The organism is Homoserinimonas flava, assembly GCF_054969005.1.
Genome location: NZ_JBUEQS010000002.1, coordinates 1 through 57671, shown reverse-complemented (window position 1 = coordinate 57671; position 57671 = coordinate 1). Strand labels below are relative to the sequence as shown.

Here is a 57671-nt window from a genome sequence, read left to right as displayed (position 1 = left end):
CAGCGACGGTATCGCCACGCAGACGTTCCACATGCCGGGTTTCGATACGGCCCTGGCGGGCCTACTCAACCAGCGAAAACTCGCCGGTTGAGTAGCGAGCGCCAGCGAGCGTATCGAAACCCCCACGAACTACGTTCCGGGGTTCTCCCACGGCGCTGCGATCGGAAAGTAGCGGTCGAGGAACCAGTGCACGGCGTGCGCCCGCTCCTCCCCATCCAGCTCGGGGAACGAACCGTCGTTGAGGCAGAAGAAGTCAAAATTGCGACGCTTGAGCAGCTGCTTCATCTGCCGCACCCCCTCGCGGGCGGTCGTGTCGACGTAGCGCACCTTCGCCGAGGGTTGCGTCACGGCCCGCCCCGTGAGCAGTGCGTAGTAGTGGTAGAGCGAGTTGGTGACCGAAACATCCGTCGCCTGGCGGAACTGCGCGGCGGAGGTGCGAGCGAAGTCTTCGGGAAACTCTGCCTCAAGCTCGTGGATGACCGAGCGCCGCAGCGGGGCGGCAGCGTGCTCAAGGTGCCGCGTGATGGTGACACCGAAGCGATCACGCAGTAGGGCGCGATTCACCCGCGCAGCGTTTTCGAACCCGCTTCGGGTCGGCCCGTTGTCACCGACGCCGATGCGCGTGTTCGAAAGGATGAACTTGCTCACCCCGCCAGGCGAGAAGAACATCTCGGGGTCGACCGCGCGGCCAAAGAACATGTCGTCGTTTGAATAGAGGAAGTGCTCGCTGAGCCCCTCGATGTGATGCAGCTGGCTCTCGACCGCGTGGGAGTTGTGCGTCGGCAGCACCGATGTGTCGTTGAAGAACTGTTCGCTGCGCAGCAGCGTGACCCGCGGATGCTCGGCAAGCCACGCGGGGCGGGGCGAGTCGGTGACGATGTAGATGTTGCGAATCCAGGGTGCGAACAGGTGCACGGAGCGGAGCGCATACCGCAACTCGTCGAGTTGCCGAAAGCGCGCCTCATGGTCGTCGCCCTCACCGACGACGTAGCTCGCCATGCGGAGCGCGCGCTGCCGCTGGAACTCGGCGGAGGAGCCATCAACCCAAGAGAACACGATGTCGATGTCGAATGTGACATCGTCGGTGGTGGTGTCGAACATGCCCTGCAGGGTCGGCCATTCGCGGCCGTGAAGCTCTACCGTGCCGCGCACGATCTCCGTTTGCGGCGTGCTGTGACGCAACAGCACGTTGGGGCGGGGAGCGATGACGTCGCCAATGACAAGGGTTGCGTCGGCCGCGTCGCCGCCGAGGGTGCGGCTCTCCGCATACTCCCACAGCTCGAGTGGCACGCCCGATTCGGCGGCATAGCGGAGCGTGCCGATCGCGGCCTCGCGCGGACGGTACAGGGTGAAGGCGCGCGCCGAACGATCGCGCGAGAGCCGACCGTGGGCGACGAGCACCACCTTGTCGGGGATGGCAACCGTGACTTCGCCGATGATGGGGGTCGCCGCGTCATCCGCCTCATTGACGGCGGTGAACAGCACGGGGTCTGCACCACCTTTCGCCTCGGCGGCGTCGGAGTCGAGATGATTCGGCCCCACCCCGCTGGCGAGACCCCGCGAGCGGGCCGCAATGTCGGCTTTTGCCGCCTTTGACAGTTTTTCGGTGCGGGAGTAGAAGGGCTCACGTCGGCACGACTCGGCGAGCGCCGACGCAAGCCGTGACCGTTCGGCCCAATCGACCACCACGATGGGGCGGTGGTCGGCGCCCCGCACAAGGAAGAAGTCGATGCCGGCGGCGTCGAGCGCAGCACGAATGAACTCGAAGTCGGCCCAGAACGCCTGCCACGGGGTCAGTTCGGTGCCGACAATGGTGTGGATGCCGGAGCGCACGATCGACGTCGTCGGCCCAGGGGAAGCTGGGTTGCCTTCGAGGGCAAGAGGAGAGAACACGTTCATGTAGGCCCAATCGTTCGAGCCTGGGTCGTCAGTGTTGAGACGAACCCGTCAGCCATCCACAGCATAACCCCGCGCGTGCGCTTCAGCGCGGGCCAGAGATCTGCTCGGCGAGCTGGCTGAGTCGGTCATCGCTCACCTCGAGATGTGCCTCTGCTGCGCGCTGCCGGAGCAGGCCAAACGCCGAGCCGTGGGTGTGCCCGAGCTCGATGTCGGCACGCACCTGCTCGACGATGCCATCGAGCCCTTGCTCGGCGGTCGCATCGTCGCTGCCGTGCTCGATTGGGGTGTCTTGTGTGTCAGCCATCTCGCCATGGTGCGTCCGTCACCCTACGGTTGCCTGAATGTGACAGACGTTTCGATGCGAAACTGTGCGATTCGTCCGCGGGTCTGCGCCTGTGACGCGAGAGACTTGAGCAACGCGCGTCGAAGGGACCACTGAGGGCACATGCCAGACCTCCACAACATCCGTCTGCCTGCCGGGTGGTACCCAGACCCGAACGGGGCCGACCACCGTCGGTGGTGGGACGGCAAAACCTGGACCCAACACACCGCGCCGCACCAGCGACCCGCACCCGTCTACGACGTCGATGACCTTGCAGAGTCCCGCGCCGCCGCGGCGTCGGGCGAGGTGGTTCCGGCACCCCGCCGCATCCGCACAGCGGCGCGCCTCGGCCGTGGTCTCGCGGCCCTCGCGCACAAACTTCCCTTCGGGCTGCCGGCCCCCGCGGATGACACCGACGTTGACGGCACAGCCGGCGGCCCACCACCATCGCCGCCGGCATCCGGCAGGCACTCGCGCTGATCGCGCCGTGACGCCACCCCCGAAGCGGGGATGCCGGTAGCGGGCATCCTCCCGGTACGGTGAAACGAAAAAATTTCACTGACCGGAGGGGGTCCGGAGTGAGCACCATCGGACAGCACGACCCGAACCAGCCAAGGACGCTGACTGAAGAAGAATGGCGCGCCTCGCTGCCGTCATTCGGACAGCAGCTCGGCACGGGTCTCGGCCACTCAAGCTTCAGCGCGCCAAGCACCGCCCAGGCGCCCTCTGTGGCGCCCTTCAGCACCCAGAACACCTGGAAGCCAGGCCCGTCGAAGAGCAACACCGGCGCCATCTGGTGGTTCGTATTGCTGCCGCTCATCGCTGCGGTCGCCATGATGGCCGCCCTCTATACACAGATCGCGCCGTACCTCAGCGACCGCATCCTCACGCCGGCGAACCAGCAAGCGCTGCTCTTTGCCCTCCTCGGCTCCGTCGCAATCATCGCGGGCATCTCAGTGCTGCAGGTTGTTGCATCCATCTGGCTCGCCTACCTCGACCGTCGCCGCCTGCGCGGGCTCGGCCACACCACGACGGCGTCGCCGTGGTGGAACCTGCTCATGCCGCTCGTGTACCTCATCGTGCGCTCGGTGCACGTGAACCGGGCGATCGGCGGCGGCAGCGCCCCCCTCACCGTCTACGTCGCGCTGTACATCCTCCCCGGGCTGGTGCTCGGAATCCTCGCCGTCGTGGTGCAGTACCTCTGAGCGACGTGGCGAAGAAGTGAGACGCTAGGACGATGGCGAACTCACCGAGCGGCGACTCACTCATCACCCGAGTGGTGCGCATCCTCGAAACCTTCGACACGGAGCGCACAAGCCGCAGCGTCTCCGACATCGCCAGGCGCACCGGCATCCCCGCGTCAACCACGCACCGCCTGGTCGCCGAGCTGAGCGAACACGGCCTGCTCGAGCGCGACGACCGCGGCAATGTGCACGTGGGGATGCGCCTGTGGGAGCTTGCCATGCGCGGCTCTCAGGCGCTGCGCCTGCGCCAGATCGCCATCCCGTTCATGGAGGAGGTGCAGTCGAAGGTGCGGCAGCACACGCAGCTCGCGGTGCTCGAAGACGATGAGGCGCTCTTCATCGAGCGGCTCTCTGGCCGCGACTCTGGCGCGAACATCACCCGCATCGCCGGGCGGCTGCCCCTGCACGCGTCATCCTCTGGCCTGGTGTTGCTGGCGACCGCCGACGAGGCGCTGCAGGAGCGCGTGCTCGCCGGCCCGCTCCCCCGTCGCTCGCCCGAGACGATCACCGATCCGACGGCGCTGCGCGCGAAGATTGTCGAGATCCGTCGCGTGGGGCATGCGATCGCGCCCGGCTACATCGCCCCAGAGTCGCTCGGCGTCGCAGTGCCCATCAAGGGGCCTGGCGGCGGGGTGATCGCGGCGCTCTCGGTCGTGCTGCCGCGCGATTTCGGTGACACGGATGCCGCGGTGGTGTTGTTGAAGTCGGCGGCGGTCGGCATCACGCGGGCCATGCGCACGGCGCAAATACTTTCCCATTGAACAGGAATACGTTTCTCGCATCGCCGTCGCACACCCAGAATGGCTGAGCAGGCCGAAACGCGGCCACCACGTTCACCCCGCGGCCCCGCCGCACAGACGAAGGAGTCGCCATGACGGAGACCATCCGCACCCAGGTTGGCATCATCGGAGCTGGCCCCGCCGGCCTGCTCCTCTCCCACCTGCTCGACCGAGCCGGCATCTCCTCGATCGTCATCGACAAGCGGAGCCGTGAAGAGATCGAGAAGACGATCCGCGCCGGCATCCTCGAACAGGGCACGGTCGACGTGCTCGTCAACACGGGGGTCAGCGACCGGGTGCTCCGTGACGGACACAAGCACGACGGCATCGAGCTGCACTTCAAGGGCGAGGGTCACCGCATCGACTTTCCGTCGCTCGTCGGCCGTTCCGTGTACCTCTACCCGCAGCACGAGGTGCTGATCGACCTGATCGCCTCGCGGCTCGATGCGGGAGCCGACATCCGCTTCGGTGTCACGGCGTCTGACCTGCACGGCCAGCTCAGCGACAGCCCCAGCATCAGCTTCACCGACGCCGAGGGCAAGGACTTCATCGTCGAGTGTGACTTCATCGGCGGCACCGACGGTTCGCAGGGCATCGCCAAGTGGTCGATCCCCGAGACGGAGCGCCGCGACTTCTTCCGCCCATACCCGTTCGCCTGGTTCGGCATCCTCTGCGAGGCGCCGCCAAGCTCCGACGAGCTCATCTACTCGGCGGGCGACCGCGGCTTCGCGCTCATCAGTCAGCGCAGCGACACGGTGCAGCGCATGTACTTCCAGGTGCCCAACGAGACGAACACCGACGACTGGGGCGACGCCCAGATCTGGGACGAGCTGCAGGCCCGCGTGCCCTACACCGAGCTCAAAGAGGGCCCCATCTTTCAAAAAGACGTGCTCCAGTTCCGCAGCTACGTCTGCGAGACGATGCAGTACGGGCGCATGTTCCTTGCGGGTGACGCGGCGCACACGGTGCCGCCAACCGGCGCGAAGGGCATGAACCTCGCCGTTGCCGACGTGCTCGTGCTCTCTGACGCGTTCGCCGCCTACTACGACAACGGTAGCACCGAGAAGCTCGACGCGTACTCCGGCACGGCGCTCAAGCGCATCTGGCGCGGGCAGCAGTTCTCGTACTGGATGACCTCGATGCTGCACGCAACCCCTGAAGAGCACCCCTTCGACCAGCAGCGCCGGTACGGCGAGCTCGAGATGGTTACGGCATCGACCGCCGGGCAGACCTACCTTGCCGAGGCATACACGGGCTGGCCATTCGACGTCGGCTACTAGCCGATTTTGACAGCACGCTGCGGAGGGCTCTAAGGTTAGGCTTGCCTAATCATCCGAATGGAGCCCTCCTCAGCATGTCACCCCGCAGCTTGTCCACTCGCCGCCCGTCAACCCGCAGAATCCTCGCCACCGGATCAGCGCTCGCAGTCTTCGCTCTCGTCGTCACCGGCTGTGCCGGATCATCGCAAGAGACCACGGAATCAGAGTCAGCCATCGAGTCCGACGGTTCGCTCGTGCTGTATTCCGGGCGGAGCGAAGACCTCATTGCGCCGCTCATCGAGCAGTTCACCGCCGACACCGGCATCGAGGTAGAGGTGCGCTACGGCTCGACCGGCGAGATGAGCGCGCTCCTCCTCGAAGAGGGAGAGCAGTCGCCCGCCCAGGTCTTCCTCTCGCAGGATGCTGGTGCCCTTGGTGCGATCACCGACGCGGGTCTCGCCTCGACCCTCCCCGCCGACATCGCCGATGCTGTGCCAGCAGGCTTCACGAGCACCGACGACAGCTGGGTCGGCGTGACCGGCCGCGCGCGGGTCATCGCCTACGACAGCGAGCAGCTGAGCGAGGCAGACGTGCCCGACTCCACCGATGACCTCACCGCTGCCGAGTGGAGCGGCCAGGTGGCGTTCGCGCCGGGCAACGCCAGCTTCCAGTCGTTCGTCACTGGGCTTCGCGTGCTTGAGGGCGAGGATGCGGCAGACACGTGGGTCGCCGGCATGGCCGCGAACTCTCCCGTGCTGACGGAGAGCAACGGCGATTCGCTTGAGCTCGTGAACAACGGGACCGCGCAGCTTGGCCTCATCAACCACTACTACTGGTTCGAGGCGGCGGCCGAGGTCGGTGCCGAGAACATGCGGGCCCAGCTGAAGTTCCTCCCCGGCGACGCTGGCGGCATCGTCAACGTGACCGGCGCGGCGATCCTCGCCGGAGCCGAAGGCGACCCAGATGCCCTCGCCTTCGTCGAGTACCTCGTCTCTGATGCGGGCCAGCGCTACTTCGTAGAAGAGACCTACGAATACCCCCTCGTTCCCGGCATCGACGCGCCCGAGGGTCTCCCTTCGCTCGACAGCCTGGTGAACCCCGAGCTCGACCTGAGCGACCTCGACTCGCTCGCCGAAACGCAAGAACTGCTGGCGGTGCACGGCCTCATCTGATGACAGCCCCGGTTCGCACGACCGCCCCGCTCCCGCTGATCGCGGTAGCGGGGTTGTCGGCGTTGCTGGCGGCAATTCCGCTCGTCTACCTCGGCGTACGAATCTCGGATGCCGGCCTCGAGGGTGTGCTCGCCGTGTTCGTGCGTCCGCGGCTCGGGCTACTCCTGGGCAACACACTCCTGCTTGCGGCCGCCGTTACGATCGCGTCAACGGTTCTGGGTGTCGCCGGTGCCCTCATCCTGAGCCGGGTTCGCGTGCCGTTCCCGCGCGGCCTCGCCGTGATTGCTGTGCTGCCGCTTGCGATGCCGTCGTACCTCGCCGCGTTCGGGTGGCTCGCCGCTGTGCCCAGCGCGAGCGGCTTCTGGCCCTCGTGGCTCGTGCTCACGGTCGTCACGACGCCCTACGTGCTGCTCCCGGTGGCGGCGGCGCTCCGCGGAACCTCCGCGAGCCTCGCAGAGGTGGCACGCACGCTCGGCTACGGGCCCGTCCACACCTTCACCGCCGTCGTCTGGCCGGGCATCCGCGGTGCTTCCGCTGCCGGAGCGCTGCTCGCGTGCCTCTATGTGCTGGCCGACTTCGGCGGGGTGGCGCTGTTCCGATTCCCAGTGCTCACGACGGCGATTCACCAGGCCTACGGTGCCGCATTCGACCGCAACTATGCCGCGGTGCTCGCGGCCGTGCTCGTCACGATCGCGCTCGCAATCTTCTTGATCGACCGGCGCTTCCGCCCCTCCCGCGAGACCCCGGTTGCCCGCGCGGGAACGCGCGCCAAGGTCGAGTGGGGCCCGTTCACCCCAATCGCCGTTGTGATCGTCGCCGCGCCAGCGGTGCTCGGGGTCGGCGTTCCGCTGGCAAGTCTCGTCTCTCGCCTCTGGAACGCGCAGACCGTGCAGGCCGTCGATTTCGCTGGGCTCGCCGAGGCCGCCGGCAACACCATCGTGCTCTCAGTGGCGGGTGCCGTGATCGCGGTGCTGCTCGCGCTGCCGATCGCGACCCTTGCCGCACGCTTTCCTGGGCGCGCATCGCGCATCCTCGAGGCGGCGGGATCACTCCCGCTCGCGGTGCCCGGCATTGTGGTCGGCCTCGGTCTCGTCTTCTTCTCCCTGCTGGCGGTGCCGACGCTCTACCAGAGTGCGGCGATGTTGGCCTTCGCCTACGGGGTGCTGTTTCTGCCCAAAGCGATCGGCACCATCCGTTCTTCGATCGAGCGCGTTCCTCGCGAACTCGAAGATGTCGCCAGCACGTTGGGCTACCGGCCACTCCGTCGCTGGTGGCACATCACCGCTCGCCTCGCGCGGCCCGGCATCGTCGTGGCGACACTCTTCGTTGCCGTGACGGCGATGAAGGAGCTTCCCGCAACGCTCATGCTGCGACCGACCGGCATCAACACGCTGGCGATCGAACTGTGGAGCAAAACCGACATTGCCGCCTACGGAGCGGCGGTGCCATACGCAATCGCGCTTGTGCTGCTCGCGGCAGTGCCAGCCGTGATGCTGTCGCCGCGGAGCGAACGCATCTCAACAGGAGGAGAACGATGAGTCGGCTCACTGTCGAGGGACTTGCCGTCGAGCTCGGCAGACACCGGGTGCTGCAGGATGTCGCGATCGACGTCGAGGAGGGAACCCTCGCGGTGATCGTCGGGCCGAGCGGCTGCGGCAAGTCCACGCTGTTGCGCGCGATCGCCGGACTGGTGCGTCCCGTCGCCGGTCGAATCCAGCTCGACGAGGCGACCCTGAGCGATGGCGCGGTGTTTGTCGCACCCGAGCGTCGCCGTGTCGGCTGGGTGCCGCAGGCGGCATCGCTCTTTCCTCACCTCACGGTCGCGCAGAACGTCGCCTTCGGACTCGGGGAGGTCAAGTGGAGCGCGGTGCGCCGCGGCTCGGCACGTGCATCCCGCTCGACGGTTCCGGATGAGCTGCTCGCGCTCACCGGCCTGAGCGACCTCGCCGACCGGTTTCCTGATCAGCTCTCTGGCGGGCAGGCGCAGCGCGTCGCACTCGCCCGCGCGCTGGCCGCCGAGCCCAATCTGCTCCTGCTCGACGAACCCTTCGCGGCACTCGACCCGCAGTTGCGTGCGGAGTTGCGCGACGATCTCACCGCGATGCTTCGCCGGCTCGGCGTGACCGGCGTACTCGTGACTCACGATCAGGGCGAAGCGCTGCTCGTGGCCGACTCGGTGATGATCATGCGTGACGGCACCGTCGTGCAGCAGGGCAGGCCAGCGGAGCTCTACCAGGAGCCGGCCAGCCCGTGGGTCGCGGCGTTCCTCGGCGAAGCGAACTTCGTCGATGGGGTCGCCCATCATGGTCGTGCATCGACGCTGCTCGGCGAGATCGAGCTGACAACGGATGCTGCGGGCCCCGTCTCGGTGATGCTCCGGCCCGAGCAGCTGCAGCTTGGCGCGCAGGGTGTCGGCGGGCGTGTCACACGGGTCCGCTATGGCGGGCATGACGCAATCGTCGAGGTGACAACAATGGATGATCGGCGCACGCTGCTCGCCCGTGTCGCCGCTGGCCGCATCCCATCGCTCGGCGCACTCACGGCCCTCCGCGTCGAGGGCGCTGGCGTGCCGTATTCGGCCCCTGCTGCGGACGAGCCTGCCGTGCCTTCACCGGTCGTGGCAGCTGACACTGCGGCGCCGCGGTTCGAAACCGCCAACCCTGTTCGCTCCCAGGCGGCGATGACTGTCGCTCCCAGCTAAGCGGAGCAGGGTGCCCCCAACTTCTCGACATACTTGAGGCATGTCGTCGCTGCCGTACCCGAACCTGCTCGCGCCCCTCGACCTCGGATTCACGACCCTGAAAAACCGGGTCATCATGGGCTCGATGCACACGGGGCTCGAAGACAAGGCAAAGGACGCCCATCGTCTTGCCGAGTTTTTTGCTGAGCGTGCACGCGGGGGCGTCGGCCTCATCGTGACGGGTGGCTACACGCCGAGCATCCGGGGCTGGCTCACGCCGTTCGCCGGCAAGCTCACGAGTCGGCGCGAGCTCCCCCGCCATCGCGTCATCACCGACGCGGTGCACGCCGAGGGCGGCAAAATCGCCCTCCAGGTGCTGCACGCCGGGCGCTACAGCTACCACCCGTTCAGCGTCTCGGCCTCGGCCATCAAATCGCCCATCACCCCGTTCACCCCTCGAGCCCTCAGCACGCGCGGCGTCGAACGGGTGGTGGCGTCGTTCGCGCGCACCGCGAGTCTTGCCAAAGAGGGCGGCTACGACGGGGTCGAGATCATGGGTGGCGAAGGCTATCTCGTCAACCAGTTTCTCGCGGAGCGCACCAATCAGCGAACGGATGCTTGGGGCGGCACCCCCGAGCGGCGCCGTCGGTTCGCGGTCGAGATTGTGCGCCAGACGCGTGCGGCTGTCGGCGAGGACTTCATCATCATCTACCGCCTGTCGATGGCCGACTTTGTGGAGCACGGCCAAACCTGGGACGACATCGTCACGCTCGCACGCGAGGTGGAGGCCGCAGGGGCGACGATTATCAACACCGACATCGGATGGCACGAGTCGCGGGTGCCGACGATCGTCACCTCGGTGCCTCGTGCCGCGTTCGCTGACATCACGGAGCGACTCGCGCGCGAGGTCACCGTTCCGGTGGCGGCGGCGAACCGCATCAACATGCCGGAGGTGGCGGAGGGCATCCTGTCGCGTGGCTCCACCGCCCTCGTGGCCCTCGCCCGCCCCATGCTCGCCGACCCCGACTGGGTTCGCAAAGCCAGTGCGGGCGCGGCCGACGAGATCAACACCTGCATCGCCTGCAACCAGGCGTGCCTCGACCACACCTTCCAGCGTAAAGAGGTCACCTGCCTTGTGAACCCGCGTGCGGGGCGCGAAACCGAACTCGTGCTGCTGCCGACAAAGCAAGTGAAGCGCGTCGCCGTTGTGGGTGCCGGCCCGGCCGGGCTCGCCGCCGCGATCACGGCCGCCCGCCGCGGGCACCGGGTCACCCTCTTCGAAACGAATGACGCAATCGGCGGCCAGTTCGCGATCGCCAAGCGCATCCCCGGCAAGGAGGAGTTCGCCGAAACGATCCGCTACTTCACGCGCCAGCTCGAGCTGCTCGAGGTCGAGGTGCGGCTCGAGACCCGCGCCGCGGCATCCGACCTTGCGGACTTCGACGATGTCGTCATCGCGACCGGCGTGACCCCGCGTGTGCCTTCGATCGAGGGCATCGACCACCATTCGGTCATGACCTATGCCGAGGCGGTGCTCGGCCGCCGGGCGATCGGAGAACGCGTCGCGGTCATCGGGGCTGGCGGCATCGGGGTCGACGTGAGCGAGTTTCTCACCGAGCACACCATGCGCGACGCGAACCCCAGCGCGGAGGATCTCGCCGAGTGGAAGCGCGAGTGGGGCGTCACGGATGACGGCACCGTCGCCGGCTTCGTCGTTACGCCGCAACCGACGCCGCCAGTCCGCGAAGTGACCCTGCTGCAGCGCAAGCCAGGCAAGATCGGGATGGGGCTTGGCAAGACAACCGGCTGGGTGCATCGGGCCAGCCTCAAGCACAAGCGTGTCGAGCAGCTCAGCGGAGTGAACTACGAACGCATCGACGATGCCGGCCTGCACATCACCTTTGGCGAAGATCACAAGAGTGCCGCCACGATCGAGGTCGACAGCATCATCATCTGCGCCGGGCAAGAGAGCGTGCGCGACCTCGTTGACGCCCTCGCCGCTGAGGGTCGCACCCCGCACGTGATCGGTGGGGCGGATGTCGCGGGCGAGCTTGATGCGAAGCGAGCCATCGATCAGGGCACCCGCGTGGCGGCGGCGCTGTAGCTTGCATCCGGCTTGGCCCGGCAGGGTTACGATCGAGAGATGCCGTCATTCGACATCGTTGTGCCTGTGCGCTGGTCAGACCAAGACCTCAACGGGCACGTGAACAACGTTCGCGCCGGCACCCTGCTCGAAGAAGCGCGCGTGCAGTGGCGGGCCCAGGCCCACCAAACGAACGCGCACCAGTCGAACGGCGACGCGAGTTTCGATCCTGGGCCGCTCGTGGCCTCGGCGACAACGCACTTTCGCCGGCCGATCGAATACGGGCCGGAGTTGCGCATCAGCATCACCATCGCGGCGATCGGCACCACCTCATACACGATGGCCTACGTTGCCACCCAGTCGGGTGCGGTCGTGCTTGAGGCGACGACCGTCATGGTGGCGATGGATGCTGGCGGGCACTCGCGGCCGCTCTTGCCGCACGAACGCGAGTACCTCGCCCGCTACGCGGTGTGAACCGCGAAATCTGCGCCTGAGCCCTCGGGGCCAAGGGTGCTCGGTCTTATTCGGCCTGCTGGCCGATGGCGAAACTGACGCTGCCGTCGTTGCCGACCTGCGCGTCGAGCACCTTGTCAGCGAGGGCGAGCGTCGCCCCCTCGTCGAGGAACACACGGGCACCATCCTGCTCAAGCACCTGGTCGCTCGACTCTGGTGCCTCAACGACGGCGACGCCGAGTTCGGCACTGGGGTCTGTGCCCTGCGAGTTGATGCGGAGGCCGGCACTCTCGGTGTCGGGGCTCTGCTCGATGATGGCTTTGACGACGTTGCTGGCGGTTTCGGTGAGGGTGAGCATGATGCTCCTTCCATTGGGGGCGAGCCATCCACGATTCAGCACCCGAGCGGCGACCTCAACCCGCTGGCCGCCATTGTGCGGCGTTTCTCACGAACCGCCCACGCAACACCCAGCTCCATACAACACCCAGCTACACCGAACATCCAGCTAGTTGTCGCCCGAGTCATCGCCACCCGGTCGCACCGGGGCATCATCGCGCCAATCGATGCGCTTCGTGCCATCGGGCTTCTCGGTCACCTCGATGCGCGGTGCCGCGTCGGCCTCGGCCGACTTAGGGGCGGTCGTGAGCTGGTCGTGCCGCTTCTCGTCGAAAGTCTTGTCGTCCATGCCCCTATGGTGCCCCCGAATCGCCGAGACCGCGACCCTGCGAGGAAGGTTCCGTCAGCACAGCGCCCGTGCCACACTTGCCTCAGGGCGTACCTGAAGCCCTGCAGCATCCAACACGCGGCGATGTTGCGGGAAGGCATGGTGAGCAGAGACGACAGTTCGACGATCGCCGTCGACGACGACACGGCGTCTGAACTGGTGCGCCAGCGCGACACCAGTGAGATGCTGCTCTCGGTCGCCAGCGCCCTCTGCGAACCGACCGATGTCCCCGCCGTGTCGCAGATCGTGGCAAACGCCGTGCCCACCGTCTGCCAGTCAGATCGTGGCGCTGTCGTGCTGTGGGACGAGGCGGCGAGCCGCTTCGTCGTCTCCGGCTTCGCCGGCTGGACAGACGATCTCGCAGACGAAGTCGCCAAATGGGTGGGCACGCCGTTTGAGAGTGACGAACTCAACGCCTTGCTTCAGATCGGTGACCCCGTATTGCTCACTGCCGAGAGCTCGGCGTGGTCGCGCGCCCTCATCGAAAAGTTCAGGCTGCGGGCGCTCGCTGCCGCCCCCATCGCCGTCTCGGGCCGCTTCATGGGCCTCGTCGTCGCCCACTGGGCCGAATCAGACCCACCGGCAGAGCTCGACGACACCCTCATCGGCAGGCTCGCCGGCCTCGCCGCGCTCGCCGGGGTTGCACTCGACAACAACCGCCTCCACAAGGAGGTCACCTGGCACACACACCACGACCCACTGACCCGGCTGCCGAACCGCCTTGCGCTCGATGAGGGGGTCGCGCTGATGGTGCGGATGGCGGATACGACGCGGTCAAGCGTCGCCGTCGTGGTCTGCGACATCGACCGCTTCAAACGCCTCAATGACCAGCTCGGGCACGCCGCGGGCGACCTTGTGCTGCGCGAGGTCGGTGAACGCCTGCGTCAGGTGTCGCGGTCCGGCGACATTGTGGCGCGCTACGGAGGTGATGAATACGCCATCGCCTTCGCACAGACGCTCCCGCATGAGGTCGCCTCGAGCATGGCGCGCATCGAACGACTGTTCAAGCATCCGATTAGGGTTGGCGACCACGAGATTGTGCTTTCGCTCACCCTCGGCTTCGCGGCGCTCGCCGACGTCGCTATGGAGGGCACACCACGCGATCGGGCTCAGCGCTTGACGGCACTCGCCGAAGCAGACCTCGTGGGCAAGACTGCGGCCCGACGTGCCCTGCGAGGCACCAGCGACGACATAGACGAATTCGCCCTCGACACCGATCTGCACGGCGCGGTCGCCCGGGGCGAAATCATCACGCACTACCAAGCGCAGACCGACATCGCGACGGGCCAGATTGTCGCGGTCGAGGCCCTCGCCCGCTGGCAGCACCCGACGCGCGGGCTCGTGCAGCCGGACCGCTTTATCGCGCTCGCTGAGGAGAACGGCACGATCGGAGAGATCGGCGAACACGTCCTCCGCACCGCTTGCCGCGACGCCATGGTGTGGCATGCGGCAGGCGTTGACATCGAGGTTTCGGTGAACGCGTCGGTCGTGCAACTCGACAGTGCCGGCTTCGCCACATCAGTCGCGAACGTGCTGCACACCCTCAAGCTACCGCCGCACGTGCTCACGATCGAGGTCACCGAGTCAAAGGTCGTCGCCGACATGAGCATCGCCCAGTCTGAGCTTCGGGCAATCGGCGCGCTCGGTGTGGGCGTCGCGATCGACGATTTCGGCACCGGGTTCTCTTCGCTCACCCAGATCAGCAACCTCCCGGTCACGGAACTCAAGGTCGACCGCTCTTTCGTCTCCCAGATCGACCACGGTGGCGAAAGAATCGTCGCCGCCGTCGTCGGTCTCGGCCGCGGGCTGGGGCTGCGCGTCGTCGCCGAGGGCGTCGAAACCCCGCACCAACTCGACACGCTGGCGAAGCTCGGCTGCGATCGCGCGCAGGGCTACCTCATCGCCCATCCGGTCCCCGCCGAACAACTCTGGGAAATGCTCGACCCGGCATGACGGGGCGTGGCTAGGCTTCGCGGCGGTCACCCTCAGCGAGCGACAGGGCGACGCCATCGAGAATGTCGTGCTCACTCGTCGTGACGAACTTGAGGGTGCGATCGGCGGCGGCCGTGGCATCCGCGACCCTCTCGAGCACGGCGGCCCAGATGGCGGCGCCCGCCGCAATGACATCGACGCGGCCAGGATGCATGTACGGCAGGGCTGCCCGGTCGTCGCGCGGCATGCGGATGAGGCTGTCGCACGCCTCCAGCACGGTCGCGAGCGGCAGGCGCGCACCGTTGATGGCGTCGGGTTCGTAGGCGGCGAGCCGCAGCGCGTGGGCGGTGACCGTCGTGATGGTGCCCGCCACGCCGACCACATCGGTGACCGTCGAAAGGTCAACCGCGTGTTCCGCCTCGGCGAGCGCGGCGGCGACATCGCGACGGAGTGCCGCAAGGTCGTCGGCGCTGGGCGGGTCGTGGTGGATGTCACGTTCCGTGAGGCGCACGCTGCCGACATCCATCGAGTGGGCGGCCTCAGGAGTGCGAACACCGAGGACGAGCTCGGTAGAGCCACCGCCGATATCGACCACAAGCCGACGCGCGTCGTCGGCGGCCGGGCGCGCCGTGAGGGCGCCGCGGAACGACAGCGCCGCCTCCTCCGTGCCCGAGATCACCTCTGGCGCGACCCCGAGGATGTCGTGCACGGCACCCGTGAAGTCGTCGCGGTTTGCCGCATCCCGAGTCGCAGAGGTGGCGACGAATCGCACGCGCTCGGCGCCGTGCTCGCGGCACAGCGCGGCATAGGTGCGGGTCGCGTCGAGCGTGCGGGCGAGCGCGTCATCGGCAAAGCGACCCGTGCGATCAACACCCTGCCCGAGGCGCACCACCTCAAGCGTGCGCACCACATCATGGAGCACGCCATCGTCACCGACATCGGCGATAAGCAGGCGGAGAGAATTGGTGCCGCAATCGAAGGCGGCGACGCGGGTCAAAGGCACTTCGGCAGGGTACACGGCACTGACCGTCCCAGGTTTCGATACGGCCCTGGCGGGCCTACTCAACCGGCGAATCACGCCGGTTGAGTCGCGAGCGCTGCGAGCGTATTGAAACCCGGGACGCGCAACCTCAGCCCTTCAGCAGCATCTCCGCATCGAGGGCGAAGAGGTCGTCGGCACCCGCCGTGACGGCACTGGCGAGGCCACCAGCGGCAGGCAACAGCTGTTCGGCATAGAAGCGCCCGAGCACGAGCTGCGACGTCGCCTGCGCGGCATCATCGATCTCCGCCGCGGCGAGCGCCGACTTCGCCATGAGCCAGCCCCCGACGACGAGCGACCACTGGCGCAGATACGGCGACGAGCCGGCAAGCACCGAATTGAAGTCGCCCATCGCGCCGGTCTTGAGCAACCAGCCGGTCGTGGTCTGCAGTGCGTCGAACTGACGGCCAAGCTCGGCACGGATGCTCGCGAAACTCTCGCCCGCGGCCTCAAGCTGCGACTCAACCTCGCGCATGTGGGCGATGAACTCAAGGAATGACGCCCCCTGGCGCACCCCCAGCTTGCGGCCGACAAGGTCAGCCGCCTGGATGCCATTCGTGCCCTCATAGATCGAGGCGATGCGGATGTCGCGCATGTACTGCGACACACCCGTCTCCTCGATGAAGCCCATGCCGCCGTGGATCTGCACCGTCAGCGAGGTGATCTCGTTGCCGAGGTCGGTGCCGAAAGCCTTGCTGATGGGGGTGAGCAGTGCGGCGATTTCCCCTGCGCGGGCCCGCTCCGCAGCATCCGGTGCATACAGCGCCTTATCCATGTAGATGCCATTGAGGTAGAGGATGCGGCGCAGCGCCGAAAGATATGCCTTCTGCGTCATGAGCATGCGGCGCACGTCGGGAAAGTCGATGATCGGCGAATCGGTGGCAGACCCGATCGCTTTGCCCTGGATGCGGCCGTTCGCATAGGCGAGGCCAGCCTGGTAGGCCCGCTCCCCCACCGCAAGCCCCTGCATTCCCACCGAGATGCGCGCGCTGTTCATCATGACGAACATGATGCGCATGCCCTGGTTCTCTTCGCCAACGAGGTAGCCGGTCGCGTTCTCATACGAGAGCACACAGGTGGGTGAGGCGTGGATGCCCATCTTCTTTTCGAGGGACACGACGTGCACGCCGTTGCGCTCGCCGATGCTGTCATCGTCGTTGAGCGTGTACTTGGGCACGAGAAAGAGCGAGATGCCCTTCGTGCCGGCGGGGGCGCCGGGAGTGCGGGCGAGCACAAGGTGCACGATGTTGTCGGTGAGGTCTTGATCGCCCCAGCTGATGAAAATCTTCTGCCCGGAGATCGCATAGGTGCCGTCGCCGTTCGGCACAGCCTTCGTGGTGAGGGCGCCGACATCCGATCCGGCGTGCGGCTCGGTGAGGTTCATGGTGCCGGCCCACTCGCCGCTCACCATTTTGGGCAAGAAGCGCTGCTTCTGCTCGGGCGAGCCGTAGTGCAGCAGCGCATCGATGGCACCCTGAGTGAGCAGCGGGCACATTCCGAACCCCATGTTCGCCGCGAGCAGCTGCTCTTGAATGGTGAGACCGATGAGCCACGGAAACCCGCCGCCCCCGAACTCTTCAGGAAACTGCAGCGAACCCCAGCCCGACTCAACAAGCTTCTCGTAGGCCTTCTTGAACCCGGTCGGCGTCGTCACCGTGCCGTCGGGCTGCAGCGTCGAGCCCTCCACGTCACCAGCACGGTTGGTGGGCGCGATGACCTCGGCCATGAACTCACCGCTCTGCTCAAGCAGGTCGACGACAGTGTCGAGGTCAGCGTGCTCATAGTTGGGGTAGCCGGCGATGTCGTCATACCCGACGACATGCTTCAGAACAAACGCGGCATCGGATGTTGGTGGTCGGTAGTCGCTCATGGCGTGAGGCTAGCGCGGACCGCTCTCGCGCCAGCCAATCTTCGTGGAGAGCGCACTTCGCCGAGCGGACTCGTGCTGGCGGCGCTGGGGATTTCACCAATGGAATGGTGTTGTTCCATATTCGTCGCTGGAATGGTACTGTTACATAGCGAAGAATGGTACGGTACCGTAACAACGGAGGCGGGATGCGATGAAAGTCACCTCGAGCGATGATGTTGGGCGTGTCATCCGCCAACGCCGAGTCGACCTCGGACTCTCCCAGACCGAGCTCGCGAGCCGCGCCGGCATCACACGCCAGCTTCTCTCACGGCTCGAAGCCGCCAAATCAGAGGTATCACTCGCCAAGACCCTCGCGGTGCTGCGCGCGCTCGACCTCACCGTTGATCTTCAGCCCCGCGCAACCCACGACACCGCGACCTTCACGGTCCCGGTGCCCGGCCTACTCGCAATGCGGAACGCGCTCGCCCACAGTGTCGTCCCCACGACCGACGTGCTCCAACGCGCGCTCGCCGAATTCGCATCCCGACTGCCTCCAGCGTTAGACGAAGAGACGCGTGCCGCACTGAATCGACTACAAGCACACTCGGAGCAGGAGCCGAGCGATGCCGACTGAACTCCTCGAGATTCACCTATACGGCATCCATGCCGCCCAGCTGATTCGGCACGGGGCCGAGGACTACGAGTTGGCCTACACCGACGACGGCCTCCGCGGCGAGGTGCCAGTGTCGCTCTCGCTCCCGCTCACCACGCGCCGTCATCGCAGCCGAGTGGTGTTCGACTATTTCGACAACCTTCTGCCAGACAGCGCCACCGTGCGCGAGCGGTGGGCACAAGCCAGCGGGCTGCCCGCCGCTGAGGTGTTCGGCCTGCTCACGCGCTACGGAGCCGATGTTGCCGGAGCGCTCGAGCTTCTGGCGCCCGGCGAAGCGCCACCCCGCCCTGGTGCGCCCACCCGGGTGAGCGACGCCGTCATCGCCGAACGAATCCGCGCCATCCGTCTCGATGCGAATGACTGGATCGACGAAGAGAACCCGACAGGCCGGTTCTCGCTGGCCGGGGCTCAGGGCAAATTCGCGCTCACGCGAATCGGCGACACGTGGCACGAGACAACGGGTTCGGCGCCATCGACGCACATCTTCAAGCCGGCCGTTCGCGGGGTCCCCGATGCTGAAATCATCGAATGGCTCACCATGACTGTCGCAGGCGCGCTGGGGCTCCCCGTCGCCAGCACGGAGCTTGTGCAGTTCGAAGACCAACACTCGCTTGTCGTCGAACGGTTCGACCGCGTCGCATCCGGCAACGGCGAGATCCAGCGCGTGCATCAAGAAGACGCACTCCAAGCGCTCGGCCAGCCCCGGCTCTGGAAGTACCAGTTACACGGCGGGCCAGGGTACCGCGACATCCTTTCGACGCTGCATGCGCTTCCAGCGCCCGACGATGCAGCGCGAGCTGCTGAATCATTCGGGCGAGCGCTGGGCTTCTCCTGGCTCATGCTCAACACAGATGCTCACGCAAAGAACTACTCGCTCCAACACGCTCCGAACCGGGTCGTCTTTGCACCCCTGTACGACGTCTCGTCGTACCTGCCATACCTCTCCGACGGTGACCACGATCACATCAACGCGACACAGCTCTCGATGCACGTCACCGGCTCCTACCGAGTGGGCGACCTCTCCCACTCCGACTGGAAAAGCGTGGCGCGCGACGCGCACCTCACCCAGCCGAACGCCATCGTCGAGTGGCTGCGCGAGGTCACCGCCATCGTCGCCGACCTCGTCAGGGTGACGGCAGCGACCCTCCCACCCGCACTGCAGACCAACGTCGTGGCGCGAATGGTTGAGCGCATGCCGGGCCGCGCCGAACTCGCCGCTCGCGCGCTCGACGAGAAGTGATAACGCCGCCGCACTGCGAGGAGTAATGTAGCGCCGTGCTGCTCACTCCGCGGGAGTCGAAGCCGGTCAACAACCGCCGTCATCTCCACCCCGCACAAGCTGTCGTCGCCGGATTCGGTGCCACCGTCATCATCGGCACCCTCCTGCTGTTGCTGCCCATGGCGAAGGAGGGGCCGGGCGGCGCGTCACTCATGGAGGCGCTCTTCACCGCGACATCCGCCGTCTGCGTCACAGGGCTCACAGTGGTCGACACCGCTACCTATTGGACCCCGTTCGGCCGGATCGTGATTTTGCTGCTCATCCAGGTGGGCGGGCTCGGCATCATGCTGTTCGCATCGCTCATCGGGCTGAGCATCGCGCGCAAGATGTCGGTGCGCTCCCGCATCACGGCGGCCGCCGAAACGAAGACGGTCGGGTTCAGCGATGTGAAGGGACTTGTGCTCGGCATCGCCACAATCACGTTCACGATCGAAGCCATCGTCTTTGTGATGCTGACGCTGCGATTCTGGCTCGGCTACGGCTCGCCCATCGGCGAGGCAGCCTGGTGGGGGCTGTTTCATGCCGTGTCGGCCTTCAACAACGCGGGGTTCGCGCTCTTCAGCGACAACCTCATGGGCTATGCGACCGACCCGTGGGTGTGCCTCCCCATCGCCGGCGCCATCATTCTCGGCGGTCTCGGGTTTCCCGTCATCATGCAGTTGCGCAAAGAGTTCACGCGCCCACTGCACTGGACCATGAATACCAAACTCGTGCTCTCCGGCACCGCCGCGCTGCTCGTGCTCGGCACCGTCTTCACCTGCCTTATCGAATGGTCGAACCCCGACACCTTCGGCACCATGAACCCCGCTGAGCGACTCCTCGCCGGGTTCTTCCACTCCGTGCAGACCCGCACCGCCGGCTTCAACAGCGTCGATGTCGGGCTCATGCACGAAGAAACCTGGCTCGGCAGCAGCATCCTGATGTTCATCGGTGGCGGCCCGGCCGGCACCGCGGGAGGCATCAAAATCACCACCTTCATGGTGCTGTTCTTCATCATGTACACCGAACTGCGCGGCGAAGGGGCCGTGAACATCTTCGGCAAGCGCCTCTCCCGTGCCGTGCACCGCCAGGCAATCGCCATCGTGCTCCTCGCCGTCGCCGTCGTCATCGTCGCGACAACGGTGATCATGATCATCTCCTCGGTGTCGCTCGACCGGGTGCTCTTCGAAGTGGTCTCCGCATTCGGCACCGTCGGCCTGTCGACCGGCATCACCGCCGACCTGCCACCGGCAGCCCAACTGATCCTTATTGCGCTCATGTTCATCGGCCGGCTCGGCCCCCTCACCCTCGGCAGCGCGATAGCCCTCCGACAGCGAAAAGTGCTCTACGAACTCCCCAAAGAAAGGCCCGTCATTGGCTAGACCACCGTTCGGCTCGGGCCGAGCATCAACACGCATCGCCGAAGCAGACTCCGTCGCCGTCATCGGGCTCGGACGCTTCGGCACCGCGCTCGCACTTGAACTCATGGAATCGGGCACCGAAGTACTCGGCATCGACACCGACGAAGACATCGTGCAGTCGCTCAACGGGCGACTCACCCATGTCGTGCGCAGCGACGCCACCAACGAAGAAGCCCTGCGCCAACTTGCGGTGCCAGAGTTCGATCGCGTCGTCGTTGCGATCGGCAGTGACATCCAGGCGAGCATCCTCACCACCTCGCTGCTGCTGCGCTTCAACATCCCCAGCATTTGGGCGAAAGCCGAGAACGACGCGCACGGGCAAATTTTTGAGCAGCTCGGCGTGCACCACGTCATTTACCCCGAAAAGGACATGGGTCGACGCGTCGCCCACCTCGTGCGGGGTGCGGCCCTCGACTACATCGAAATCGACCGTGACTTCGCGATCGTCAAGATGAGCCCCAACAGCAAAGTGATCGGCATCCCGCTCGGGCAGAGCGGTGTGCGCGCACAGCACGGCGTCACGGTGCTCGCCTACAAGCGCGGCGAAACCGGCTGGAAGAACGCGGATGTCGACACCGTCATCCGCGACGGCGACACGATGCTCGTCTCAGGTCCAACCGTGAAGGCGGAGGCGTTCGGGCAGCTGCGCTGACGCGGGTCGGGTTCGCGGGGTCGCGGGTTCGCGGGTTCGCGGGTTCGCGGAGCATCCGTGAGGTCTGGTGTGTACGCCCTCCCGCGCGGCCGGAGGGTGCACAAGTCAGACCTCGGGGAGCGGTTGGGCGGGCGTGACTGGCCGGGCGCGGAGTGCGTGCGCCATCCACCACCACCCGAAGACGCCGATCGCGGCCGTCACGGCGATCGTCACCGCGACGCTCACGATGCCGCTGATGATCGACACCTGAATCCAACTGTCGTTGCTCGGCAGCGAGCTGAGGAGGCTGGTCGGGATCGAAAGGATGCCGCTGACGATCCAGCTTGCCGCGATCGAAACGCCGAGCGCCGCCCACGTCGTCGCGGTGGGTCGCGCCGCGCTTCTGCTTCGGCGAATGACGTGATTTCGGCGGGATGCGCCTGCCGCGGCGCGGTCATCCTGCCGAAAACCCGTCATCTGCGCGGGTGCCCGTAGGCGGCGGGGGTCAGTCGAGCGTGAAGCGCTCTGCGCCTGAAGAGCCCTCCCACTGCACCGTGACGACGACGGGGCGCGCAGTGATCTCTTCCGGCAACGTGAACTCGTGGGTCGTCGCGGACATATCCGCCGTGCACGGGCCGCTGCCGCTCGGCGGCGTCATGGTGACGACAACGGATGCGGCATCCGTCACCTCGAGCGCCGACGCCGTCGATGGGCAGCTGGAACTGCCGAACGTCACAACGGCGAACGTCTCGCCGACATCGACCCAGGTTGCGAACGGACCCTCAGCGAACCCGGCGCCATCGAGCTGGCCGTCGGACACATCGACGTTGTCGGGAAGTCCGGCGTATCGATCGGCGGCGACACCGCCACCGAAGATGCCGCCAGCGCACCCGGCAAGGAGCACGATACCCGCTACTGCGAACCCTGCCCGCGCCATCCGTGTGCCCATACCGCCAGCCTCGCGCGTGCGGCAGAAGGTCGCAACACAACGTTCCGGCGAATTCGATCGTCTGGGACCGGCACGCTCAGCGCGACACAGCCGGGGCCGAGCTACACGCGCTCGTGCGTGAGCACCCCCGGGATCTCGCCGCGCTCGGGCAGGTCGTCGCCCCGGGCGAAGTCCGCCCAGAGTTGGCGCACCCGTTTCGCGTGCCGCTCGATCTCAGCCCAGGGCGCACCGGCGAGGATTTTGGATCGCTGCCACGTCGCTTCGTCGCCGAACAGGAACGGCAGGTCGATCGTGTGCGCGGCCCCAAATGCGTTGCCGGGTGCTGACCAGGAGAAGACGTAGTGCCGCGCGCGACCACCCGCGGCGGCATGACGACGAGCGAACCGCCGCGACGGCCGGCCGTAAATCGCCTGCGTCATCGCGACATCGACCGCATGGATAGCCGGGCCGCCGACGAGCGGCACGCGACCGAGCCTGTGGACCGCAGGGAGCTGCGGGACGAAGAGGCGCGACTCCTGGGAGGTGTGACCGATGAGCACCTCGATGCGGGGAGCCGCAGCATCCAGTGCCGCGTCGAGCGCGGGCTCCTGCGGCAGCGGGTCGTGCCCGGTTTGCGGCCCGAACGGCATGCCACCGCGCAGGCCGAAGCGGCCCCCGACGACATTCACGAGCGCCTGCCGAGACAGGATTTCGCCGACGGTCGACTCCGCCGTGAGGCCGACTGCCGCGCGGCCCATGGTCTCGCCCATCGCGCGACGCCCGCGGCCGATGCCGAGCGGTGCGCTCTGGATGATGGCGCGAGAGAACAGGCGCGAAGCATCCGGGGTCGCCATGATGCTCGCGATCGCGTCGCCGCCCGCCGACTGCCCGAACGCCGTGACGCGCGCCGGGTCGCCGCCGAACGCCGCAATGTTGCGCTGCACCCAGCGGAACGCCTCGATCTGGTCGAGCAGACCCAGATTGGCCGGATGCCCATCCGGCGTCGAAAGGAACCCGAAGAGCCCGAGACGGTAGGTCACCCCGACGACGATGACGCGCTGCTCGGCGACGAGCGCGGCAGGGTCGTGGGCCGGGATGTCGGCGGCACCGAGCACATACGAACCCCCGTGAATGAACACCATGACGGGGAGGGCTTCGCCCGGCTGCAGGTCGCGCGGCACCGTGACGGTGAGGTTCTGGCAGTCTTCGCTGTCGCCGAGGTCACCCTGCGCAGTGCCCATCGCGTCGGCGAGGGCGAGCGATGGCAGCTGCGGGCAGGCGGGTGACGGTGCGGTCGCGGTGAGCAGTTCGCTCCGGTCGGCGACCGGGGCGGGAGGGGCGAAGCGGGCGGCACGAGCGTATGGGATACCCGATGCGCGGATGACCGGCCCGTCGATGCGCCCGATGACGGGCCCGCACGGCGGCTCGAAGCGACCGTCGTGCTCGACTGCCGGATGCACGGCCATCGGCTGCGCGGCTCTGGGCTGCGCGGCTCCCGGCGCGAGCGCTTCGACATCGGCCAGCCCGACCATTTCGGCGCTCGCCTCCCACAGCTGTCGCGCGAGCTCGATGTCGTATGCCTGCGGGTTGGTTTTTGTGATGCGCTGCTGCTCATAGAACTCGCCCGAAATCCAGTCATCGCCCGGGCTGCCTTCGGCGAGCGCCGTGAGCCCGATGGCGCCCTCCTCCGGCGTGATGAACCGCATGAGGGTGCGCAGCGGCGTGCGGTAGACGAGTCGCATCGGGCTGGAAGTGTCGCTCGCAAAGCTCGTCGCGACGACGCCCGGATGAAACGCGGCCGCCGAGATGCCGGCCCCATTGAAGCGGTGGTCGAGCTCTTTTGTGAAGAGGACGTTCGCGAGTTTCGCGTTGCCGTAGGCGCGGTTCGCCGAGACGCCGCGGTCGTTGTTGAGGTCATCAATATCGAGCTTGGCGAAGAGCTTCGCCGCCGCGCTCGAGGTGGTGATGACGGATGCCCGGCTCGCGATGAGCGTCGGCATGAGCAGATTTGTCAGCAGGAACGGGGCCAGATGGTTCACCTGCAGGGTGAGCTCGAAGCCGTCTTCGGTGCGCTCTCGAGTGCCAAAGATGCCGCCGGCGTTGTTCGCCAAGACATCGATGTGCGGAAAGTCGTTGGCGAGCGCATCCGCCAGTTCGCGTACCTCGCCGAGGCGGGTGAAGTCGGCGAGGTAGAACGGCGCCTCGAGCTCGTTGGCGATGCGCTCGGTCTTCTCGCGCGAACGCCCCACAATGACCACCCGATGGCCGTCGGCGTGCAGCTTGCGCGCGGCGGCCGCCCCGATGCCGTCGCTCGCGCCCGTGATGATGATGGTCTTCGCACTCATGCCGCTCCCCTGGTGGTGTGCCCCCAGTCTGTCGAAGTGCGGCTGAGTGAACGGCCTCAGCGGGTGCTGGCGTGAATGGTCGGCTCTGCCCCGGTGAGGGCGCTCGCGAGGAGGTCGCTCAGGTTTTCGGTGGTGACCTCGGTGGGGTTCGAGGCGGGAGCGACGGCGAGGATGCGGCGCACCGCCTCCGGAATGTCGTCTGCGGTGAACCCGTAGTCGGACAGGCGGCGCGGGGCATCGAGGGCTTCGCGCAGGTCGTTGAGCGCGCTGACGGCGGCAGCGGCGGGGTCGTCGCCCTCGCGCACCGGAGCGCCGAGCGCGGCGGCGAGCCGAGCGGCCTCGTGGGGTGCGTTGGGGGCGTTGAGTGCAAGCACGTAGGGCAGCACGGTGGCGTGCGTCTCGGCATGCGGGAGGTCGAAGGTGCCGCCGAGCACATGGCAGGCCTTGTGGTGCAGGCCCGAGCCCGCCGAGGCGAATGCGACGGCCGCGAGATAGCACCCGTAGAGGGCTTCGTCGCGGGCGGTGCCATCGCTGGAATCTGCGACGATGCCGCGGAGTGACGAAGCGAGTGCCCGTGCGCCTTCGAGGGCGAGCGCCCGGTTGATGGGGTCGGCGCGCGGCGCCCACAGGGAATCGACGCAGTGCGCGAGTCCGTTGAGTCCGCTTGCGACCGAAAGCCCCACGGGCAGTGACATCGTGAGATCGGCGTCGTAGACGACCGCAACCGGCAACACCCGAGCATCCACCCCGGTCGTCTTGGTTCCGTCTTCGGTCAGGCCCCACACATTGGTTGCCTCTGACCCGGCATACGTCGTCGGTACTGCGATGATCGGCAGGCCTGTCGTGAGCGCGATGGCCTTGGCGAGGCCGGTGGTCGAACCGCCACCCACGGCAACGAGCACGTCGATGGATGCTTCGGCCGCAGCCGCCCGCGCGCGTTCGGCGTTCTCAACCGGAACATGCTGCCGCACATCGTCCCACCGGAGCGCAATGTCGAGCCGACTGCAGACCCTGTCGGCGAGCTCCCCTTCGCGCTCCGACGCGATCAGCATCACGCGCGACGCAGCGAGACGCTCGAGCTCGGCCTGCAGGTTCGCGGCGCCATCACCGCGCCCGAAGAGCACGCGTTGCCCGAGGGTCTCATGGGTGAAGGTCATGGCCATGGGTGCGGCCCTCTCTGATCGTCGGCGTCGGCGAACGCCTCATTCTTGCATCCGGACCTTTGAGGTGTCGTTAGCTTCCGGCACGCTTGCGGCGCAGGGCGGTGGAGATGGCCACCGCGAGCACGAGGGCGGCACCGTTGAAGACGCCGTCGACCCACGACTCGGCACCCGAGAGCACCAGGCCCGACACCGACACCGCCACGAAGAGCACGCCGACGACGGTGCCCCAGACGTTGAAGCGGCCGGGCTGGATTGTGGTCACACCGAGGAACACTGCCGCCAGGGCGGGAAAGAGCAGGGTCATCCCGTTGTCGGGGTTGGCGCCGCCGGTGCGGGCGGTGAGGATGATGCCCGCGACTCCCGCGAGAACCCCCGCGATGACGAAGGCAATCATCGTGAAGCGGGTGGTGGGCACACCAGCGAGCACCGCCGAACGTGGGCTCGCGCCGGTGGCGTAGAGGGCGCGACCGAACGGGGTCTGGGTGAGCAGGTACCAGATCACCATGAGCACGACGATGACAACGTAGACGACGGCGGGGATGCCGAACCAGCGCGACGAACCGAACGAGCGGAACCCGGTGTCGATGCCGGTGATCGCAAGCCCACCGGTGTGCCACTGGATGAGCCCGCCCAGCAGGGTGGCGACACCGAGGGTCGAGACGAACGAGTTGAGCCCGAGTCGGGCCACCAACACACCGTTGATGATGCCGATGAGGGCTGCGGCGAGGAGTGCGATCAGAATGGCCGCGACCAGGGGCAGGTCGAAGTTGACCTGCATCGATGCGCAGATCACGGCCGAGATTGCGGCGGTCGCCCCGACCGAGAAGTCGAAGTGGCCGGAGATGAGCGGAATCAACACGGCGATGGCGACGATCGTCACCACCGACTGGTTTGCCAGCACGATCTGCAGGTTTCCGGTGGAGAAGAACGCGGTGCTGCTCGACGGGTTGATCGCGAAGAATGCCGCGATCAGCACCAGCAGGACGACCAGGCCAAAGCGCTCACCGAACGCGAGCAGACGTTGGCCGATGCGGCGAGGGGTGGTTGGGGTCGCGGTGGTGGCGACGTCGGTTGTAGTCATCGTTCCCTCGGGTCAGAATCAGGGGCGGAGCCGACGGGAATCTCGTCGGCCATCATGAGGCGGGCGATACGCTCCCGCGGGGTGGCGGCGGTGTCGAGGTCTGCCACTGCGACTCCGTCGCGCAGCACCACCACCCGGTTGCACAGCGCCAGAAGCTCGTCGAGATCGGATGATGCGACCACCACGGCGGCGCCGTTGCGGGCCGCCGTCGCGACCGATCGGTAAATATCAGAGCGGGCGACCACGTCGACGCCCTGCGTGGGTTCGTCGAGCAGCAGGATGCGCGGCTCGCGCTGCAGCCAACGCGCCATCATCACCTTCTGCTGGTTGCCACCCGAGAGGGTTCCGATGGGCTGCTCGATCGAGCCGGTGCGCACGGCGTACTGCTGCACCAGGTCATCCGCGTTGGCCCGTTCAGCTTTGTGGTCGGCGCGGTAGGTCTTCCAGAACTTCGGCAGCACCGTGATGGAGAGGTTCTCGCGCACGCTGAGTTCGCCGAACACACCATCGGCGTGCCGGTCCTCTGGCACGGACCCAATGCCGGCGGCCATTGCCGCCTGCGGGGTGGTCGGAACATACGCCTCACCATCGAGACGAAGCGCACCGGATGCGATGGGCATCGCGCCGAACACCGCCCGCAGCAGCGACGAACGGCCTGAGCCAGCGAGCCCTGCGATACCGACGACCTCGCCCTCACGCACCGCCAGGTCGATGCCGCGCAGCGAACCGGCCGCAAGCCCGAAGGCTTCGAAGCGCACCCGCGGCTTCGGCGTGATGGCATGCCGCTCCGTGACATCCCGGGCCTCGCCCGTCATCGCGGTCACCAAGCGGTCGAGCGTCATCTCCGCGATCACGGCAGAGTCGGCCACCGAGCCGTCACGGAACACCGTCACATGATCGGCGACCGCCTGGATCTCGGGAAACCGGTGCGACACCAGCACGATCGTCTGGCCAGCATCCGCCCGCTGTCGGAGGGCGACCATCAGCTCCTGCGACTCGTGCTCCGGCAGCGCCGCTGTCGGCTCATCGAGCAACAAAATGTGGTCGTCAGCCTCCTGGTCGGCCAGGGCGCGAGCGATTGCCACCATGGTCCGCTGCGAGGGTCGCAGTGCGCCCACCGGCATGTCTGGTGACGCCCTGATGCCGAAGCGATCGAGCAGTTCGGCGGCGTTCTCCCGCAGCTGCTTCCAGCGGATCTGCGGACCGGAGCGGGGGAACCCCGCCACCAGGGCGAGGTTCTCGGCGATGGTCAGCGAGTCGATGAGCCCAACATCCTGGTGCACGAAGCGCAACTGCTCCGCGCGGGCCACCGACGGGGTGATCGACTTCGCCTCGATCTGACGATTGTGGATCGTCACCGTGCCGGCCTCGGCCGTGTACACCCCGGCGAGGCACTTGATCAGGGTCGACTTGCCCGAACCGTTGCCACCAAGAAGGGCGTGAATGGTGCCCTTGTCGACACGCACATGCGCATCGACAAGGGCGGCGGTGGCGCCAAAGGATTTCCCAATCCCGTCAGCGACAAGCGCAGCCATCATTGGCGCCACCACCTCACTCATCGTGTTCTACAGGCCCCACGCCGCACGGAACTGTGCGCGGAAGTCGACCTCGGGCGTGTAGTTGAACGGGGCGTCCACCGCCGGCAGGTTGTTCTCCGCGTTGACGGCCTGGAGGCCGACGCCGCTCGGCTGCACTTCTTGCCCGGCGAGCACACGGAGGGTCGCGTCGATCGCTCCCCATCCGTCCCACTCGTGGCTCCAGGCGATCGTCGAGTCCTGACCGACGCCGTCGTGGAGGAGGCCGAAGTTCGGAATCGAACCGATAGCGCCGACGATGTTGAGATCGGCGGAGCGACCGGATGCTTCGATGCTCTGACCGAGACCGGCAAGGAACCAGGCATCGATGGGCACGGCAACCGAGTTGGCGGTCGGATTCTGCAGCAGCGCCTGCTCGAACTTCTGGGTGAGCGTGCCGCCCGAGACATCCGAGTTCGCAAGCTGCAGCGTGCCGACAACCTCACAGGTGTCACATTCTTCGAACACCGCCAGACGGCCCTCGTTCATCCACGGCCCCCAGACCGTGTCGTTGAACTCGATGTTGAGCAGCTGGGCGTTGCCGTCTGCCTCTCCGATGAGCCACTTCGCCTGCAGCTCGCCGATGGTGGTCCACCATTCACGGTCGGTCATGCCGTCAAGCTTCTGCGTCACGGCGGTGAACAGAGGCTCGTCTGCACAGTCATTGCCGCCGGCACCGATCGTGACAATCCCGGCATCCTTCGCTTCGGCGAGCGCCCCGGAGAAGCTTGCGCAGTCTTGCGCGATGACGATGATGACATCGGCCTCAGCAACCACGCCGTTGCGAATGCACTCCGACCATCCGGCGGGGTTGAGTTTTCCGTCACAGACATCCGCCTGCCAGCCGACCTCGAGCGCTGCCTCTTCGACGGCGGCGGTGGGTTCGATGCAGGTCACGAGTTGCTGGCCGCACGAGACGATCCAGGCGTGAATGTCTTCGGTGATTTCGACGGGCTCTGTGGGCACGTCGCCGAGGACTCCTTCGTAGGTCTCGGCGAGGTAGGCAGCCGATGCGGTGCCGTTCTCAGCGTTGGACTCAGACGACTCTTCGGTGGTTCCTCCTGCACAGCCGGCGAGGGCGAGGACGACTGCCACTCCGATTCCGACGGTGCTGATGATTCTGTTCTTCATTGAACGATCTCCTGTTTCTGCTGTGTCGCAATTGACCTCGGTGTCGAACAACACTGTCTGAGATACGGGGCCAGAGTGCAAGCAATCGTCAATGCAAATCCCGCCGCCTCTAATGCCTCTGACGCATCAGTCCCCCACATCTGGAGGCCAGATTTGCCTTTTGATGCAGGTGGCGCATCAGGAGCGATGAAACCGGCATTGGACACCCCACTGCCGCCCTCCTAGCCTCGGTCGAGATGAACCCGCCTGACGGCGGGGCGACATATTGCAAGGGAGCAATTCTGTGAACGAGACTGACGTTGTCATCGTCGGAGCTGGGCCAGTCGGCCTCGCAACGGCACTTGGGCTGGCTCGCGCCGGCGTCAGGTGTGTAGTCCTCGATAGAGCAGCAGGGCTCAACACCTCCCCGCGAGCGATGGCCTACCTCTACCCGGTAATGCCCGGCCTCGAATCGCTCGGCGTGCTCGACGACATCAAGGCGATCGGCATCCGCAGCCCCGGAATCAACTTCATCGACATGGCGAGCGGCGAGCACCTCCCCCAGAGCCTCGATGTGCTCGACGGCATCGCCCCCCACCCCTACGCGGTGCAGCTCGGCCAGGGCGATATCGGCAACATCCTCATCCGTCACCTCGCACAGCACGAGGGCGTCGAGACACGCTGGAACAGCCCCGTGGTCGACATCACCCAAACGGATGACGCGGCGACCGTCTCGTATGAGACCGACGGCGAGCGGCACGAAATCACGGCGAAGTGGGTCATCGGTGCCGATGGTGCCGCCAGCGCTGTGCGTGAGATTCTCGGTCTCTCGTTCGACGGGTTCACCTGGCCAGACCGCTTCATCTCCACCAACATCCATCACGACTTCGAGGGCGCGGGGCTTCCCCCGGCGAACTGGCGCATCGACACCGAGTACGGCGCCGTGATCGCCAAGATCGACCAGACCGGCCTCTGGCGCTTCACCTTCCGGGAATCCGACGCGCTGCCGCTCGAGGGTCTCGAAGAGCGCATTCACGCACACTTCAAGAAGGGGCTCTATGGCCCCGACTACGAGCTCGTCCAGTTCGCTCCGTATCGGATGCACCAGCGCTGCGTCGACAGCTTCCGGCACGGTCGCGTGCTGCTTGCCGGCGATGCTGCGCACATCACGAACCCGATCGGCGGGCTCGGACTCACCGGGGGCCTGCTCGACTCATTCGTGTTGTACGAGGCCCTCGCGGCGGTAGTGCACGGCAGTGCAGCAGAGCACGTGCTCGACCTTTACGCGGAGCGCCGAAAGGCTGTCTGGACCAACATCGTCTCGCCCACCGCGAGCGGCCTCAAGCGCCTGCTGTTCGACACCCCGCCGGGCGACGACCGCGACCAGGCCCTTGCCGGCATCCGCGCGACAGCGAACGACCCCGATCTGCGCCGAGCAGAACTGATCCGGCAGGGCGCGATCGCGACCCCGTCGGTCCTTGAGAAGGAGGCAGCACAGTGAGCACCCACAATCGCCAGTTCTGGGTTGGCGGCGAACTCGTCGCCACCGACGCCGGCACCCTCGTTAAGGGGCAGATGTTTGTCGAACACCTTCCCGCTGCCACCGGTGCCGAGAAGAAGGCACCGTTCATCCTCGTGCACGGCGGCGGCGGACAGGGTCTCGATTACCTCGTGACCCCGGATGGTCGACCAGGGTGGGCACCGCTGCTCGCCGAGCGGGGGCACGACGTGTACGTCGTCGACCGCACTGGCCACGGCCGCTCCCCCTACGACCCGCACGTGCACGGCGACCTCGCCCCCGCGATGGGTGCGGAGTTCATCGCGACCGTGTTCTTCTCGCCGGTTGAGGGCGAAGGGAGCCACCCCACCGCGGGGCTCCACACGCAGTGGCCGGGGGCGCGCGACGCCAACGATCCGGTCAGCCTGCAGTTCATGCGCAGCCAGGGGCCGACGCTCGCCGACAGCGAAGCCGCTCAGATCCTCGACCAGAAGGCTCTCGTCGAACTCCTCGACCTCGTCGGCCCGGCGTTCGTCGTGACCCACTCGGCCGGAGGGCCGGCCGGGTTCCTCGCCGCGGACGCGAGGCCCGAATCGGTGCTCGCGCTGCTCGCCTGTGAACCCCTTGGGCCGCCCTTTCTCGGCGCACCCAACATGCCGCTGCAGTGGGGTGTGGCGAATGCGCCCCTCAGCTATGACCCGCCCGTCGCCAGCGTCGATGAGCTCCGGTTTGTGGTCGACGAGAGTGCCGGCCCCGTGCCCATCGCCCTCCAGCCAGAACCGCCGAGACGCCTGCCTCGGCTCGCCACAGTGCCGATTCTGCTCGTCACGGGTGAGGCGTCACCATTCCGGTGGTTCACCGGGCACACGGAGGCCATGCTCACCCAGGCCGGATGCACCGTCGAGCACTCCAAGCTTTGGGAGCACGGCATCACGGGCAATGGTCACGGACTCGTCTTCGAAAAGAACCACGCCGAGGTGCTCGCCCACATCGTCGAACGCGCCGAAGCGCTCGCCACGGGGCGGTAGGGCTGAGGTTGCTGGTGTCGCTCGGGTCGGAAGGGGAGCGGAGTGCTCACTCCTCTTCCGACACGAGCCACGCTCCCTCGATCAGGTCGATGGAGGTGCTCGCCACCTCGACCGCGACCTTCGCGAGCGCGACGGCGGAGGGCTGCGCGCCGAGCGCAGGCACGACGACCGCGGCCGTTGATGCTTCCTGCTCCAGCAACGGCACCGCGACCAGGCGAGGATGGGGCCGCTGTCGAAGCGATGACTCGGCGATGAGACCGACACAGTTTTGGTATGCGATCGCGCTGAAAATTTCGTACTCGGAGCGGGCATACGCCCCAACGATGAGTTGCTTTTCGGCGCGCCGCGGGTATGCCAACCAGTGTGATCCCCACGCCCCAGGGATGCTCGGAGGGAAGGTGACCCACGGGTCATCGAACAGGTCATCAATGGAGATCGACTCGGAACCCGCCAGGGGATGGTCGACCGGCAGCAGTGCGCGGAGCGGCTCCTGGAAGATGCGGGTGGTGCGGAGTTCAGGCAGCGGGACAGGTGCCCGCAGGAGCGCCACGTGATACTCGCCGCTGAGAATCGGGGCGATCCCTCGATGGAAGTCGGCCTCGTGCAGCACGAGGCGGATCTCTGGATGCTGCTCCCGGAACGCGCTGAGCACCGGGTCGGTGAGTTCGGCAAGGCCGTTGCCGTAGATCCCCACCCGAAGCGTCTGCTTCGTGGCGACCGCCATGGAGTGCGCGGCGAACGCGAAGTCGTCGACCTTCTCGAGAAGCTCTCGCGCACGGGGCAGAAGGTCAGCACCCTCAGACGTGATCGCGACACTGCGCCGGTCCCGCTGAAACAGCCGAACACCGAGTTCGTCTTCGAGCGCGGCAATCGACCGAGTCAGGGCGGGCTGGCTGAGGTGCACCCGCTGCGCTGCGGCGTGAAAGCTCAGGGTTTCGGCGAGTGCCACGAAGCGCCGAAGATTTCTGACATCCATGATGAGGCCCAATGCTAGACGCTGCCGAAGTTCTCCATCACGAAGCTGGGCGCCGAGATTCCGCTCCGACCGGGTTGCAGCGGTTCTCGACCAGGGGCCTCGGAACTCTCGAACGCATCGAGCGGTGGGAGCATCACAACGCACGCACCCTGGTCAGCCTGACCGCCCGAACCATCGATCAGCAGCCACTCGACGCCACTGAAGTCAATCTCGCCCTGCCCCGGCTCACCTTTGCGCGGGTGCGAGCAAACCCCCACCTTGTCGAACGCACCCCGGCCCACATCACGTCAGCCACGTCAGACGGTGTTGCCCTCTACTTCTCACTCGCAGGCGACGCATTCTTCTACCACCGTGACGGGGTGCACCTGCAGCGACCGGGCACGCTTCTCGTCTGCAACGTGAACCAGCCCTTCATGCGTGGGTTCGCGCACGGTCTCCGCGAGTACGTGCTCACGGTGCCGCGGGCGGTGTTTGAGACTGTCGCCGAGCGCGTCATCCCCACATCACCGAGCGCGCTCAGCTTCGCCGACACCCCTGACGGTGACGTGCACGCCGCTGAACTCGCGCGACTCATGCAGCGCAGCCTTGCGACCCCCACCGAGGGATCACGCGACGCAGGGTCGCGGGCCACAGAATCGCTGGCCGCGACCGAAGCGAGCGCCCTCGAGCTGCTGCGGGCGATGTTCGTGCCGGAGGCGGCAAACTCGAGAGCCTCGCACCGACGAGCCGCAATCGCCTGGATCAGCCGCAATCTTCGGGATCCGTCGATCTCTGCCGCCGCCGCCGCGAAGGCCGTCGGTGTGAGCGAGCGCCACCTGTCGCGTGCCTTTGCTGACACCGGGGTGGGCGTCGCCCGCACCATCCTTGAGATGCGTTTGCACCTCGCACACCGCATCCTCTCGAGACTGGGCTCCCCGATTGTGCACGACGTCGCCCTCTACTGCGGGTTCGTTTCGGCGGCACATTTCAGTCGTGTGTTCCGCGAACAGCACGGGCAAACACCCGCCGAAGTGCGGGCAACCGCCGGCTTGCCGAGAACGGACACCCCCTAGTCGGTTCAGGACTTCTCGCCCCGCAGGCCCGAAGCGATTCGGATACTGGCTGTGACCCACTACTGCAGCGACGCATCCGGAGGAACACCAATGGCGGAATTCGACGACGGAATGGCAGCGACCGAGCTGCCCACCGGAACCATCGTGGAGACAGAGGTCCTCGTGGTCGGATCGGGGCCGAGTGGTTCGGCCGCCGCGCTGGCACTCTCGACCTACGGCATCCCCAACATCATGATCACCAAGTACCGGTGGACCGCCAACACCCCCCGCGCGCACATCACGAACCAGCGGGCGATGGAGTTCTTCCGCGACATGGGGGTCGACGACGAGGTCAACGCCCTCGCGACACCCCACCACCTCATCGGCGACACCGTCTTCTGCTCGTCCATCGCCGGCGAAGAGTTCGGTCGCATCCTGACCTGGGGCACCAGCCCCGTGCGCCACGCCGACTACGAATCGGCCTCGCCCACCCTGAACTGCGACCTCCCCCAGAACCTGCTCGAGCCGATCCTCGTGCGCAACGCCACCATGCGCGGCACGCAGACCCAGTTCTCGAGCGAATACGTGTCCCACGTGCAAGATGACGACGGGGTCACCACCACCGTGCTCGACCGGGTCACCGGCAGCCAGTACAAGATCCGCTCGAAGTATGTCGTCGGGGCCGACGGAGCCCGTTCCAAGGTCGCCGCCGATATCGGCATCCCGTTCGAAGGGCAGATGGACATCGCCGGCTCGATGAACATCACCTTCACCGCCGACCTGACCAAGCTCGTCGGCCACCGCCCCTCAGTGCTCTACTGGGTCGTGCAGCCCGGCGCCAACGTTGGGGGCATCGGCGCGGGACTTGTTCGCATGGTGCGACCCTGGAACGAGTGGCTCATCGTGTGGGGCTATGACATCTCCCAGCCCGCCCCCCAGGTCGACGATGCGGCGGCAAAAGAAATCGTGTTCCAGTTGCTCGGCACCCGCGACCTCGACGTCGAAATCACGGGCACGTCGCTGTGGGGCAATAACGAGATGTTCGCCACCCACCTGCAGAAGGGACGCGTGTTTTGCGTTGGCGACGCCGTCCACCGCCACCCACCGTCGAACGGCCTCGGATCGAACACCTCAGTGCAGGACTCGTACAACCTCGCATGGAAGCTTGCCGCCGTGCTGCGCGGGCAGGCCGGACCGGCACTCCTCGACAGCTACAGCGTCGAGCGCGCGCCCGTCGCCCGCCAGATCGTGACCCGCGCCAACCGCTCATCGCGCGAGTTCGGCGGGTTTTTCGAAGCGCTCGGCGTGACGACGGCAGAGAACGAAGCCGAAATGGTCGCCGCCATCGAGGAGCGCAAACTCGACACCCCGACCGGCCGCACGAGGCGCGAAGCACTCCAGTCGGCGATGGAGCTGAAGAACTACGAATTCAACGCCCACGGTGTCGAGCTTGGTCAGTTCTACACCTCCGACGCCGTTGTCGGGGACGGCAGCGTGCGCCCCGCGCCGACTCGCGATACCGACCTCTACTTCGAACCGTCGACCGTGCCCGGCTCACCACTGCCCCACGTCTGGGTCGGAAATAACGTCGAAAAGTGGTCAACCCTCGATCTCGCGCCGTCGACCCAGTTCACGGTGTTCACCGGCATTGCCGGTGAAGGCTGGGCCCGCGCCGCCGAAACGGTCGCCGAGCACTTCGGCATCACCCTCAAGAGTGTGGTCATCGGCCCTGGTCGCCCTGTCGAGGACCTCTACTTCGACTGGGCCCGCATTCGGGAGATCGACGAAGACGGCGTGCTCCTCGTGCGGCCAGACAAGATCATCGCCTGGCGATCGCTCGGGATGGTCGACGACGCGCCCGGCGCGCTCACCGACGTGCTCGCGCGCGTCCTCGACCGCGCGACCACGACCTCGAACTCGAACTCGACGTCGAACTGAAGGAGGACACGAGCAATGTCAGAGCCATCCGCAACGGCGCCATCCGCCGAACAGACCGCCCGCGAACAAGAACTCATCGAAACGGTGGTCGCGTCATTCGACCAGGCGTCTGACGAGCGTCTTCGCGACGTCATGCAGTCGCTGGTGCGTCACCTTCACGCCTTCATCCGCGATGTTCGGCTCACCGAGGAGGAGTGGAACACCGCCATCGCCTTCCTCACGGAGTCAGGCCACATCACGAGCGACACCCGACAGGAGTTCATCCTCCTCTCCGATGTGCTCGGCGCATCCATGCAGGTTGTCGCCGTCAACAATGAGGCCCAGGCCAACGCGACCGAGGCGACCGTCTTCGGTCCGTTCTTCGTCAACGATGCCCCCCTGCTCGAGAACGGCGGGGACATGTCGTTCGGCGCCGGCGGCGAACCGTGCTGGGTCGAAGGCAGCGTCAAAGACCTCCAGGGCAACCCGATCGCGGGAGCCCGCATCGAGGTCTGGGAGGCCGACGAAGACGGGTTCTACGACGTGCAGTACACCGACGGGCGCACCACCGCGCGCGCCCACCTTTTCACCGACGAGGCAGGCGAGTACAGCTTCTGGGGGCTCACGCCAACCCCCTACCCGATCCCCCACGACGGCCCTGTCGGCGCGATGCTCGCCAAGGTCGGGCGTTCGCCGATGCGCGCATCACACCTGCACTTCATGGTGACAGCACCGGGCCATCGACGCCTCGTCACGCACATCTTCGTGCGGGGCGATGAGCTGCTCGAGCGCGATGCTGTGTTCGGTGTCAAGGAGTCGCTCATCATGGACTTCGTCACCCACGACGCGAGCGACCCCACCCCTGACGGGCGAGACCTTGACGGTGCGACCTGGTCGAGCACACGGTTCGACGTCGTCCTCGCACCAGAGCAGACGGTGTCCCGCTGACTACAGCAGGTATGCATCGACCATAAATGGGCCCCGGATGTCACGCAGCCGGTCGATCACACGCTCAAGCCCGCGGGTGCCGATGGTGGAGAGTTGCAGGTCGTACGCACCGAGCGGCTGCAGTTTGCCCGTGCGGATGCGCACCACTTCCCATCCGGCCTGCCGGAGCGCCCGGTCTTTGCGCCGGTCGGTGGCTTCACGCTTGCCGACGTGTTCGAGGCCGTGACGGCCGGTGCTGTCGTATTCGATGGCGACGCGGAGCTCTGGCAGCAGGATGTCTGGCCACACTTCGACGTGGGTAAAGAAGGGGCGCGCGACCCGCACGGCGTTGAGGCCCTGCGTGAGGCTGAGGCGGTCGAACAGGTCGGCGCGCAGTTGCGCTTCGACGGCGGAGGCGGGTTTGGGGGCGCACTCGCTCATGAACGGCTCGCCGACATCGACGGTGGAGGGGGTTCGGGTGCACACGGCAGGCGCCGGGCGTCTCGGTTTTGCCTTCGACGCGACGGCGATGCCGGCCTGCACGGGTTTCGGTTTCGCCATCGCGAAGCAGTCGGGGCACCATGACGATCGCCGCCGCTCGCGGCTCGGCCGTTCCCGCTGCTCGGTGGGGGTTGCGACGAAACGGTGCCCGAACTGTTCGCACTCCCACACGAGCAGCACGTCGGCGGCGGGCGGAATCTGGGTGAGCATAATGCCGTCGTTGAACTCGGGATGGTACTGGCGCACGAGGGCCGGGTAGTACGCCCACGCCGTGCGGTAGGTACCAACGTCGTAGGGCACCTCACGCCCGCGCGAGAACTGGCGGCGCGCCCACCAGTCCTGAATCCTCTCCGCCATGACCGGCACGGTACCCGCTGCCGCCGACACTGAGGGGTGAGCCTCAGCGGTGCCGCTTCGCCCGCGCTGCGAACGCATCCAACGCAGCGAGCACATCGCGCGCCTCGAAGGCGCGTCCTCGCGAGCCGCCTGCAATCTGATGCAGAATCCCGTCGTTGACGAGACGATCGATACCGTTCTGCGCATTTCTCGCACTCAACTCGAGGACATCCGCGGCCAGGTTCGCGTCGATCACCGGCTGACGTTGCAATACATCGAGCAGCCTCCGCCCGGCGCTGCCTGCCCGAGCCGAAGTCATCGACTCCCAGGCAGATCGGATCTCGGTGAGATCGGCGACGAGGGCTCGCCCGTTCGTGATCGCCTCACGTGAAGCATCCGTCAGTTCGCGGATGATCGGCTCGACGTCACCAGCCCGATATGCAGTGAGCGCATCGAAGTAGGCGCGAGTGTCTCGTAGGAGGCCAGCCGAGACCGGCACGGTGACATTCGTCGTCACACCCAGGCGGCGCAGCATGGCCTGGATGAGTGCGCGACCAGTGCGGCCGTTCCCGTCGGTGAATGGATGAATGGTCTCGAACTGTGCATGGGCGATTGCGATCTGGAGAAGCGCTGGCAGATCCAGTCGCTGAGCGAACAGCATCAGGTCGTCCATCAGGGCTGGCACGCGATCGAACTGGGGCGGGACGAACGCCGCCGTGTGAGGGCTGTTGGAATAGCCGCCGCCAATCCATACCGCTTGCGTGCGCCAGGCTCCCGTGTGCTCGGGTTGGTCTGGCCCCAAGATCTCGGCCTGCATGCGCACGATGCTCGACGCGTCGAGCTCCTCCGCCAGCTCGATCGCCGCCTCCATCGCACGAACGTTCCCGACGATCGCACGCGAGTTCTGCCCCGCCTTGCGCCCCAGTTCTGCGAGCGCAATGTTCTTTGCCGACGCCGTCAGCTGCTCGATCTCCGAGCTCGCAGCGCTTTCGCTGCGAAGAAGGATCGCGGAGAACGGTGCTGTGACCGCGCCGACCTCACCGTCGAAGCGACCGAGCTCGATGGTCGCATCCTCGATTGAAGCCAGCAGCTCGGGATCGAGCGCTGGCATCACAAGGGCGCCGATGGCGGGTGGAACGGCCGCCTCGTAGGGTCCACGTGCGCGGAGGGCTGCTCGGCGCGAGAGTCCGCTCGGGTTCTCGGCGCGATCCCACTCCACGCCTTCGTACCCGACAGCTGGCCATGAGGTCTCGGGTTTCCCTCCTCGTTCCATCGTCATGACCCCATCTTACCGATGGTTAGGCGTATAACCATCGGTAAAGCCCAATCGGGTGGATGGATTCAGGATTGCCGTTGTCGGCCGCTGGCCGGTCGCCGAGACTGGGGCTATGACTTCTGATTCTGGGTATGCGTTTGAGCTTGTCAATCTGCGGCGGGATTTCGGCGACAAGGTTGCCGTCGACGATGTGAATCTGCGGGTGCCGCAGGGTTCGTTCACCGGCCTGGTCGGGCCGAACGGGGCAGGCAAGACGACGGCGCTCTCGATGGCGGTTGGCCTGCTTCGCCCGAGCGGCGGCCAGGCGTTCGTGCAGGGCGTCGATGTGTGGAAAGACCCGGTCGCGGCGAAACGCAACCTCGGGGTGCTGCCCGACGGGCTCGCTCTGCCGGAGCGGCTCACGGGCGGGGAGCTCCTCACCTATTGGGGGCGCTTTCGCGGCCTCGACCCGAAGGCGGTCGCGACCCGCTCGCAGGAGCTGCTCCGCATCCTCGAACTCGAAGAGGCGGAGACGCTCGGCACGCTCGTCGGCGAATACTCGACCGGTATGCGCAAAAAGATTGGGCTCGCCACCGCCCTCCTGCACACCCCCACGGTGCTCGTGCTCGATGAGCCGTATGAGGCGGTCGACCCGGTGTCGGCCCGCGTGCTCACCAGCATCCTTCGCCGCTTCACGGCGGCCGGAGGTTCGGTCGTGCTCTCGAGCCACGTCATGAGCCTTGTCGAGCAGTTGTGCGACCGGGTGGCGATCGTCGCGCAGGGCAAGGTCGTCGCCGATGGCACCCTCGACGAGGTGCGCGGCACCGGTTCGCTCGAAGACCGCTTCGTTGAGCTGGTCGGTGCGAACGAGATCGGCGAGGAGGACCTGTCGTGGATCGCATCCTGATCTCCCTCAAATTCACCCTGCTGCGACACAGCTCGAAAGGGCTGCGCATCGCCGGATGGATCATCGGCGCCCTCTTCGTGGCCGCGACGTGGGCTGCCGGGGTGTTCGCCGCGAATCCGGATGCCCGTGCCACGACCCTCTCGCTGCTGTTCGCCGGCTGGACGGTCGGTGCCATGGTGGGGCCCGTGCTCATGAGCGGAGCCGGGGTGCTGCGACCCGACTATTTCGCGCTGCTGCCGATCGAGCGGCGCGCCCTCTCCCGTGGCCTGTTCGTGAGCGTGTTCGTGAGCATCGCGGCGGGGTTCGTGCTGCTGGCGTTCGTCGCGGCATCCACTCACGCGGTCGGCCTGTCGCCCGCAACGCTCGTGCTCGTGCTGGTCGGGGCACCGCTCACCTGAGTGTTCGCGGTCACCCTCTCGCGTCTCGTCTATGGCCTGCTCGGTGCGGCGATGGGCTCGAAGGTGGGGGTTGAGATCGCCGGCATCCAGTTCGGGCTGATGTTCGCCGCCATGTTCACGGGCTGGATGGTCGTGCAGGCGGCCATCGAGAGCGTGCCCCAACTGTTGACCTCTGGTCTGCCGGAGGGGCCGATCACGGCGGTGCTCGACGCGTTCCCCAGCTCGTGGATGCTGCTCGCCATCGAATCGGCGGCCGGTGGCGACTGGGGCGCCGCCGCCATGCTGCTGGGTGCGCTCGCGGCCCTCGACGTGGTGCTCGTCGTCGCGACGATCGCGCTGCTCATGCCCAAGGTGGATGTGCCGAAGCGGAGGGGTCGGGCCCGCCGCCGCTCTGCCGCGCTGCTCGCTGGTGGTGGCCTGCTGCCGAAGACGCAGCTCGGTGCGGTCATCGGCAAAGAGATGCGGCAGTGGTCGCGCGACCCGTGGCGGTCGCTCGAACTGCGCACCGCCATCTGGACGGGCATCGCGATCGCCATCTTCGCGCTCGTCAGCGTCAACTATTCGGGCGTCGCCGCGTTCGCCGGGCTCATCGTCGCGTTCATGATGGGCATCGCGGGGCTCAACCTCTACGGCCAGGACGGTTCGGCAGTGTGGCAAACGATCGTGGGTGAGGATGCGACCTCCGTGCGGTCGGATGTCCGGGGTCGCCAGTGGGCGATGGTGCTCGTGTTCCTGCCGCAAACACTGCTCATCACGGCCGTGTTTGTGGTGTTGAGCCGGGAATGGTGGGTCATCCCGATTTTGGTGGCGGCGCTGCCTGCACTGTTCGGCTCGTCGAGCGGTGCTGCCGTGCTCACCTCGGCCGTCGGGGTCTCCCCCGGGGTCGACCCGCGCCGCCGCACCGGCCCGAACGACGCGAACGGCAACGTCGGTGTGCACGTGTGGATCGCGATCATCCTCATCACGATCGGCGCGCTCCCCACGGCGGGCATTGTCGTCGCGAGCCTGGTGTTCGATGCGCCGTGGATGCCGGTTGCGATGGTGGTTGTCGGCATCGCGAATGGGTTCTTCACCGCGTGGCTCTTCGGGCGCATCGCGATCGCCTACCTGCAGCAGCGGATGCCGGATGTCTTCTCCCGCATCCGCTACGGCCGCATCTTCAGGGACGGCTCGTCGGGGGTGCTCGGCTGGGTTGAGAAGACGACGCTCAGCGGGGAACAGCAGATGCGGGCGGCCCAACAGAAGCAGCGCGAAGGGCAGACCGCGGGGCGGGCGCCGGGCACCCCGTAGGAGTTCAGCCTCGACGCCTCCGCCGCAGCGGATCAGGCGCGGCAGTCGGCGTGCGCCGCTCGTCTTCGGCCTTCATCTCGATGAATGACGTGTGATCGACAGAGAGATACAGCTCGTTGTAGGTCGCCATGGCAGATCCGATCGCGGCGCCCGCAGTGCCGCGACGGCGCATCCATCGTGCCAGCAGCGCAAGCATCCACATGACAGCCCCGATGCCGCCAATGATCCCTGCGCCGATCAACCAGTCCACAGCGCCAGTATCGCACCGGGGGCCTCTCCCGCCATAGAATCGGGCCGTTCTCGCAGCCAGGCTCACAGCGCTGCGCTCGCATGATCGCCTTCGAAGGGGCCGCGGATGCCGAACACCACCTGCCACATGTCGATCTCACTCGATGGCTTCGTTGCCGGGCCGGATCAGAGTCTTGAGCATCCGCTCGGCAGGCGCGGAATGGAGGTTCACCGCTGGCACCTCGGGGACGAGCGCGCCAACGATGCCGACGAACTTGCGGCGAGTTGGCTGATGCGCCCGCGTGGGGCTTACGTGATGGGCCGCAACATGTTCGGGCCAATCCGCGGCGAGTGGGAGGACGACTGGCGCGGGTGGTGGGGGTCTGAGCCGCCGTATCACGCGCCGGTGTTCGTGCTCACCCATCACGCCCGCGAGCCGATCGAGATGGAGGGCGGAACGACCTTCCATTTCGTCACGGATGGTTTCGATGCCGCCTACGCGCGGGCGCGTGAGACGGCCGGCGACGACGGGGTCGACATTGCTGGCGGTGCCTCCACCGTGCGGCAGGCGCTGCTCGCCGGGGTGGTCGACGAGCTCACGCTCGACATCGCCCCGGTGCTGCTCGGGTCTGGCGAGCGAATTTTCGACGGCGTCGAATCGTTTGGGCTCGAGCCGGTCGAGGTGCTCCATTCGCCGCTGGCGACGCACATTCGCTACCGCCGGGCAGGCTGACACCCTCCCACACGCGCCTCGTCGTGGCATCCGAGCAGGAGACTCGCCCTCTCTGGAGGTTCGTTTACTTCCGCTTTTTTTGTAATTGTGATTACATATATTCCTGTAAATAAGATTCCAGGGAAACCTGAGAAGTGGGAGAAGCGTCATGAAGGGCAACGAGCTTGTCTGGCGGGCCCTTGCCGACCGCGCGCTGAAGGGAGAGCGGACGTGGCGGAGCGTCGGCGACCTCGCCTATGAGGCTGGCGTGCCGGGCACAACCGCGTATCTCGCCCTCGAGCGCCTCGAAAGTAACGGGGCTGTAGACCGGTACAGCCGAGGGGGGCTGGCAGTCGTCAGCATCGACAAAGTGCTGACGATGCTCTGCGCCTGGCGAAATCTCGGCCGCGACACTCTCGTGTGGACGTCGAAGGAAGCGATTAGCCCATTTCTCGACACCTCCCGCGGCCCTTATGCGCTGGGTGGCCCCGACGCCGCGAACGCGCTGCTCGAAGGACGCGCCGTCGCCGATTTTCGGGAGCACATCGTCTATTTGCCCCCATCATCAGACCTGAGCAGCCTGCCGACGGGCGATGAAGTCCGAGTGCTTTCGATGGACAACCGGGCCATGAAGACTTGGAACGGATACTCGAGTCTCGCCCAGACCTACGCCGACCTGTTTGCGACACCCGGCTGGCAGGCGTCAGAATTCCGCAAGGCGCTCCGCGACAAGTTCATTCAGGACCGCGAGTGGGACCAAGAAGGTGGTGCCCGGTGACGGTATTCGGCGAGGATGACGAGGGAAGACTCCGGGCTCTTCTTGACTCACTCGGCTATGACTTGGAGCCCTCCATCCTCATCGGCGGATGGGCGACCCATGCCCGCGTCGGCGGCGAAATCAGCCACGATATCGACCTCATCATCACGGAGCAACACCTCCGACAGAAGCTTCCCGAGCGCCTCAGCGGCTACAGCGAGAACCAGCTTCACAGTGGAGGAAGGAAGGCTCGAGGCGACGCCGACGGCGTCCACGTCGACGCCTACTTCCCGTACGAGTCCAAGCTCGGCACGAAGCTCCTGCTCGATGTCGGCGTCCTCACGCACTTCGTCGACCCGGACTTCATGGTGGAGGGATGGCTCACGCTCACCCTCGATGCTCACATCTCGACCAAGATCGCCGCCCTCATCGACCGGCACGCCACGGAGAAGGGCAAGAAGGATGCACGTGAGCTCGTCGCCCTCATTGACACGGGCGGTGACGCAGCGAAGGTCATCGAAGTGCTCGTTGCCGCGACTGGCGGGTCAACGAGTGACATTCCCGGCCACATACGCTTCATGTTCGAGGCGCTGCCCACGCTCGCGGGTCTCAATCAGAAGGATCGCCGCCGCTACGCGAGTCTCGCCCGTGAATGGATCGAAGAGGCCGAGCGGCAGACCGGCGGTGGTGCCGAGCATCAGAACCCGACGTTCTAGCCCAAGTCGGGCATCCATCTCCTGCCCCTGTTGCGTCGGCTGATATGCTGCACCCGACTGCGCAAGGATGCGGAGGACGGCATGGCAGTGACGGATTCGCCGCTGTGGACGGCACGTGATTTCGCCATGCCTCAGGGCGTTGCCCCAGCATCCGCGGCCTTCGGCTACCAGCACTTCTCGACGAGGGGCCTCGGCGCTCTCGAACGCATCGAGCTGTGGGAGAACCACAACGCCACCGCGCTGGTGAGTCTCGCCGCCCGCACCCTCGATCAGCAGCCTCTCGACGCCGACGAGGTCAACCTGGTGCTGCCGAATCTCACGTTTGCGCGGGTGGGCGCAAACCCTCATGTGGTTGAGCGCACCCACGAGCACATCGCGGCGACCGCCATGGATGGGGCGGCACTCTATTTCTCTCTCGCCGGCGATGCCTTCTTCTACCACCGCGAGGGCGTGCACCTGCAGCGGCCGGGCACCCTGCTGGTGTGCGATGTGAATCATCCGTTTATGCGCGGGTTCGCGCACGGGCTGCTCGAATACGTGCTCACCGTGCCGCGCACCGTGTTCGAGCAGGTGGCCGAGCGCCCGCTGCCGACGACCCCTATCGTGCTCAGTTTCAGCGACGTGCACGGCGGCAACGCGCACGCCGCAGCGCTCGCCCGGCTTGTGCAGCACAGTCTCGCCGTGCCCGACGCCGACTCGCTCGCGGCGACGGAGCAGAGCGCCCTCGAACTGCTGAGCACCCTCTTCAACACGGATGCTGCGAGCTCCAGTTCGGCGCACCGCCGCGCCGCCCTCGCCTGGATCAGCCGCAACCTGCGCGACCCGTCGATTTCGGCCACCACGGTTGCCCGCGCTGTCGGCATCAGCGAGCGGCACCTCTCCCGCGCCTTTGCCGAGACGGGGATCGGGGTGGCGCGCACCATCCTGGAGATGCGGCTGCGGCTGGCGCACCGCATCCTTTCGACCCCTGGCGCGCCGATCGTGCATGATGTGGCGCTGTACTGCGGGTTCGTGTCGGCCGCCCACTTTGGCCGCGTGTTCCGTGAGCGCTACGAGCAGACTCCGGCCGAGGTTCGCGCCGGCGCCTCTCGGGCCGCGTCGCCCCGTTCTTGACGAAAACAGACACCCGCTAGCCGGTTCAGGACGAACCCGCGCCGGCGCGCGGGCGCCCGCGGATACTGGCCGTGCCCCAATACGCACACCCACGGGCGCACCCTCGGCCTGGTCGTCACACGCGATCACGGCAGTCAAAGGAGACACCGAGATGAACACACAGCACAGTTGGCGCCGACGCGGCATCGCCGTCGCCGTCGCAGCGGGAGTACTTTTTGTCACCGGATGCTCGGGCGGCATCGGCGGCGATGATGACGGGCCCGTCGATGGCGAGCCGATCCGCATCGGGTATGTCACACCGCAGACCGGCGCGCTCGCGCTGTTCGGCGAGGCTGACACCTATGTTCTCGACGCGGTCGAGGAGTATTTCGCCGAGAATCCGGTGACCCTCGGTGACGGAACGACTCACCCGGTCGAGATCATCACCAAAGACACCCAGTCTGATTCGAACCGGGCGGCCGAGGTCGCGAGCGAGCTCATCCTGCAAGACGAGGTCGATCTCATCCTTGTCTCTTCGACGCCCGACACGGTCAACCCTGTCGCCGACCAGTGCGAAGCCAATCAGGTCGTCTGCATCTCGACGGTCGCCCCCTGGCAGGCATATTTCTTCGGTCGCGACGGCGACGCGGAGGAGGGCTTCGACTACACGTTCCATTTCTTCTGGGGCCTTGAAGACGCCCAAAGCGTCTACAACGCGATCTGGGAGGAGACGGCTGACGCTGACGCCGGCGTGGGCCTGCTGCTGCCGAACGACCCGGACGGCAACGCCTGGGCTGACCCCGCGACGGGGTTCCCGGCGTTCATCGAAGAGCAGGGCCGCGCCATCACCGACCCAGGCCGCTACGAGAACGGCACCACCGACTATTCGGCACAGATCTCGCAGTTCCGGGCGGCCGATGCCGACATCCTCACCGCCATCCCGATCCCGGGCGATTTCACCACCTTCTGGCAGCAAGCGGTGCAACAGGGCTACCAGCCGTCGACCGCGACCGTCGCCAAAGCCATCCTGTTCCCCGCCGCCGTCGAGGCGCTCGGTGATCTGGGCCAGAACCTGTCGACCGAGGTGTGGTGGCACCCCACCGTGCCGTTCACAAGTTCGCTGACCGGCCAGACGGCGCAAGAGCTCGCGGATGACTTCGAGGCGGAGACGGGGGCGCAGTGGACCCAGCCGCTCGGGTTCGCCGCCGCCCTGTTCGAGGTCGCCGTGGCGGCCCTCGAACAGTCCGACTCGGCTGATGCTGACGACCTCGCGGCCTCGCTCTCCGGGCTCAATGTCGACACCGTCGTTGGCACCGTGGACTTCACCAGCGGGCCGGTGCCCGGTGTGGCGAAGACTCCGCTCACCGGTGGCCAGTGGCGCCTCCAGGATGACGGCAGCTACGAACTCGTCATCGTCGCCAACCCAGACACCCCCGACATCCCCACCGGCGGCTCCCCTGAGCCGATCGACTGGACTGGAAGGTGACCACAGCGCCCCTTCTGTCGACGCACGGCCTGGGCCGTTCATTCGGCAAACTCGAAGTCCTCTTCGGTCTCGACCTCCGTGTCGAGGCCGGGGAGGTTCTCGGTATCATCGGCCCGAACGGGGCCGGCAAGTCGACGCTCCTCTCGGTGCTCGGCGGCAGTCTCGCCCCCTCGAAGGGCACGCTCAGCTACGCGGGCGAGGACATCACCCGGCGCAGCGCCCACTGGCGTGCGCGCAACGGCATCGCCACCAGCTACCAGGTGCCGAGACCGTTCCTCGGCATGACCGTGCTCGAGAATGTGCTCGTCGGTGTCCGCTACGGGGCGCAGCTCAGCGGCAGGGAGGCCGAGGTTGCCGCCTGGGATGCCCTCGACCGCGCCCACCTCACGCCGCGCGCCGACGACCGCGCCGAATCGCTGCGGCTCTTGGACCGCAAACGGCTCGAGGTCGCGAGGGCGCTCGCCGCCCGCCCCCGCCTTCTCCTGCTCGACGAGGTCGCCGGTGGGCTCACCGAGCAGGAACTGCCCCCGCTGATCGAACTCGTCGAAGCGGTGCGGGATGCCGGGGTCACGGTTGTCTGGATCGAACACGTCGTGCACGCCCTCACCGCGGTGGCAACCCGTCTCGTGTGCCTCACCTACGGCAGGGTTCTCGCCGAGGGGCTCCCCCGCGCGGTGCTCGACTCGCCTGAGGTGCGCGCCACCTACCTGGGCATCGATCCCGACCTGGCCGACGGTGAGACCGATGCTTGAGGTCGATGACATCCACGTGCACTACGGGCAGCTTCCTGCCGTCCGCGGGGTGTCGCTTACGGTCGATGACGGCGGAATCCTCGCCGTGATCGGGTCGAACGGTGCCGGCAAGTCAACCCTTCTCAAAGCCATTGCCGGTCAGCTGCCCCTGCACTCCGGTGCCGTGAGGTTCGACGGCGAAGACCTCTCCCGGCTGCCCGCGCATCTCCGCGCGCGGCGCGGCATCGCACTCGTGCCTGAGGGCCGGTTGCTCTTCAAGTCGCTCACGGTCGAAGAAAACCTGCTTACCTCCCTCTCGACCAAGCGCAAGGGCCCGTGGAGTCTCGACACCGTCTATGCGCACCTCCCCCTCGTCGCCGAACGCCGAAACCGCATCGCGGGGGACCTCTCGGGGGGCGAGGCACAGGCGACGGCGATCGCACGCGCCCTGATGTCCAACCCACGGCTACTGCTGCTCGACGAGGCAAGCCTTGGTCTCGCCCCCGTCATCGTCGCCCAAATCTATGCCGGCATCCCGGCCATCCTCGAGCAGGGAACCGCGATCCTGCTCGTCGAACAAGATGTGCAACAGGCCCTGCGTGCCGCCGACGAGGTGCACTGCCTGCTGCAGGGGCGCACCTCGCTCGCCGGCCGCAACCTTGCCCTTGACGACATCACCCGCGCCTACTTCGGAGCCTGACGTGGACATCGCCTACGCACTCATCCAGGGGGTCCTCCTCGGGGGCCTCTACGCCCTCTTCGCCGCCGGCCTGTCGTTCATGTTCGGGGTGATGCGCATTGTGAACCTCGCCCACGGCGCCATTGCCGTGCTCGCCGCCTACGTGGCGCTAGCCTTCGTCAGGTCGGGGATGCTCACCCCCCTCGTCGCGCTGATCGTGGTCGTGCCCCTCATGGCGCTGCTCGGCTACGTGCTCCAGCGCACCGTGCTGCAGCGCAGCCTCGCCGTGTCGCCGCTCCCCTCCCTGCTCGTCACCTTCGGCCTCGCCATCATCATCGAGAATGTGCTGCTCGTGACGCAGTCGGCCAACCAGCAGCGGCTCTCGCTCGGCTGGCTCGACACGGCGTCGGTGACGCTGCCCGGCAGCATCCGTATTGGCGTGCTTCCCCTGCTGGTGCTCCTGTTTGCTCTCATCGCCCTCGGCACCCTCTCGGTTGTTCTGCGAAGAACGCAGTTCGGCAGGCTGGTGCGGGCGGTGAGCGACGACCCCGCCACCGCATCACTCACGGGCGCCAACCCGCGCCACATCTATGGGATCGCCGCCGCGATCGCGTTCGGGCTCGTCGCCGTCGCGGGGTTCGCCAACGGGGTGCAGGCCGGGTTCAATCCCACCTCCGGCGGCCTTCTCCTCATCTTCGCGTTCGAAGCGGTCATCATCGGCGGACTGGGGAGCCTCTGGGGAACCCTGCTCGGCTCCATGATTCTCGGCATCGTGCAGACGGTCGCCGCCCACATCGACTCCACCCTTTTTCAGCTCGCGGGGCACCTCGTGTTCCTGCTCTTCCTCGTCTTTCTCCCCAACGGTTTGATCCGAAGGAAGTCGCGAACATGACCACCACCGGCACCCCACCCACCGCGAGCGACGCTGGGCGACTCGCCCCGCGCATTCGCCGATTCAGCGGCATGTCGATCGTCGGCCTCGGCGTCTCGGCCGCACTCATCGTCGTGCTCGCCGTGATGCCCTACTCGGTGCCCATCGGCACAACCCGCGACCTCACCAACCTCTTCATCTACATCATCCTCGCGACCTCCTGGAACCTGCTCGCCGGCTTCGGCGGCATGGTCTCCATCGGCCAGCAGGCGTATATCGGGCTTGGGGCCTACGGCATCGTGGTGCTCGCCGGCCTGGGCGGCATGAACCAGTTGCTCGCCATCCCGGTCATCGCCGTCATCTGTGGAATCATCGCCCTCCCCATCTCCTATCTCGCGTTTCGGCTCACCGGCGGGTATTTCGCGGTCGGCACCTGGGTTATCGCCGAGGTGTTCCGGCTCATCATCATTCGCTTTCCCGAACTCGGGGGCGGGTCTGGCGTTTCGGTCGCCCCGATGGAGGGGGTCGAGCGTGACCTGCGCATCGCCATCGCCTACTGGGCTGGGCTGGTCGTCGCCGTGCTCGTGGTCGCCGCCGTCGTGCTCGTCGCTCGTTCGCGGCTCGGCTTGGCGCTCACCGCGGTGCGGGATGAACCGACCGCCGCCGCGACGAGCGGCATCAACGTGGTCGCCTCAAAGCGCATCGTGTTCGTGATCGCGGGAGCCGCCGCCGGTGCCGCGGGTGCCCTCATCGCCATCTCCGCCCTCAACGTGCAGCCGACGGCCGTCTTCGGCGTGCAGTGGAGCGCCTACATGATTTTCATCGTCGTCATCGGCGGGGTCGGCTCCATCGAGGGCCCCATCATCGGCGCTGTCTTGTTCTGGACCCTGCAGGTGCTCCTCGCCGACTACGGAACCTACTACCTGATCGGGCTCGGCGTGCTCGGCGTGCTCATGGTGCTGTTCGCCCCCGGCGGCATCTGGGGTCTCATCACGCGTCGCCGCCGGGTCAACCTGTTCCCGATCTCGTACCGCTTCGATACGAAGGGGCGCTGACGCCTCGTCACTCGGGAACGCGCGACCACGGGTCGAGCCCGCGGCTTCGCGCCCACGCTTGTGGCGCACCCGCAGCGCTCGCGTCATCCCGCAACCAGATTGTCGTGTCGGGCGACCAGCCGGCAATGACGGTCGCAGTGTCGTCATCCAGCTTGAGCATCCTGGTTGCAGCAGTGAGATAGCCGAACACGGTCAGGTGAACGCCGCTCCATTCGGCCGCGACCCGCTCCCAGTCGGGGATGACCCAGCGCCCGTCGCGGCCGGTGACCCGAAACCAGTCGTGTCGCCGGGACGCCGTGATGTCGAGCGGGTGGGTGCGGCACAGGTCGACCCAGTCGTCGGCACTCCGGATTTCGAGCACCCTGCCGCCCGCCCGCATAGGGCTGACCCGCGCCTCGTTCCATCCGAGGGAATCCTCGACCAGGTCAAAGGCCGCCGGAATCCGACCCACGGTCGACACCGTGCCGAGCGGCACCGACCACCATTCCCCGGAAAAGGAGGCACGCACGTCGGCGGGGCGTTCGATGGCGGCGCGCGCTTCGCCCTCCCGCGTTGCTGCGGCCCAGCCGGCGATCGCACTCCCGGCATCCGGCACCACTGCTGCCGTGGCATCCGCTGACTGCCAGTCGATCATCCATTGCTCACTCTGCATCGGATGCCGCCACCACCCTGTTTCGGGCGATGCCACGATCGCCCGCGCAATCGGTCGAAGCGCATCACGCACGTCGGGCTCGGCTGCAACCATGTCTTCGCCGTCGGGATCCTGCCAGTAGCGGGCGAAATCGACGGATGCTGCGAGCGCCGTATGCAGCCGATCGGCGGTGATCGAAGGCGGGTCAATACGCCGCAATAGGGCGACGAACTCATCAAGAGTCGGGGCCGGTGGGGGCTGCTGGTCTGCGATGCCACTGCTTGAGGAGACGAAAGCGAAATACACGCTCGACCCGCCAGCGCTGGGGTCCATTTCGCGCGCCAGCCAGACCAGCGCGGACGCAAGTTCGGGGTCGCTGTCGGCCGCGAGTTGGAGGCAGAGCCGCCGCCCGCGCGGCCCCGTCAGCAGCAGCTCAGCCTCGTCGTCCATGCGACTCACCCTCGCAGGCGCGCGGCCGCCCCACAACTGCAGCGCCTTGTCGAGGAATCTAAAGCGGAAGGGAACCCGTCGGCAAGACAGAGCCCGCAAATGACATCACGGACGACCAAACGCCGGTCATCATTAGTAGCCCGATCACCATCAAAGAAGCTCCGCCAGCCAGATTTATTTGCCTCAGGTGCGCCTTTACCCAACTGAGCGAGGCCGTCATCCACTTCAACCCGAGCGCGATCAAGAGGAACGGTACCCCCACCCCGAGACAGTAGGCAAAGCCCAGAGCTGCCCCCCGGCCCGCAGACCCACTTGTCAGACTCAACTGGAGCACGACAGCCAATGTGGGGCCCATACACGGCGCCCAGCCGAGAGCAAACACCATCCCTAGAAATGGTGCCCCCGCCATACCGGTAGCGACCCTCACCTGCGGCTTTATCACTCGCTGCGAGAATGTGATCTGCCCGACAAACACGAAGCCCAGCAGAAGGATGAGGCAACCCGCCACCCGCGTTATCAGGTCCATCCACGGAATTAGGAGGAGGCCTGCGATGGAGAAAACCAGCGAAAATGCTACAAAAACAATGCTAAACCCGAGCACGAACAGACTTGCGGCTACCAAGACCCGCACTCTGCCGGCATCCTGCTTGTCGCTGGTCACGCCAGTCACATAGCCCAAGTACCCCGGCACTAAGGGAAGAACGCAGGGCGAAACGAAGGAGAGTGCCCCCGCAGCAATCGCGATGAGTGCCGCGACGAGAAAATTGCCCTCTGCGATGGTGCTTGAGATATCGCCGAGGTTGGTCACGCTCTATCTTCGCATGCAGTGTACGCGGGCGAAGGCACTCCCCAGACTCCGACGCTAGACGGTGAAGCTAGCGAAGAAAACCGCTGATGCCCCCGCATTCCCCGTGGCGAGAATGGTGACTGTGCCTTGCGGTACGCCAGTGCAAACCTTCGACGCGGATGTGGAGGCGTTCGGTCCAAGAACGCAATAGTAGCTGCCCTTTACCAAGGCGACTGATTTGTTTCCGTAGCCTTGCGTCCATCCAATGGTGACATTGTTTGAGTTGGTGTGATTTATCGTGAACGAGTCACTCTGGTGAAAGGCCGAAAAGCTGATGGACTTGCTCGCCTTCAATGTTGAGAGCGCAGAGACGTTTGCAGTGGCAGGTCCACCGATCCCAATCAGCACAACACTGATGGCTGCAGCGCCCGCGAGGATATTGCGTAGTCGTAGATTCTTCATACTCTCTGTCGAGCGAGGCTCAGTTACCCCGCGAGTAGAAGCTACTGTCTAGGGCGAGCGCCTTCTAGTCGGCATTTTGGAGGACGTGTTGAAGCGTTCGGCGTACCCTATTCTTGAGCCGACCTCGCGGATTCTCAGAGACTTCCGCTCGAATTTGTCTCAATTCTCTGCCTGAAATGTCTGCCTCGGCTTGACCCTCCTGGCGCCCGGGTGAGCGGGTGCGGCACACCCTCACGAACATCACTGGCGACCGCCGCCGCATCGATGTGGGTGAAGAGTTGGGCGTCGACCATGCCAACGGGCCGATTCAGAGCTGCAATCACAGTGTCCTCTTTCTCGATAATGCCTCCCCCGCGGCGGCACGGCCGCGGCCCGACTTCTGCGGTCCGATGCGATCGTGGCGCATCCGCCATTCCACTGGTCACCGTGAGGTCATAGGATCGGGCCGTTCCCGCAGCCGATTGGAGCGCCTCATGGGCAAGCAGTTTCTTCCTCCCCGCTGGGTGATCAGCACGATCTGGAAGGGCCATCGACTGCTCTATCGCCTCAGTTCGGGCCGGTGGGGGCTGCGCGCTCCGAGCAGCGGCATGGCCGGGATGCTGCGGCTGCGCACCATCGGACGCAAAAGTGGCATCGAACGCGACGTCATCCTCTGTTACGTGCAAGACGGCGCCAATCTCGCAACCCTCGCGATGAACGGCTGGAGCGACCCGGCCCCACAGTGGTGGCGCAACCTGCAGGCGACTCCGGATGCTGAGGTCGCCACCGTCAGCGGCCCTGCCCGAGTCACCGCGAGGGTGGCGGAGGGTGCGGAGCGCGAGCGCCTCTGGGACCTGATCCGCGGGGTGAGCGGGTGGGCCAGCGACCTGGATGCTGCGGCAGAGCTGCGCTCGCATGAGACCCCGGTGGTCGTGCTCGAACCGCGGTAGTGCTGCTCGTGTCGGACGGTTAGGCGCGCTCCACCGGCAACCACAGCTCGCAGGTCGCGGTGCTGAAGTCGGGCGCCCGCTCGAGCACAGCCACGATCGACGGTCCGGGCCGGAGTCGCCACGGGTTCGACGGAAACCACTCTGTCGCGGTCGCCGCCCACGTCGCCTGCAGCGCGGCCGGGTGCGGCCCCGACGTGCGAAACACCGCCCAGCTTCCCTCGCGCACCTCGATCACGTCGAGGCCGTCTTCGACCTCAGTGTCACTCGTGACCGCGACGCCGTGCAGATGGGTCAGCTCGCTGCCCTCCGTGTAGTCGGGGTCGACGTCGGCACTGACCTGCAGCAGGCCCGCGGGCTCGGTGTTGCTCAACTCCTTGAGGCGCGCGTGCTCTTCCGGCGGCAGCGAGGCGATGTGCTCCTGGATGTGCGGATTCACGCCTTCGTGGATGAGTGGCACGCGGGCGGCGTGGCCGATGAGGCGGAATGCGGGGCGGTCGGCAATGCGGGTGTCCATTGAGGTGTTCCCTTCGACGGTCAGGCGGAACCTGAGCTGTGGTTGTGATCGAAGGGGGCCACCGTGGCTGCGAGCATCCGCTGGTGCGATGCCGTGCACCGAGCGGAATGCCCGGCCGAATGCCTCGGCCGAGCCATACCCGTAGCGCACGGCGACAGCCAGCAGGTCGTCGCCGGCGATCACGTCGCTGGCTGCGAGCGTCATGCGACGCCGACGGATGTATTCCGACAGCGGTATTCCCGCGAGCGACGAGAACATGCGACGCAGGTGGTACTCGGTTGTGCCAGCGTCACTGGCGACCGCCGCCACATCGATGTCGGAGTCGAGTTGCGCGTCGACCACCTTGACGAGCCGGTTCAGAGCTGCAATCACGGTGTCCCCTTTCTCGCTCAAGCGTGCCCGCCGGGCCTTGACCGCCGCCCGACTTTCGCGGACCGATGCGATCGTGACACATTCGGATGCTTCCACAGCGGTAGCGCGGACGGATTCGGCAGCGTAGCGTCGCCGCGTGGGTGCAGACGATTCGGTCAGCGTGGTCCTGGCCTTCATGCGGGCGTTCCAGCTGCAAGACCGAGCGGCGGCGGAGGCGCTCATGGCCGACGACTTCGTCTTTGCCAGTCCGCAAGATGACTACATCGAGGCGATAGGGCTGGAGCGGTGCTTCCCGTCAGCCGACCACTTCGTCAGTCCGGGGACGACGCTTCAGACCGCGGAGGTCGACGGCCTCATGTTCCACCGCTACGAATATGCGGTCGACGGCACGCGCTATCGCAACATGGAGTACTTGAGCCTCAAGGGTGCGTTGATCCCGAGCAGAAAAACGGCGGATCCCATTCCTTCACGAATGGTTCGATTTGGACCGCGGCCGCGCTGGTGGATGAAAAGTGCGCCGAATCAGGCCCGGCCCGCATAGGACTCGCAATATGCGAGAGTCTGCGTTTGAGCTCACTAATTCCATCGAGAAGCACACCCCGCCCCCCTCTCTAGGGGCTCTTACGACCAGATCATGAGGCACTATCCTGAGTCAGCATCAAGTTCCCAAGGCTTCGGAAGGCGGCTCTAGTGCCTGACGCGCTCTCTCGACCCGCTACTGGTGCGATCCTCATTGACGTGCTGGAGTCTCAGGCCGTCGAAGAAGTAGAGGAACTACTCGACGAGCTGAATCGCGCTCGCAACAGTACGCCGTTCGTAGACTTGCGACTGCCGCTTCGGTTGCGGTCGTCTCGGATGGGCGGCCAAGGAGCCGTGATGCAGCTGACCGCTCATTGGTCCCGCACCTGCGGAGGCCAAGGCGCTCTGCGTACCTACTATCCCGCGGACGTCGCCGAGGAGAAAGTGATTGCTGACGTCGAGAAGTATGAGCACTTCCTTCTGGCGGTATGCGTCGCTCCGCGCATTTATTCAAGAGGCAGAGAAGCTGACATCACTGAGGTGGCCAAAGCGGGCGCACGAGCAGTGTTAGCGAGGCGCAGCGTTCACGGTCCCAGACGGCGTATGCGCAGCCTCCTTGAGCTCGTCGTGGATGAGTGGCCCGACCTCGCTCCGCGGAGTCTCTATAGACGCGGGGACTCTCGCTACCCATTGAGCCTGAAAGACGAGTACCTCCCGCTCGCGGAACGAATTCTCGGACTCAGCCAACTCGAGTCCTCGTCCATTCGGGACCCCAAGACAATTAGTGCCTTGAGCTGGGCGCTGCTGGAGATGTTTCAAAACACGGATCAGTGGGCAAAGTCTCTTCCAGGGCGAACGTCCGATGTGCATGCAGTACCGTCGTGCCGGCTAATACTTGCGCGCTGGATCACGTTCGACTCAGATCACGTTAGCGAACACGTGGGCACGTCGCCGTCACTTCGGAGCTACCTGGCACGGACCCTTCCCCAAGGTGATCGACTTCACCGATTCTTTGAAATCACCGTGCTCGATATGGGGCCAGGAGTTGCCGCATGGCGGGCAGCAGAGCGCGGGCAAGGGCAGTCGTCGCTAGAAGAGGAGGCTCGCGATCTGCGCTGGAGCCTCGCTAGACGGCGAACTACGTCGCTAGACCCAACAAAAGGCATGGGCTTCCACAGAGCCTTCCTCAATCTGACACGGCTCGATGGGTTTGTGCAGATCCGAGCTGGCAATATTTCGGCTTTCAGGGACTTCACCGTTGATGCCTATCCCGATGAGCGCGAGATTGCCGATGCCGCTTTACCAACAGATGCCCGAAGTAACTTCACGACCATCCGGAACTGGGTGGAAGGAGACGGTCCCCGCGAGAAACAGGTCTCTAGCCAAATCGGCACTCGAGTGACCATGCTCATCCCCGACCGACCGCACAGAGCGGATTCGTGACGTGAGCAACGACGCCACCCGTGCGGAGTTCTTCTATTTCAACACTCAGCTCCGTCTACATGACACCAACAGAGCGGGCGTGACTGTCGCCTTCTGCTCAGAGCGCCAGTTCGATCGCGATCGTCTGGGCGAAGGTCTCAAGGCCGCCGTGGCCTATCCGAACGACCCGGCCCTGGTGTTGCTAGTCGGTCTTGAACCATACGCGCAGGCGTTCGAAGACCTCGTTCCTGAGATGGAGTCTTGGGCGCCTCCTGGGGTCAGGGTTGTGGTCGCTTTGCTAACTCGCGATCGCAAGCTCAGCATTCTGGGACAAAACCCAGGCAACATCCTCGAGGTCGAGCGCTTTGGCGAGTATGCCGACGCGATCTTCAGCGCCGGGCTCAGTGAGATGTTCACTTCGGTGCCAACAGTTATCCGATCATCGCCCGGCTATCACTTCGAAGCACCGGGTGGAAAGCACATGACCACATTCGTGCGCACTGGAAACATGCTCATTGATTCGGCTCGGACGAGCTTCGCGGCCTGCTCCATGCTCGACAAGGTGGGTGCGCTCGACTCCATACAGTTGATATCCACCGACACCTCATCAGTAAATGCGATCGCATACGAGCTGCGCAGGCTGCAAGAGGCCTTCTATCCGGGCGAACCCGCCGCGGTGGTCGGTTCCTTTGGCGGCCACAGAGCACTCGATCAACGAGTGTCGCTTGGGGCGGCGAGGAGCACTCTCTTCCTCATCTCAGTCTCCTCGACTGGCTCCCTCACGAAGCGCGTTCTTGAGGAGCGAGAAGGCGCTCGAGTCATTGTGCTCATCGCGCTGGGCGTTCTAGCAAAGGGCGCTGGTGTGATGTACGCGCCCGATAGTCGCGACGTGCTCGACACCCTAGAGCTTGAAGACATCACACCTGTCGACCGACGTCACTGCACGCGGTGCACGGAATACAACGAGACCGTCGTAAAGATCGACGGTGAGCAGCTTCTGCCTCTTGCCCCGTCTGTTTTCTCGCGGCTGCTGACACGCAAAGAGGCACTCGCCTGGGCGCCGAAATACCTTGAGGCCATGATTCTTCTGGACTCGGTGGAAGCGCACTTCGTGCCGCCCACACGGGGGACAGGTTCCAGCCGCCGGCCAATCTATTTCAGCTTTGAGGCGTTCCTTGAGTCCCTTCCCGACGCACCTCCTGCGAGCGAGAAGCCTGCTGTTTCAGCTCTTCGACAGGAGACGCTCGCGAGGCTCAACGAACTGCTCGATGACCTCAATCCGACCCATTTGGTTCACCTTCCAGATTCGTCGTCACGAGCGCTCGCTGTAGCCACTCAAAAACTGGCGGGAAGAAGCCAGCCAATCCTCGTAGATTCGCGTGTTGGTTCGACTGAGATAGAGAGCGGCCACACACACAGAATCCTGGTTCTCGCCTCCGCAGCATCTAGCTGTAGTTCCTCGGGACGTTGTGATCGGGTGAGATAGCGAAGACCTCCGGGCAGGATGTGGGTTACCACACTCGCATCTTCAACCGGAGGTCTTCGTGACTCACGCTAATGCCCCGTTCGCCCCGG

The 57671-nt window shown here is 66.1% G+C and carries 55 protein-coding genes; 35 read left to right on the top strand and 20 right to left on the bottom strand.

Going from position 1 to position 57671, the window contains the following annotated elements; genetic code table 11:
* Positions 1–129: 129 nt before the first annotated feature.
* Positions 130–1899, bottom strand: a complete 1770-nt coding sequence (locus ACY48M_RS05770; protein WP_462819320.1) for a stealth family protein — start codon at positions 1897–1899, stop codon at positions 130–132.
* Positions 1900–1981: 82 nt separating this feature from the next.
* Positions 1982–2203 (bottom strand): hypothetical protein, encoded by a 222-nt coding sequence (locus ACY48M_RS05765; RefSeq protein WP_462819319.1) that lies wholly within the window; start codon positions 2201–2203, stop codon positions 1982–1984.
* A 141-nt stretch (positions 2204–2344) separates the two neighbouring features.
* Between ACY48M_RS05765 and ACY48M_RS05760 the strand changes: the two genes are divergently transcribed.
* From ACY48M_RS05760 to ACY48M_RS05720, 9 genes are all read left to right on the top strand, one after another.
* Complete coding sequence (locus ACY48M_RS05760; RefSeq protein WP_462819318.1) at positions 2345–2701, top strand: DUF2510 domain-containing protein; 357 nt, start codon at positions 2345–2347, stop codon at positions 2699–2701.
* A gap of 98 nt (positions 2702–2799) precedes the next feature.
* On the top strand, positions 2800–3426 hold the full coding sequence (locus tag ACY48M_RS05755; protein WP_462819317.1) for a hypothetical protein: 627 nt from the start codon (positions 2800–2802) through the stop codon (positions 3424–3426).
* A gap of 32 nt (positions 3427–3458) precedes the next feature.
* Positions 3459–4226: an IclR family transcriptional regulator gene (locus tag ACY48M_RS05750; RefSeq protein ID WP_462819316.1), complete on the top strand. Its 768-nt coding sequence runs from the start codon at positions 3459–3461 to the stop codon at positions 4224–4226.
* 110 nt (positions 4227–4336) lie between these two features.
* Positions 4337–5524 (top strand): 4-hydroxybenzoate 3-monooxygenase, encoded by a 1188-nt coding sequence (locus tag ACY48M_RS05745; protein WP_462819315.1) that lies wholly within the window; start codon positions 4337–4339, stop codon positions 5522–5524.
* Positions 5525–5613: 89 nt separating this feature from the next.
* Positions 5614–6675, top strand: coding sequence for an iron ABC transporter substrate-binding protein (locus ACY48M_RS05740; protein ID WP_462819314.1), 1062 nt, complete (start codon positions 5614–5616; stop codon positions 6673–6675).
* Positions 6675–8213: an ABC transporter permease gene (locus ACY48M_RS05735; protein ID WP_462819313.1), complete on the top strand. Its 1539-nt coding sequence runs from the start codon at positions 6675–6677 to the stop codon at positions 8211–8213. The genes ACY48M_RS05740 and ACY48M_RS05735 overlap by 1 nt, the downstream gene beginning before the upstream one ends.
* Positions 8210–9376 carry an ABC transporter ATP-binding protein gene (locus ACY48M_RS05730; RefSeq protein ID WP_462819312.1) on the top strand — a complete coding sequence of 389 codons (1167 nt, stop codon included), beginning with the start codon at positions 8210–8212 and terminating at the stop codon, positions 9374–9376. Before ACY48M_RS05735 ends, ACY48M_RS05730 begins: the two co-directional genes overlap by 4 nt.
* A 40-nt stretch (positions 9377–9416) precedes the next feature.
* Positions 9417–11459: an FAD-dependent oxidoreductase gene (locus ACY48M_RS05725; protein ID WP_462819311.1), complete on the top strand. Its 2043-nt coding sequence runs from the start codon at positions 9417–9419 to the stop codon at positions 11457–11459.
* A 39-nt stretch (positions 11460–11498) separates the two neighbouring features.
* Positions 11499–11912, top strand: a complete 414-nt coding sequence (locus tag ACY48M_RS05720; RefSeq protein ID WP_462819310.1) for an acyl-CoA thioesterase — start codon at positions 11499–11501, stop codon at positions 11910–11912.
* 46 nt (positions 11913–11958) lie between these two features.
* On the opposite strand, the gene ACY48M_RS05715 is transcribed toward ACY48M_RS05720, so the two are convergent.
* Positions 11959–12249 (bottom strand): iron-sulfur cluster assembly accessory protein, encoded by a 291-nt coding sequence (locus tag ACY48M_RS05715; protein ID WP_462819309.1) that lies wholly within the window; start codon positions 12247–12249, stop codon positions 11959–11961.
* Positions 12250–12396: 147 nt separating this feature from the next.
* On the bottom strand, positions 12397–12576 hold the full coding sequence (locus ACY48M_RS05710; protein ID WP_462819308.1) for a multidrug transporter: 180 nt from the start codon (positions 12574–12576) through the stop codon (positions 12397–12399).
* Positions 12577–12717: 141 nt separating this feature from the next.
* On the opposite strand from ACY48M_RS05710, the gene ACY48M_RS05705 reads away from it, so the two are divergent.
* Positions 12718–14568: a putative bifunctional diguanylate cyclase/phosphodiesterase gene (locus tag ACY48M_RS05705; protein WP_462819307.1), complete on the top strand. Its 1851-nt coding sequence runs from the start codon at positions 12718–12720 to the stop codon at positions 14566–14568.
* 10 nt (positions 14569–14578) lie between these two features.
* Here the strand turns inward: ACY48M_RS05705 and ACY48M_RS05700 are convergent, their stop codons facing one another.
* Positions 14579–15544: a Ppx/GppA phosphatase family protein gene (locus ACY48M_RS05700; RefSeq protein WP_462819875.1), complete on the bottom strand. Its 966-nt coding sequence runs from the start codon at positions 15542–15544 to the stop codon at positions 14579–14581.
* Positions 15545–15677: 133 nt separating this feature from the next.
* The gene (locus ACY48M_RS05695; RefSeq protein WP_462819306.1) at positions 15678–17456 is read right to left on the bottom strand and encodes an acyl-CoA dehydrogenase; all 1779 of its coding nucleotides are present in this window, start codon (positions 17454–17456) and stop codon (positions 15678–15680) included.
* 190 nt (positions 17457–17646) lie between these two features.
* Between ACY48M_RS05695 and ACY48M_RS05690 the strand changes: the two genes are divergently transcribed.
* Genes ACY48M_RS05690 through ACY48M_RS05675 form a run of 4 tightly spaced genes read left to right on the top strand, consistent with a single transcriptional unit; the run spans position 17647 to position 21439 of the window.
* Entirely contained in the window at positions 17647–18069 is a 423-nt protein-coding gene (locus ACY48M_RS05690) for a helix-turn-helix domain-containing protein (RefSeq protein WP_462819305.1), read from the top strand.
* Positions 18059–19348, top strand: a complete 1290-nt coding sequence (locus ACY48M_RS05685) for a HipA domain-containing protein (RefSeq protein ID WP_462819304.1) — start codon at positions 18059–18061, stop codon at positions 19346–19348. Before ACY48M_RS05690 ends, ACY48M_RS05685 begins: the two co-directional genes overlap by 11 nt.
* Positions 19349–19383: 35 nt before the next feature.
* Complete coding sequence (locus ACY48M_RS05680; RefSeq protein WP_462819303.1) at positions 19384–20748, top strand: TrkH family potassium uptake protein; 1365 nt, start codon at positions 19384–19386, stop codon at positions 20746–20748.
* A complete protein-coding gene (locus ACY48M_RS05675) occupies positions 20741–21439 on the top strand; it encodes a potassium channel family protein (protein WP_462819302.1) in 699 nt (232 codons plus the stop codon). The genes ACY48M_RS05680 and ACY48M_RS05675 overlap by 8 nt, the downstream gene beginning before the upstream one ends.
* A gap of 105 nt (positions 21440–21544) precedes the next feature.
* On the opposite strand, the gene ACY48M_RS05670 is transcribed toward ACY48M_RS05675, so the two are convergent.
* From ACY48M_RS05670 to ACY48M_RS05640, 7 genes are all read right to left on the bottom strand, one after another.
* Positions 21545–21895 (bottom strand): hypothetical protein, encoded by a 351-nt coding sequence (locus ACY48M_RS05670; RefSeq protein ID WP_462819301.1) that lies wholly within the window; start codon positions 21893–21895, stop codon positions 21545–21547.
* 28 nt (positions 21896–21923) lie between these two features.
* Positions 21924–22367 (bottom strand): hypothetical protein, encoded by a 444-nt coding sequence (locus ACY48M_RS05665; RefSeq protein WP_462819300.1) that lies wholly within the window; start codon positions 22365–22367, stop codon positions 21924–21926.
* A 101-nt stretch (positions 22368–22468) separates the two neighbouring features.
* Positions 22469–24691: an SDR family NAD(P)-dependent oxidoreductase gene (locus ACY48M_RS05660; RefSeq protein WP_462819299.1), complete on the bottom strand. Its 2223-nt coding sequence runs from the start codon at positions 24689–24691 to the stop codon at positions 22469–22471.
* A gap of 56 nt (positions 24692–24747) precedes the next feature.
* On the bottom strand, positions 24748–25854 hold the full coding sequence (locus ACY48M_RS05655; RefSeq protein ID WP_462819298.1) for a maleylacetate reductase: 1107 nt from the start codon (positions 25852–25854) through the stop codon (positions 24748–24750).
* 70 nt (positions 25855–25924) lie between these two features.
* Positions 25925–26935 (bottom strand): ABC transporter permease, encoded by a 1011-nt coding sequence (locus ACY48M_RS05650; RefSeq protein WP_462819297.1) that lies wholly within the window; start codon positions 26933–26935, stop codon positions 25925–25927.
* Positions 26932–28470 carry a sugar ABC transporter ATP-binding protein gene (locus tag ACY48M_RS05645; RefSeq protein WP_462819296.1) on the bottom strand — a complete coding sequence of 513 codons (1539 nt, stop codon included), beginning with the start codon at positions 28468–28470 and terminating at the stop codon, positions 26932–26934. The genes ACY48M_RS05650 and ACY48M_RS05645 overlap by 4 nt, the downstream gene beginning before the upstream one ends.
* A 30-nt stretch (positions 28471–28500) precedes the next feature.
* Positions 28501–29640 (bottom strand): sugar ABC transporter substrate-binding protein, encoded by a 1140-nt coding sequence (locus tag ACY48M_RS05640; RefSeq protein WP_462819295.1) that lies wholly within the window; start codon positions 29638–29640, stop codon positions 28501–28503.
* 283 nt (positions 29641–29923) lie between these two features.
* On the opposite strand from ACY48M_RS05640, the gene ACY48M_RS05635 reads away from it, so the two are divergent.
* Positions 29924–31120, top strand: coding sequence for an FAD-dependent oxidoreductase (locus ACY48M_RS05635; protein WP_462819294.1), 1197 nt, complete (start codon positions 29924–29926; stop codon positions 31118–31120).
* The gene (locus ACY48M_RS05630) at positions 31117–32145 is read left to right on the top strand and encodes an alpha/beta fold hydrolase (RefSeq protein ID WP_462819293.1); all 1029 of its coding nucleotides are present in this window, start codon (positions 31117–31119) and stop codon (positions 32143–32145) included. Before ACY48M_RS05635 ends, ACY48M_RS05630 begins: the two co-directional genes overlap by 4 nt.
* A gap of 46 nt (positions 32146–32191) precedes the next feature.
* Here ACY48M_RS05630 and ACY48M_RS05625 read toward each other — a convergent pair whose 3' ends face one another.
* Entirely contained in the window at positions 32192–33121 is a 930-nt protein-coding gene (locus ACY48M_RS05625; protein WP_462819292.1) for a LysR family transcriptional regulator, read from the bottom strand.
* Between the two features lie 11 nt (positions 33122–33132).
* Here ACY48M_RS05625 and ACY48M_RS05620 point away from each other — a divergent pair, with 11 nt between their 5' ends.
* The 3 genes from ACY48M_RS05620 (at position 33133) to ACY48M_RS05610 (ending at position 37017) form a co-directional block, all read left to right on the top strand.
* Entirely contained in the window at positions 33133–34173 is a 1041-nt protein-coding gene (locus ACY48M_RS05620; protein WP_462819291.1) for a helix-turn-helix domain-containing protein, read from the top strand.
* Positions 34174–34263: 90 nt separating this feature from the next.
* Positions 34264–36090 (top strand): FAD-dependent oxidoreductase, encoded by a 1827-nt coding sequence (locus ACY48M_RS05615; protein ID WP_462819290.1) that lies wholly within the window; start codon positions 34264–34266, stop codon positions 36088–36090.
* 15 nt (positions 36091–36105) lie between these two features.
* Positions 36106–37017 carry a dioxygenase family protein gene (locus ACY48M_RS05610; protein ID WP_462819289.1) on the top strand — a complete coding sequence of 304 codons (912 nt, stop codon included), beginning with the start codon at positions 36106–36108 and terminating at the stop codon, positions 37015–37017.
* Here ACY48M_RS05610 and ACY48M_RS05605 read toward each other — a convergent pair whose 3' ends face one another.
* Together ACY48M_RS05605 and ACY48M_RS05600 are read right to left on the bottom strand one after the other, a co-directional pair.
* Entirely contained in the window at positions 37018–37854 is an 837-nt protein-coding gene (locus ACY48M_RS05605; protein ID WP_462819288.1) for a hypothetical protein, read from the bottom strand.
* Between the two features lie 43 nt (positions 37855–37897).
* On the bottom strand, positions 37898–39112 hold the full coding sequence (locus tag ACY48M_RS05600; protein ID WP_462819287.1) for a Fic family protein: 1215 nt from the start codon (positions 39110–39112) through the stop codon (positions 37898–37900).
* Positions 39113–39221: 109 nt separating this feature from the next.
* On the opposite strand from ACY48M_RS05600, the gene ACY48M_RS05595 reads away from it, so the two are divergent.
* The 3 genes from ACY48M_RS05595 to ACY48M_RS05585 are packed head-to-tail and all read left to right on the top strand — an operon-like array spanning position 39222 to position 41683.
* Positions 39222–39995 (top strand): ABC transporter ATP-binding protein, encoded by a 774-nt coding sequence (locus ACY48M_RS05595; RefSeq protein ID WP_462819286.1) that lies wholly within the window; start codon positions 39222–39224, stop codon positions 39993–39995.
* Positions 39980–40393: a hypothetical protein gene (locus ACY48M_RS05590; RefSeq protein ID WP_462819285.1), complete on the top strand. Its 414-nt coding sequence runs from the start codon at positions 39980–39982 to the stop codon at positions 40391–40393. The genes ACY48M_RS05595 and ACY48M_RS05590 overlap by 16 nt, the downstream gene beginning before the upstream one ends.
* A complete protein-coding gene (locus tag ACY48M_RS05585; RefSeq protein WP_462819284.1) occupies positions 40394–41683 on the top strand; it encodes a hypothetical protein in 1290 nt (429 codons plus the stop codon).
* 4 nt (positions 41684–41687) lie between these two features.
* Here ACY48M_RS05585 and ACY48M_RS05580 read toward each other — a convergent pair whose 3' ends face one another.
* A complete protein-coding gene (locus tag ACY48M_RS05580) occupies positions 41688–41933 on the bottom strand; it encodes a hypothetical protein (RefSeq protein WP_462819283.1) in 246 nt (81 codons plus the stop codon).
* A 105-nt stretch (positions 41934–42038) separates the two neighbouring features.
* Between ACY48M_RS05580 and ACY48M_RS05575 the strand changes: the two genes are divergently transcribed.
* From ACY48M_RS05575 to ACY48M_RS05535, 9 genes are all read left to right on the top strand, one after another.
* The gene (locus tag ACY48M_RS05575; protein ID WP_462819282.1) at positions 42039–42644 is read left to right on the top strand and encodes a dihydrofolate reductase family protein; all 606 of its coding nucleotides are present in this window, start codon (positions 42039–42041) and stop codon (positions 42642–42644) included.
* A 148-nt stretch (positions 42645–42792) separates the two neighbouring features.
* A complete protein-coding gene (locus ACY48M_RS05570; protein ID WP_462819281.1) occupies positions 42793–43401 on the top strand; it encodes a hypothetical protein in 609 nt (202 codons plus the stop codon).
* The gene (locus tag ACY48M_RS05565) at positions 43398–44096 is read left to right on the top strand and encodes a nucleotidyl transferase AbiEii/AbiGii toxin family protein (RefSeq protein WP_462819280.1); all 699 of its coding nucleotides are present in this window, start codon (positions 43398–43400) and stop codon (positions 44094–44096) included. Before ACY48M_RS05570 ends, ACY48M_RS05565 begins: the two co-directional genes overlap by 4 nt.
* An 81-nt stretch (positions 44097–44177) precedes the next feature.
* Positions 44178–45209 (top strand): helix-turn-helix domain-containing protein, encoded by a 1032-nt coding sequence (locus ACY48M_RS05560; RefSeq protein ID WP_462819279.1) that lies wholly within the window; start codon positions 44178–44180, stop codon positions 45207–45209.
* Positions 45210–45360: 151 nt separating this feature from the next.
* On the top strand, positions 45361–46674 hold the full coding sequence (locus tag ACY48M_RS05555) for an ABC transporter substrate-binding protein (RefSeq protein WP_462819278.1): 1314 nt from the start codon (positions 45361–45363) through the stop codon (positions 46672–46674).
* Positions 46671–47426, top strand: a complete 756-nt coding sequence (locus ACY48M_RS05550; RefSeq protein WP_462819277.1) for an ABC transporter ATP-binding protein — start codon at positions 46671–46673, stop codon at positions 47424–47426. The genes ACY48M_RS05555 and ACY48M_RS05550 overlap by 4 nt, the downstream gene beginning before the upstream one ends.
* On the top strand, positions 47419–48105 hold the full coding sequence (locus tag ACY48M_RS05545; RefSeq protein WP_462819276.1) for an ABC transporter ATP-binding protein: 687 nt from the start codon (positions 47419–47421) through the stop codon (positions 48103–48105). The genes ACY48M_RS05550 and ACY48M_RS05545 overlap by 8 nt, the downstream gene beginning before the upstream one ends.
* Before the next feature lies 1 nt (position 48106).
* Positions 48107–48976: a branched-chain amino acid ABC transporter permease gene (locus tag ACY48M_RS05540; protein ID WP_462819275.1), complete on the top strand. Its 870-nt coding sequence runs from the start codon at positions 48107–48109 to the stop codon at positions 48974–48976.
* Positions 48973–50010: a branched-chain amino acid ABC transporter permease gene (locus ACY48M_RS05535; protein ID WP_462819274.1), complete on the top strand. Its 1038-nt coding sequence runs from the start codon at positions 48973–48975 to the stop codon at positions 50008–50010. Before ACY48M_RS05540 ends, ACY48M_RS05535 begins: the two co-directional genes overlap by 4 nt.
* 7 nt (positions 50011–50017) lie before the next feature.
* On the opposite strand, the gene ACY48M_RS05530 is transcribed toward ACY48M_RS05535, so the two are convergent.
* Positions 50018–51091 (bottom strand): hypothetical protein, encoded by a 1074-nt coding sequence (locus ACY48M_RS05530; RefSeq protein WP_462819273.1) that lies wholly within the window; start codon positions 51089–51091, stop codon positions 50018–50020.
* A gap of 58 nt (positions 51092–51149) precedes the next feature.
* Positions 51150–51899: a cytochrome c biogenesis CcdA family protein gene (locus ACY48M_RS05525; protein ID WP_462819272.1), complete on the bottom strand. Its 750-nt coding sequence runs from the start codon at positions 51897–51899 to the stop codon at positions 51150–51152.
* A gap of 914 nt (positions 51900–52813) precedes the next feature.
* Between ACY48M_RS05525 and ACY48M_RS05520 the strand changes: the two genes are divergently transcribed.
* Positions 52814–53269: a nitroreductase/quinone reductase family protein gene (locus ACY48M_RS05520; protein WP_462819271.1), complete on the top strand. Its 456-nt coding sequence runs from the start codon at positions 52814–52816 to the stop codon at positions 53267–53269.
* Positions 53270–53288: 19 nt separating this feature from the next.
* Here the strand turns inward: ACY48M_RS05520 and ACY48M_RS05515 are convergent, their stop codons facing one another.
* Positions 53289–54155: an AraC family transcriptional regulator gene (locus tag ACY48M_RS05515; RefSeq protein ID WP_462819270.1), complete on the bottom strand. Its 867-nt coding sequence runs from the start codon at positions 54153–54155 to the stop codon at positions 53289–53291.
* A gap of 136 nt (positions 54156–54291) precedes the next feature.
* Here ACY48M_RS05515 and ACY48M_RS05510 point away from each other — a divergent pair, with 136 nt between their 5' ends.
* From ACY48M_RS05510 to ACY48M_RS05500, 3 genes are all read left to right on the top strand, one after another.
* Positions 54292–54696 carry a hypothetical protein gene (locus tag ACY48M_RS05510; RefSeq protein ID WP_462819269.1) on the top strand — a complete coding sequence of 135 codons (405 nt, stop codon included), beginning with the start codon at positions 54292–54294 and terminating at the stop codon, positions 54694–54696.
* Positions 54697–55463: 767 nt separating this feature from the next.
* Positions 55464–56117, top strand: coding sequence for a hypothetical protein (locus tag ACY48M_RS05505; RefSeq protein ID WP_462819268.1), 654 nt, complete (start codon positions 55464–55466; stop codon positions 56115–56117).
* Between the two features lie 460 nt (positions 56118–56577).
* Positions 56578–57582, top strand: coding sequence for a hypothetical protein (locus ACY48M_RS05500; RefSeq protein ID WP_462819267.1), 1005 nt, complete (start codon positions 56578–56580; stop codon positions 57580–57582).
* Positions 57583–57671 lie beyond the last annotated feature (89 nt).

Bases quoted from the DNA above. Each gene is read 5' to 3' on its own strand.
- ACY48M_RS05670 (WP_462819301.1), bottom strand. From the start codon at position 21,895: ATGACGGGTTTTCGGCAGGATGACCGCGCCGCGGCAGGCGCATCCCGC.
- ACY48M_RS05610 (WP_462819289.1), top strand. From the start codon at position 36,106: ATGTCAGAGCCATCCGCAACGGCGCCATCCGCCGAACAGACCGCCCGC.
- ACY48M_RS05520 (WP_462819271.1), top strand. From the start codon at position 52,814: ATGGGCAAGCAGTTTCTTCCTCCCCGCTGGGTGATCAGCACGATCTGG.
- ACY48M_RS05725 (WP_462819311.1), top strand. From the start codon at position 9,417: ATGTCGTCGCTGCCGTACCCGAACCTGCTCGCGCCCCTCGACCTCGGA.
- ACY48M_RS05735 (WP_462819313.1), top strand. From the start codon at position 6,675: ATGACAGCCCCGGTTCGCACGACCGCCCCGCTCCCGCTGATCGCGGTA.
- ACY48M_RS05570 (WP_462819281.1), top strand. From the start codon at position 42,793: ATGAAGGGCAACGAGCTTGTCTGGCGGGCCCTTGCCGACCGCGCGCTG.
- ACY48M_RS05625 (WP_462819292.1), bottom strand. From the start codon at position 33,121: ATGGATGTCAGAAATCTTCGGCGCTTCGTGGCACTCGCCGAAACCCTG.
- ACY48M_RS05620 (WP_462819291.1), top strand. From the start codon at position 33,133: ATGCTAGACGCTGCCGAAGTTCTCCATCACGAAGCTGGGCGCCGAGAT.
- ACY48M_RS05500 (WP_462819267.1), top strand. From the start codon at position 56,578: ATGACCACATTCGTGCGCACTGGAAACATGCTCATTGATTCGGCTCGG.
- ACY48M_RS05530 (WP_462819273.1), bottom strand. From the start codon at position 51,091: ATGGACGACGAGGCTGAGCTGCTGCTGACGGGGCCGCGCGGGCGGCGG.
- ACY48M_RS05685 (WP_462819304.1), top strand. From the start codon at position 18,059: ATGCCGACTGAACTCCTCGAGATTCACCTATACGGCATCCATGCCGCC.
- ACY48M_RS05645 (WP_462819296.1), bottom strand. From the start codon at position 28,470: ATGGCTGCGCTTGTCGCTGACGGGATTGGGAAATCCTTTGGCGCCACC.
- ACY48M_RS05615 (WP_462819290.1), top strand. From the start codon at position 34,264: ATGGCGGAATTCGACGACGGAATGGCAGCGACCGAGCTGCCCACCGGA.
- ACY48M_RS05535 (WP_462819274.1), top strand. From the start codon at position 48,973: ATGACCACCACCGGCACCCCACCCACCGCGAGCGACGCTGGGCGACTC.
- ACY48M_RS05690 (WP_462819305.1), top strand. From the start codon at position 17,647: ATGAAAGTCACCTCGAGCGATGATGTTGGGCGTGTCATCCGCCAACGC.
- ACY48M_RS05555 (WP_462819278.1), top strand. From the start codon at position 45,361: ATGAACACACAGCACAGTTGGCGCCGACGCGGCATCGCCGTCGCCGTC.
- ACY48M_RS05605 (WP_462819288.1), bottom strand. From the start codon at position 37,854: ATGGCGGAGAGGATTCAGGACTGGTGGGCGCGCCGCCAGTTCTCGCGC.
- ACY48M_RS05660 (WP_462819299.1), bottom strand. From the start codon at position 24,691: ATGAGTGCGAAGACCATCATCATCACGGGCGCGAGCGACGGCATCGGG.
- ACY48M_RS05595 (WP_462819286.1), top strand. From the start codon at position 39,222: ATGACTTCTGATTCTGGGTATGCGTTTGAGCTTGTCAATCTGCGGCGG.
- ACY48M_RS05695 (WP_462819306.1), bottom strand. From the start codon at position 17,456: ATGAGCGACTACCGACCACCAACATCCGATGCCGCGTTTGTTCTGAAG.
- ACY48M_RS05545 (WP_462819276.1), top strand. From the start codon at position 47,419: ATGCTTGAGGTCGATGACATCCACGTGCACTACGGGCAGCTTCCTGCC.
- ACY48M_RS05650 (WP_462819297.1), bottom strand. From the start codon at position 26,935: ATGACTACAACCGACGTCGCCACCACCGCGACCCCAACCACCCCTCGC.
- ACY48M_RS05560 (WP_462819279.1), top strand. From the start codon at position 44,178: ATGGCAGTGACGGATTCGCCGCTGTGGACGGCACGTGATTTCGCCATG.
- ACY48M_RS05760 (WP_462819318.1), top strand. From the start codon at position 2,345: ATGCCAGACCTCCACAACATCCGTCTGCCTGCCGGGTGGTACCCAGAC.
- ACY48M_RS05640 (WP_462819295.1), bottom strand. From the start codon at position 29,640: ATGAAGAACAGAATCATCAGCACCGTCGGAATCGGAGTGGCAGTCGTC.
- ACY48M_RS05745 (WP_462819315.1), top strand. From the start codon at position 4,337: ATGACGGAGACCATCCGCACCCAGGTTGGCATCATCGGAGCTGGCCCC.
- ACY48M_RS05750 (WP_462819316.1), top strand. From the start codon at position 3,459: ATGGCGAACTCACCGAGCGGCGACTCACTCATCACCCGAGTGGTGCGC.
- ACY48M_RS05765 (WP_462819319.1), bottom strand. From the start codon at position 2,203: ATGGCTGACACACAAGACACCCCAATCGAGCACGGCAGCGACGATGCG.
- ACY48M_RS05575 (WP_462819282.1), top strand. From the start codon at position 42,039: ATGCCGAACACCACCTGCCACATGTCGATCTCACTCGATGGCTTCGTT.
- ACY48M_RS05710 (WP_462819308.1), bottom strand. From the start codon at position 12,576: ATGGACGACAAGACTTTCGACGAGAAGCGGCACGACCAGCTCACGACC.
- ACY48M_RS05730 (WP_462819312.1), top strand. From the start codon at position 8,210: ATGAGTCGGCTCACTGTCGAGGGACTTGCCGTCGAGCTCGGCAGACAC.
- ACY48M_RS05770 (WP_462819320.1), bottom strand. From the start codon at position 1,899: ATGAACGTGTTCTCTCCTCTTGCCCTCGAAGGCAACCCAGCTTCCCCT.
- ACY48M_RS05720 (WP_462819310.1), top strand. From the start codon at position 11,499: ATGCCGTCATTCGACATCGTTGTGCCTGTGCGCTGGTCAGACCAAGAC.
- ACY48M_RS05665 (WP_462819300.1), bottom strand. From the start codon at position 22,367: ATGGGCACACGGATGGCGCGGGCAGGGTTCGCAGTAGCGGGTATCGTG.
- ACY48M_RS05715 (WP_462819309.1), bottom strand. From the start codon at position 12,249: ATGCTCACCCTCACCGAAACCGCCAGCAACGTCGTCAAAGCCATCATC.
- ACY48M_RS05655 (WP_462819298.1), bottom strand. From the start codon at position 25,854: ATGGCCATGACCTTCACCCATGAGACCCTCGGGCAACGCGTGCTCTTC.
- ACY48M_RS05600 (WP_462819287.1), bottom strand. From the start codon at position 39,112: ATGACGATGGAACGAGGAGGGAAACCCGAGACCTCATGGCCAGCTGTC.